The sequence below is a fragment of the Geodermatophilus sp. SYSU D01176 genome (assembly GCF_054050015.1).
In genome coordinates this window covers 56,677-100,958 of sequence record NZ_JBJGYN010000014.1, presented here as the reverse complement: position 1 = coordinate 100,958, position 44,282 = coordinate 56,677, and the positions used below count along the sequence as shown (strand labels likewise).

Sequence of the window (44,282 nt, the reverse complement as noted above, 5' to 3'; positions counted from 1 at the left end):
GCTGCCCCACCGGTCCGGTGGGGCAGCCGCGCGTCGGCGTCCCGGGCGCCGGTCAGCCCGGGGCCGGCCAGTGCACGAGGCCGTCGCGCGCGAGCACCGCGCCCTCGGACGGGCGGTGCCCGGTGAGCCGGCCGTCGGGCATGAGGTGGTGCACCGGCACCCCGCGGCCGAGGACGGCGACGTCGGCGGCCAGCCGCCGGTGGCAGCGCCACCACACGCTCTCGCTGCACATCACCGCCACGGTCGCCGTCGCCGCCTCGGCCAGCAGCTCGTCGAGCGCCGCGGCGAACTCCGGCGTCCGGGTGTGGGCGGCGTAGGCGGCGAACTGGGCGACGGTCCACCAGCCGTCGGCCACCGGCTCGTCCGGCGGGAGCCGGCGGCGCCCGCCCAGCCGCGCGTCCCACCGGTAGCCGACGCCGGCCGCGGGCAGCCAGTCGGCGAGCGCCTCCCGCCGGACGTCGGGGTTGCTGCGGCTGCCCGGGAACCGGCGGACGTCGACGACCAGCCCGACCCCGGCCGCGGTCAGCCGGGCGCCGAGGCGGGTGCGGTCCTCGGGCCCGTGGCCGACGGTGAGCAGCGGCACGCGCCCTGCCTACCCCGCCCGCGGTCAGCCGGGCCGGCGGGCGAGGCCCAGCACGTGCGGCGTGGCCGGGAGGGTCAGCCGGGAGTCCGGGAACCGCAGCCGGCGCAGCGCGGTGACCTCGAAGCCGGCCCGCTCGACGAGGCCGACCGGGTCGACGGCGGTGTGGCAGCCCCCGGCCAGCAGCGGCCACACCGTCGCGTCGGCGAGGCGCTGCACCGCCCGCAGCCGGCGGGTCGGGCCGAGGCCGTGCTCGAGGAAGGCCAGGGTCCCGCCGGGCCGGAGCACCCGGGTGATCTCGGCCAGCGCCGCGGGGCGGTCGGGCAGCGAGCACAGCACCAGGCACAGCACCGCGGCGTCGGCACCGGCATCGGGCACGGGCAGCGCCTCGGCCGTGCCGGCGACCACGGTGACCGGCACGGGTGCCGCGGCCGCGGCCCGCGTCGCCAGGTCCCGGAGGTACGGCTCCGGCTCGACCGCGGTCACCCGGGTCACCGCGGCCGGGTAGCGCGGGAAGTTGCGGCCGTTGCCGCAGCCGATCTCCACCACCGACCCGGACAGCGGGGCGAGCAGCTCGGTGCGCAGCGCGGCGAGGCCCTCGGCGTCCATCCCCTCGCTGATCCGCGCGTAGAGGCGGCCGAACACCGGCCGGGGACGGTCCGTCGACGGGGCGGGCTGGGGAGGGGACACCCCAGGATCGTGCACCGGCGCGCGGCCGCCGCACACCTGCCTCGGTGCCGGCCCGCCCGGCGGGTCATGCTGGTCGGCCGGGCGACGGTGCCGGTCGAGGGGAGCGGTGTGGGGCGGGGGACGACGGAGGGCCGGACGTCGCTGTGGCGGCTGCCGACGATGCGGGCGCTGGTCGGCGTGACGGTGCTCGGCTTCACCAGCTTCAGCCTGACGCTGGCCTCGCTGCCCGCCCACGCCGCCGCCGGAGGCGCCGCCCCGGAGGCGGCGGGCGTGGTGACCGCGGTCTTCCTCGCCGTCACCGTCGCCGGACAGTCGGTCGTGCCGGCGCTGACGACCCGCTTCGGCCCGGGGCCGGTGCTCGCCGCGGGGCTGGTGGCCCTGGGCGCGCCCTCGCCGCTCTACGCGGTCGACGACGGGCTGCTGTGGCTCTCGGCGGTCTCCGCAGTCCGCGGCGCCGGGTTCGCGGTGCTCACCGTGCTGGGCGCGACGCTGACCGCGGCGGTGGCCCCCGCGGACCGGCGCGGCGAGGCGATCGGCGTCTACGGGCTGGCGATCGCGGTGCCCAACCTGGTCGCCGTCCCGGCCGGCGTGGCCCTGGTGCTCGACGGGCACGTCGCCTGGCTGGCCTGGCTGGCCGCCTCGCCGGTGCTCGCGGTGCCGTTGGTCCGCGGCGTCGTCCGGAGTGCGCGCCCGGCCCGGTCGGGCGCGCCGTCGTCCTCCCGTGCCGCGGCGCGCGCCGCGCTCGCGCCGTCGGCGGTGCTGCTGGTGGTGACCCTCGCCGGCGGCGGGCTGGTGACCTTCCTGCCGATCGAGCGGCCCGACGGCGTCCTGGCGACGGCGGCGCTGCTCGTCTTCGGGCTCACCGCGGCGCTCGGCCGCTGGCGGGCCGGGGTGCTCGCCGACCGGGCGGGCACCCGGCTGCTGCTGCCGCTGGCCCTGCTCGGCTCGGCGGCCGGGCTGGTGGCCGTCGCGCTCGGCCTGGGCGCCGGGGCGGGGTGGGTGCTCGCAGGTGCCGCGGTCTTCGGCGCGGGCTACGGGGTGGTGCAGAACCTGACGCTGGTGACCGCCTTCGCCCGCGCCGGCGAGGGCGGGACCACCGCCGCGAGCGCGATGTGGAACGCCTCGTTCGACGCCGGCACGGCCGCCGGCGCGCTGGTGCTCGGGCTCGTCGCGGCCGGCGTCGGCCTGCCGTGGACCTACGTCCTGGTGGCCGGGGTGCTGCTGCTCACCCTGCCGCTGGCGCGGGTGGCGGTCCGTCCGGCCTGACCGGGGGCGCAGGCCCCTGCCCACCCCGGCGGACCGGGTGTAGACGTCAGCGATGAGCGATCCCGAGGTCCTCGACCTCTTCCGCCGCGCGGTGGCCGACGACGACCCGGTCGCCATGCGCGCGGGCCTCGACCGGGTGCTCGGCCTCACGTCGGGGACCGGGTTGTCGGCCGAGGAGGAGTACCGGGTCCGGCACCCGGACTACGTGATGGAGATGCCGCAGTCGGGTGAGCGCATCCGCGGACGCGAGGCGATGCGGGCGATGCAGGAGGCGTTCCCCAGCCCGCCGCGGCTCACCGTGCGGCGTGTGGTCGGCGCCGGGCGGGTGTGGGTCCTCGAGGGCGTCAACGACTACGGCGACGACGTCTGGCACGTCGCGCTCGTGCTGGAGTTCGACGACGACGGCCGGATCGTCCGCGACACCCGGTACTACGCGCAGCCGGTCGAGCCGCCCGCCTGGCGGGCCCCCTGGGTGGAGCCGATCGGCTGATCCTCAGCCGGCGGCGCGCGCGGCGGCCTCGCGCAGCTCCCGGAGGAAGAGGACCTCCTCGCCGGACCGGCGCAGCCACGTGCGCAACCCCTCCGGGTCGCCGCGGTGGGCGTCGCGCAGCTGTCCCAGGTTCAGCTGCCGGGTGCTGGCCTGCGCGCGCTGGGCCGGTGGGAGCCGGCGTCCCTCGGCGCGGGCGAGCGCGGTGAGGCCGGCGCCGACGAACACGAGGTCGCGGATCTCGGGGATGCCGGCGAGGAGCTCATCGGCCCCGGCGGCGTCGTCGGCGGAGAGCCGGCGGACCAGCTCGTCGGCGGTCCGGCGACCAGCGGCGTGGGGATCGGTCACGGGGGTCACAGTGCCATCTCCGCTCCGGACCGCGCTGCGGGCGGGTTCGGCGCCCTGCGGGTGCGATCGCACCCGCAGGGCGCGGAGAACGCCGGCAGAGCACCCGCCTCACGCGTCGCGGCGGGTGAACACCACGGCGGCGACCGCGAGGACGGCGGCGACCTCGGCGACGAACACCGCGAAGCCCACCCAGGGGTCGAGCAGCAGCGGGTTGAACGACTCCGGCGTCGCGACGGCCGACCCGGCGTTGCCCGGCATCAGCTTGGTCGCCCACTCGCCCCACGCGCCCGGCAGCACCATCACCAGGTTGCCGACGACGAAGACCAGGCCCAGCACGATCGCCAGCGCCGCCGCGGTGTGCTGCACGAGCAGGCCGACGGCGGCGGCGAACAGCCCGAGCCCGGCCATGTACAGCCCGCTGCCGAGGATCGACCGCAGCACGCCGTCGTCGGTGAGGGCGAGGCCGATGCCCTCACGGTCGAGGAACCAGTTGCCGCCGAGGTAGCCGGCCAGCGCGGTCAGCGTGCCCGCGACGAACAGCGTCCCGGCGAGGACGGCGGCCTTGGCCGCGAGCACCGCGCCGCGCCGCGGGGTGGCCGCGAGCGTCGCGCGGATCATCCCGGTCCCGTACTCGCTGGTGACCACCAGGGCACCCAGGACGACCGCGGTGACCTGGGCGAACACGATGCCCCAGGTGACGAAGGCGCCGACCGGCTCGCCGACGTCCCCCCGGGCCAGGGCCTCGGCGCTGAGCGCGCACACCAGGGTGGTGAGGCCGGCGCCCAGGACGAACATCGCCCCGAGCGACCAGGGGGTGGAGCGGACGGTCCAGAACTTCACCCACTCGGCGCGCAGCGTCGCGGTGGGCCCGGGCGGCGCCGGGGTCTCGATGCGGGTCCAGGCGTGCGTGCCCACGGTGCTCATCGGGAGGCTCCTGCGGGGGTCGCGGCGTACTCGACGCTGTCGGCGGTCAGGGTCATGAAGGCGTCCTCGAGGGAGGAGCGCACCAGGGTCAGCTCGTGCAGCAGCAGGCCGGACCGGCCGACCAGCTCCCCGACCGCGGCGGCGTCGAGACCGTGCACCCGCAGCTCCCCGCCGTGCGCGGCGACGTCCAGCCCCTCGCGGCGCAGCAGGGTGGCGACCTGGTCGTGCTGCGGGCTTCGGACCCGCACGTGGGAGGCGGCGTGCCGCGCGACGAACTCCGCCGTGGCGCAGTCGGCGAGCACCCGCCCGCGGCCGATGACCACCAGGTGGTCGGCGGTCAGTGCCATCTCGCTCATCAGGTGGCTGGAGACGAACACCGTGCGGCCCTCGGCGGCCAGGTCGCGGGCCAGGGTGCGCACCCAGCGGATGCCCTCGGGGTCCAGGCCGTTGACCGGCTCGTCGAGGACGACGACCGGCGGGTCGCCCAGCAGCGCGGCCGCGATGCCCAGCCGCTGGCCCATGCCGAGGGAGAACCGGCCGACCCGCTGCCCGGCCACCGACGTCAGGCCGACCAGGTCGAGCACCTCGTCGACGCGGGTGCGCGGGATGCCGTTGCTGGCCGCCATCCAGCGCAGGTGGTCGCGCGCCGAGCGGCCCGGGTGCAGGGCGCGGGCCTCCAGCAGCGCGCCGACCTCGCGCAGCGGCGCGGGGTAGTCGGCGTAGCGGCGGCCGTTGACGGTGACGCTGCCGGACGTGGGCCGGTCCAGCCCGAGCACCATCCGCATCGTCGTCGACTTGCCGGCGCCGTTGGGGCCGAGGAAGCCGGTCACCCGGCCGGGCTCGACGGTGAAGTCGATGCCGTCGACCGCGGTGCGGTCGCCGTAGGTCTTGGTGAGGCGGTGCGCGGCGATCACGGGGTCACCGGGCCGCGAGAGGTCGGGGAGGTCATGGCGTCGAGGCTGTCGGCCGCCGGCGCCCGCGGGTATCCGGGAACGCCCTGGACCGACCCTGAACGGTCCCCGAGCTCCCCCCACCACGTCGAGATCGCGCGACCTCGCACGCTGCGAGCCGCGGATCCGTACGAGATCGCGTGAAGTCGGCGGGCCGGATGGGGCCGCTACGCCGTCCGCGGCAGGGCGGCCCCGGGGTGCAGCAGCCGGCGCAGCGCAACCGCGGCCTCGCGCCCGGCCCGGTTGGCGCCGACCGTGCTCGCCGAGGGGCCGTAGCCGACCAGGTGCACCCTCGGCTCACCGGCCACGTGCGTGCCCGCCATCCGGATGCCGCCGCCCGGTCCGCGCAGGCCCAGCGGCGCCAGGTGCCCCAGCGCCGCCCGGAAGCCGGTGGCCCACAGGACGGCGTCGGCGCGGACGAACCGGCCGTCGTCCCACGCCACGCCGTCCGGGGTGAGGCGGTCGAACACCGGCAGCCGGTCGAGGACGCCGCGCTCCCGCGCCGCCCGCACCCACGGCGTGACGACCAGCCCGGTGACGCCGACGACGCTGCCCGGGGACCGGCCCGCGCGGACGGCGTCCTCGACCAGCGCGACCGCCGCCCGGCCCTCGTGCGGCCCGAACGGCTCCTCGCGCCAGACCGGCGGGCGCCGGGTCACCCAGGTGGTGTCGGCGACCTCGGCGATCTCCCCGAGCAGCTGCACCGCCGAGGCCCCGCCGCCCACCACGACCACCGACTGCCCGGCGAACTCCGCGGCGCCCCGGTAGTCGACCGGGGTGAGCTGGCGGCCGCGGAAGAGCTCCTGTCCCGGGTAGCGCGGCACGAACGGGCGGGTCCAGGTGCCGGTGGCGTTGACGACGGCGTCCGCGGTCCGGTCGCCGTCGGTCGTCTCGACGCGGAACCGGTCGTCGGGGGTGCGGCGGACGGCGAGCACCCGGACCGGCCGGTGCACCGGCAGCGCGAAGTGCCGCTCGTAGTCGGCGAAGTAGGCGGGGACCGCCGCGGCCGCGGGGACGTCGTCCCCCGCCGGCGGGAACGGCAGGCCGGGCAGGTCGTGCACGTGGTGGGTGCGGGCCAGGGTCAGCGACGGCCACCGGTGCTGCCAGGCGCCACCGGCGGAGGCCTCGCCGTCCAGGACGACGAAGCCGCGACCGGGCGCGAACCCCTGCCGCGCCAGGTGGTGCGCCGCGCTCAGCCCGGCCTGCCCCGCGCCGATGACGACGACCTCGACGTCCCTGTCCACGCGCCGCACAACCGCGCGCGGGTCGCGTCACTTCCGGCGCCGCGATCTTGCGGGTTCCTTGCGGTTCCCGGGCGGGGAGCCTGCGGTTCGGTCAGCAGAGTCCTCCCTGTCACCACGACGACCGTCACCACGACGACCGGCACCGAGGAGAGACCGTGACCGCCACTGCCGCAGGACAGCCCCGCCGCACGCGGGCGCGGATCGCCGCGTCGGTCGTCGTCCTCGGGGCCGCCGCCGGCGTCGCCGGGCTCGGCACCTACGGCACGTTCACCGACAGCACCACGCCGGTGATCAGCCGGACCGACACCGGGGTGCTGTCCATCGCGCTCACCGAGGCCGCGCACACCGCCACGCTGTCGCTGTTCGACCAGGGCGTGTTCCTGGCCGGCGACGGGGAGAGCTCGCCGATCGACCTGGTCAACGACGGGACGGCGGCGCTGTCGGAGCTGCGGCTGGGCTCGGTGGCCACGGACTCCAGCGTGCTCGACACCGACCGGGTCAACGGCCTGCAGCTGGCGGTGGACTCCTGCTCCGAGGCGTGGGCGCCCGTGGACGGCGACTGGGTCTGCGGTGGGACGACCACGCGCCACTACGCCGGGCCGATCGTCGCCGACGTCGTGCTGCCGAACGCGGCGTCCCTGGCGCCGGGCGGCACCGACCACCTGCTGCTGACCGCCGGCCTGCCGGCGACGACGACCGCCGACCTGGTCGAGGGCGCCACCAGCGAACTGGACTTCGTCGTCAGCGCCGCGCAGCGCGCCGGCGAGTCGCGGTGAGCCGGCCCTGCGGGGCCTGACAGGCAGCCGGCGTCTCCATCGCACGGGGGGACGGAGCCGCCGGCCGGTTCGACCGGCGGCGTCGTGGGGGACGACGCCGCCGGGCAGGACGACCGGCACCGCCGTGGGGGACGGCGGTGCCGGCCGGAACGGGGGACGACCGGGGCACCGGGGGGAACGGTGCACCGGCCGGGCCGGGGACGCCTTGGGGAACGGCGCGACCGGTGGCACGACGACCGGGGGACGCCGTGGGGGACGGCGGCCCGGGTCGAGGGGGACGCACGGGGCCGGCCGCGGGGGACCGCGACCGGCCCCGCCGCGTCGCTCACTCAGGCGGTGCGGCCCTCGGGAGCCAGGCCTGCGACCAGGTGGTCGACCAGCTCGTCGAGGTCGACCGGGCACCGCGGGTTGGCCGCGCGCAGCCGGTCCAGCGCCAGCCCGCGGAGGATCCAGTTGAGCGTGTGCACCCGCGTCGCGGCGACCCGCCCGTCGGCCACGGCGCCGGCCAGCAGCGTCCCCACCGCCTGGGCCAGGGGACGGTCGAAGGCCCGGACGACGGCGCGCTTGATCCGCGGGTCCCACTCGGCGGCGCTGAGCACGGCGGAGACCGCCAGCTCGTCGCGGCGCCGGCGGGCCAGCCACGGCCGCAGCAGCGCGACCAGGTCCGCGCGCAGGTCCCCGGTCGGCTCCGGCGGCGGGAAGACCCGCACCTGCTCCAGGGCGGTGGCCACCACCTCAACGAGGTCGGCCTCCTCCAGCAGCGCTCCGGCGGGACCGGCGCGGACCCGGACGTCGGCCACCGTGAGCCCGTCGTAGCCGACCTCGCTGAGGGCGTCGAGGGCGGCGGACAGGACCCGCCGGGAGCTCGGCGAGGCCCAGTCGAAGCGTCGTTCCATCGTCCTCCTCGCCCGGGTGCTCCCGGCGTGCGCGGTGTCCGGCGACCGTAGGCCGACGTGCGCGGAACGTGCAGGTTCCACTGCGCACAGTCCCTCCGAGGGAGGCGGGAGCTCCGTCCTGCGCCGTACCGCACCACGGGTTACGTTCGCTCGGTGACACAGTGTTACGAAACCGTCCAGCCCGTCCACTCGAGCCGCACCGGACCGGGGGGCGCCGGCTGGACGCCGCCCGTGACGCGGCCATCGCCTCGGCCGTGGTCGAGGTCCTCGGCCGCACGGGCTACGCGGGGCTGACGATGGACGCCGTCGCCATGGCCGCGGGGGTCGGCAAGGCGACGATCTACCGGCGCTGGTCGAGCAAGGCCGAGCTGCTGCTCAGCGTCATGGACGTCGTGGGCGCCCCGGTGCTGGAGGTCCCCGACACCGGCCGCCTGCGGGAGGACCTGATCGCCGTCCTGACCGAGGTCGTCGAGCTCTTCGGCGGTCCCTCGGGGCGGGCGATCCGCAGCCTGCTCGGCGCCGTCATCGACGACCCGGTGCTGCAGGAGGGCTGCCGCCGCCTCCCGCTGGCCAACTGGGACGGGGCCTGGGAGACCGTCGTCGGCCGCGCGGTGGAGCGCGGCGAGATCCCTCCCGGCGCGGGCCGCTCGGTCGCCGCCGAGGTCGGCCCGGCGGTGCTGGCGCTGCGCTGGCTGGTCACCGGCCGCACGTTGGACGCCGCCGTCGTCACCGAGCTCGTCGACGCCGTGGTGCTGCCGCTGCTGCGCCGTCGGTAGCGCGGGAGGTCCGGGACGGGGATGCTCACTCCTCGTCGCGTCGGTGTCGGAGGGGGTCCGGGTGAACCTGGAGAAGGTGGTCTTCGGGTTCTTCGTCCTGCTCGCCGCCACGCTGAACTTCGGCTTCTTCCTCGGCGACATGCGCGACCCCGACCTGCACAACCCCTACGAGCTCTTCGCCGCGGTCGTGGTCAACCTCATCGCCCTGGTGCTGAAGTTCGGCGACCGCACCCAGATCGGGGCCGTGCACCTGGCGACCAGCATCGTCGCGGTCCTGCAGCTGGTCGGGGCGGCCCTCATGTACGGCTACGCCGAGTACGTCTCGTCGGCCGGCATGACCGAGGGCTGGACGGCGAGCGTCGTGTCCCTGTCCGGGGGCGCGCTGCTGGCCAACCTCGTCTCCGTCGTCCTGCTCGTGATCGAGACCGTCTCCTTCCACCGCGGGTGAGCCGGAGGCCGCCGTGGGCAATCCCCTGCTGACGTTCTGGGCGCGCCGCAACCGGCGCGAGGAGGAGGAGCGGCGGGCCCGCCGCGCCCGGCTGCTGGCGGCCGCCGCGTCGGCCAACCGGGCCTCCGAGACGGTCTTCCTGGTCCTGCGCCGGATGCGGGCGCCGCTGATCGTGCTGATCGGGATCTTCTCGATCAGCGTGGTGGGCCTGACGGTGATCCCCGGCCAGGACGCCGAGGGCCGGCCGTGGGACATGGGCTTCTTCGACGCCATCTACGTCATGAGCTACACGGCGACGACGATCGGCTTCGGCGAGATCCCCTACCCGTTCACCTACAACCAGCGCATGTGGCTGACCATCTCGATCTACCTCACGGTGGTCGGCTGGGCCTACGCGATCGGCTCGCTGCTCGGCCTGCTGCAGGACCGGGCGTTCCGCTCCGCGCTGGCGCTGCAGCAGTTCACCCGCAAGGTGGCCCGGCTGTCCGAGCCGTTCGTCCTGATCGCGGGCTACGGGCGCGCCGGCGAGCTGCTCGGGCACTCGATGGACGCCCTGGGCCGCCGGGTCGTCGTCCTGGACCGGAACCCCGAGCGGATCGACGGTCTGGAGCTCGAGTCCTACCACGGCGACGTCCCCGGGCTCGCCGCCGACGCCCGAGACCCCGGGCACCTCGGCGTCGCGGGCCTGGACCACCCGTGCTGCGAGGCCGTCGTCGCGCTCACCGACGACGACGAGGCCAACCTCGCCGTCGTCATGACCACCGCGCTGCTGCGTCCCGACATCCCGGTCATCGCCCGGGCGACGACCGACGTCATGGCCGAGCGGATGCGGGTCTTCGGCTCGCCGAGCGTGGTCAACCCGTTCGACCTGTTCGGCGACCACGTGCAGCTCGCGCTGCGGGCACCGGCGTCCTACCAGCTGCTCACCTGGCTCGAGAGCGGGCCCGGCGCCCCGCTGCCCCACCGGGCCTCGCCACCGCGCGGCGGCCGCTGGGTCGTGTGCGGCTACGGCCGGCTCGGCCGCGAGCTCACCGAGGACCTGCGCGCCGAGGGCATCGACGTGACCGTCATCGACCCGAGCCCGCACGACGACGTGGACGACGTCGTCGTGGCCGGCGGCTACGAGGCCGGCGTGCTGGCGGCGGTGGGGCTCGAGGAGGCCGTGGGCTTCGTGGCCGGGACCGACAACGACATCACCAACCTCTCGCTGGTGGAGACCGCCCGCCGGATCAACCCGACCCTGTTCCTCGCCGCCCGTCAGAACGTGCCGTCGAGCGCGCCGCTGTTCGCCGCGATGGAGCTCGACGCGCTCCTCGTCCCGACCGAGGAGATCGCGCACGAGGTCTACGCGCAGCTGTCGACCCCGCTGCTGTGGCGCTTCCTGCGGGAGATGCCGGCGCTCGGGGACGAGTGGGCCGCGGAGCTGGTCGACCGGCTCACCGCCCTGTGCGGGGAACACCTGCAGGCGCTGTGGAAGGTGCGGCTCACCGATCGGGAGGCCCCGGCCCTGACACCGTGGCTGGCCTCGGGGGAGGCCCGGCTCGGCGACCTGCTGCGCAACCCGGAGGACCGCGACGAGTGCCTCCACGCCGTGCCGCTGCTCCTGCTCCGCAGGAACGGCGCCACGCTGGCACCGGGACCCGACGTCGTGCTGGCCGCCGGGGACGAGCTCCTGCTGGCCGGCTGGCCGGCCGCCCGGCGGGCGCTGGAGCGCACCCTGATCGTCGACGCGGTCCGCGCGTACGTGGTCAGCGGCCGCCGGGTGCCGTCGAGCTGGCTCTGGCGGAAGGTCCGGGGCACCCCGACGCCGCGCGAGCAGACCCGACCCCCCGCACGCACGCCGTCCTGACCGGCGGGGTCAGTGCCAGGGCAGCCGGCTGCGCCGGCCCCAGTACTCGGCCGCGGACTCGGGGACGACGAGGTCGGCGACGTCCGGTCCCAGGGCCAGCTCGGTCGCCCGCACGTTCGAGGCGAGCTGGGACACGGTCACCGCCCCGCTCAGCACGACGTCGGCCCACGGTTGCGCCAGCGCCGCGGCGAGGGCCACGGTGGCCACGCCGACCCGCTCCTCGTGGGCGACCGGTTCCAGCCCGGTGGTCTCGGGCGACCCCGGAGCGGTGAGGCGCCCGTTCGCCAGCGCCTCCTTGACGACGACCCGCGCTCCGGCGGCGTGCGCCTCGGCCAGGGCCTCGCCGGCCGACCGCTCGAGGAGGTTCCACGTCGTCTGGACGCTGGTGAACAGGGGCTGACCGTCCACGGTCAGCCCCAGACCCCGGCGGACGGCGTCGGCCTGCTCCGGTCCTGAGGTCGAGAAGCCGAGCTCCAGGCCGCCGGCCCGCACCTCGGCCAGCGCGGCGAGCAGCGCCCGGTCAGCCCACAGCGGGCTGTCGGCCGTGAGCGAGTGGACCTGGTAGAGCCGCAGCCAGGGGCCGAGCAGCTCCCGGGTCTCCGCCCACTGGCGCTCGAACGCCTGCCGGCTGTGGTCCTCCACCTCGTGGTGATCGGTGTCGGTCCGCCACCCGGCGGTGTAGCGGTAGCCCCACTTGCTCGCCACGAACGGCCGGGCGGCGGAACCGCGCAGCCACGACGCCACGAAGTGCTCGGCCCTGCCGTAGGACCGGGCGGCGTCGACGTACCGGATCCCGGCGGACGTGGCGGCGTCGAGCAGTGCGTGTGCCCGCTCCTCCAGCGCCGCGGGCGACCGGTGGGCGGGCAGGTCGGCGTCCCGGCCCAGCGTGATGTAGCCGGGCCGGCCGACGGCGGCGAGCCCCAGCCCGAGCCGCGCGGCCCCCGACCGGCCACCCGGCGACGACTGCAGTGGCATGGTCGACCTCCGGGTGGCGCTCGGCTTCCCTCGGGACGCCAGCCGAGCGGGGGAGGAGGAGCCGCCGGACGGCGCGACGTCCGGCCGCCGCGGGGTGCCCCACGGCCGCGCCTCCGGTGCTTGACTGGGACCATCGGGAAGGCCGACCCGCACGGGCGAGGAGCCGTCGATGGACACGCCGACCGCACCGCTGACACCCCGGACCGTCCCGGCCGCCCGGCCCTGCGTGGCCGGCGACATCGGCCCCGAACGCCGGGAGATCGAGTGCGAGCCGCTGGCCGAGCCGGCGCCGGCCGCACCGAGCCCGGCGCCCGAACCGGTCCCGGCCGCACCCGCCCCCGCACCGGCGTGACCCTCCCGGCCGACCCCGCCGCGGACCCGCCGGCGCTGGTCCCGGGGGAGCTGCGCGGCTACCGGAGGTTCCGCCTGGCCGAGGACGGGCTGCGCCCGCCGGTGCACGTCGCCGCCGGTCCGTGGAGCTGGCCGGTCGAGCACGCCCAGTGCACGGTGGACGACGAGCACCGGCCGCCGGCGCGCGGCTGCACCTGCGGCCTCTACGGCTGGTACCACCCCAGCCACACCGGCCTGGGGACCGGCTGGGGGGACGTGACGGCGGTGGTCGCGGCCCGCGGCCGGATCGTGCTGGGCGACACCGGGTTCCGCGCCGCCGCGGCCCGCGTCCAGGCCGTCAGCCTGCCCCGCCGCGTCCGCCTCTCCGCGCGCCGCCGGCGCCGGTGCGAGCGGGTGCTGGCCGAGCGGTACCCCGGGGTGCTCGTCTACCGGTCCCGGCGGCGCATGCTGCGCCGGCACCCGCCCGAGGACCTGTCGGCCCTGGGCATCGCCGTCCGCCCCAGCCGCGCGCCCCGCTACCGCTGGGCGGCGCTGGCCGTGTGGCTGGCCGGCGTCGCGGCGCTGTGCTCGGTGGCCGTGGTCCCGCGCCCGGTGCTCGTCGGGATCACGCCCGCCGGGTGGCTCGGTGCGCTCGCCTGTTTCGTCCTGTGGCAGGTGGCGCTGGGCTGGCTGGTGTCCCGGGCGTCCCCGTTGCCCGGTCAGGCGCCGCGGTAGGTGCCGACCGTCCAGAGGTTGCCGTCGGCGTCGCGGACGCCGAACTCGTGGGAGCCGTAGTCGGTGTCGTGCAGCTCCTGCAGCACCTCGACCCCGGGCAGGCCGCGGACGCGCTCCCAGGCGACGTCGACGGTGGCCGGCTCGGCCGCGACGACGTAGACCCCCTGCGGGCCGAGGGCGCCCCAGTCGCCGGGCTTGCCGCGGCTGCCGAACATGACGCCGCCGCCGTCCGGCCAGCGGGCCTCGGCGTGCGCGACGGTGCCGTCGTCGTCGCGGTAGCAGGCGGTGACGGTGAAGCCGAGCCCCTCGGTGAGGAGGCGGATGCCGGCGTCGACGTCGGTGAAGCCGACGCTCGGCCACACGGTGGGCGCGGGGGCGGTGGTCGTCGGAGGAGTCATGACCCGGAGCCTCCCGCGACCGGGGCGCCGGTGTCTTGGACGAACGGGAGCTCCTCGCGCAGCCACGTGCTGACGCTGCACCCGGCCAGCGCCCGCCACTCCCGGGCCAGGTGCGGCTGGTCGGCGTAGCCGCACCGGGCGGCGACCTCGGCCAGCGACGGGCGGCCCGGGTCGGCCAGCAGCCGCCGGGTGGCCTCGAAGCGGGCGATCCGCGCCGCCTGCTTGGGCGTGAGCCCGGTGGCGAGCCGGAACCGCTCGCCCAGGTGCCGCCGGCTCCAGCCGACGTGCGCGGCGAGGTCCTCGACCCGGCAGCGGCCGGCGCTGCGGTGCACCAGCCGCCAGGCCTCCCGCACCTCCGGCGGTACGGGGGCGACCCCGCCGGAGAGCCGGCCGAGCAGGGCCGCGTCGAGCCGGGCGAAGCGCTCCGTCCAGCCGCCGGCCGCCGCCAGGTCGTCGACGAGCCGGTCCGCCGCCGGGCCGATCACGTCGGCCAGGTCGACCGACCGCTCGGCGAGCTCGGCGGCGGGCAGCCCGAGGAGGGCGCTCGCCGCCAGCGGGGAGAGGGCGTACTGCAGGCCGTCCTGGGGGCGGGTGGCGTCGATGAGCGCCGCCCGGGTGTGCAGACCGCCGACCACGGCGTGGGCGGCCACCGCGGTCCCGGTGCCGCTGACCCGCAGCGGTGCGGCCAGCTCCACGACCAGCGTGAGGTGGCGCGAGGGCAACCCCCGGTGCAGCCCCGCCGGCATGGCGGGGGAGCGGTAGCCGTGCGCCGCCGCGACGAACGGGCGCAGCGGGGCCGGGACGGCGTGGCGCACGAGGGACACGGGTCGGACCTCCTCCCGCTCGCGGGCCGGGGAGCCATCCTGCCAGCGGCGGCTACACCGTCTCCGGGACCAGCTCCGTGCGCGGCGCGGAGTTCGGCGTCCGCCGCCACGACCTGTTCCGCCGCCAGAAGACGTAGGTGGCCAGGCCGAGCGGGATGGGGAGGACGTAGGTCAGGGCGCGGTAGACCAGGACCGCCGCGGCCACCGAGGCGCGGGCCCCGCCGGCCGCGGACAACCCGGTGATCAGGGCCAGCTCGACCACGCCGAGCCCGCCCGGGGTGAACGGGACGGCGGTGAGCAGCCGGGCGAAGGCGAAGACGGCCAGCGCCTCGGTCCAGCCGACCGCGCTGCCGCTCACCCCGGCGAACCGCAGCGCGAGCAGCAGGACGAGGAACAGCGAGAGGTGGCTGACGACGGTGGCCAGCGTGATCCAGTGCCAGCGGGCGTGCAGCAGCAGCGCGGTCCGGTCGCGGAACCTGCTCGTGGCCCGCTCCCAGCCGTGCACCGGCGGACGGTGCACGAGGCGCAGCAGCGCCGAGGCGGCCCGGCCGGCGACCGTCCCGATGCGGGCCGCGGTCTCCCGGCTGCGCAGCAGCAGGCCGAGGACCACCACGGAGGCCACCAACCCGGCCACGCCGGCCAGGCCCGCGGCCAGGCGGCCGGCGCTCGGTGGGGAGGAGAAGGCCAGCAGGGAGAGGGCGAGGACCGGCATCCCCAGCTTGACGAAGTTGTTCCACAGCCCCGAGACCAGCAGGGACACCGACGTGCGGGACCGGGAGAAGCCCCACGAGGCGTTCATCGCGTAGGTCAGTCCCAGGGCGAGGGCCGCGCCACCGACCACGGTGTTGGCCACCGCCGTCGTCGTCTGGATGGAGACGGTGGCCTGCCGCAGGGTCAGGCCCGGCATCGTCGCGACCATCACGAACTGGTACGTGGCGAGGTTCCAGACGGCGGCCAGCAGCAGGACGGCGACCTCGACGGTGGTCATGCCCCGGACCGCGGTCCAGACGTCGGACAGGCTGGTGAACTGCGGCAGGAACCACGCGAAGACGGCGACGACGAGCGCGACCGACAGCAGCGCCCCCAGCACCCGGCGCCACCGTGGCCGGCCGGACCGCTGCTCGGCGACCGGTGCGGCGGCGGTCACGGCGTCCCGTCCTGCGCCGCAGGGCCGTCGAGGTGCAGCCGGCCGCCGCTCTGCTCGTGCACGTGCGCCGCCACGTCCGCGCGGGGCACCGCGTCGATGCTCTCGGTGGCCACCGCCAGGGGCTCGGCGCGGTAGTCGCCGGAGAGCTGGAAGACCATGGCGAGGCACCCCCCGTCGAAGACGTAGAACCGGGTGCCGACGTACCGGGGTCGGACCTGGACCACCTGCTCGAAGCGGCGGAGACCCTCCCGGTCGCTCGGGATCTCGGTGGCGTCCCGGGTGTCGCAGGACGCGGTCAGCCGCGCCTCGATGGCCCGGACGCCGTCCCGGTCGGAGTCCAGCCAGAACTCGCCGGAGCCGTTGCGGATCTCGACACCGGCCAGGTGCCAGCCCAGCGGGACGGCGTCCAGGCACGGCAGCCAGGACGCGGAGGGCACCGCCTGCGCCATGAGGACCACCCCGCTGGCGGGCTCGCCGCGGTCCCCGGCCCGGCAGGCCAGCTCGTCGCTGCCCAGGGACGCCGGCGCCGCGCACCCGGCCAGCAGGGCGGCCGCGAGGGCCGCTGCGGGGGGCAGCCACCGGGGTCTCACAGCGGGGGCCGCATGATCACGTTGAGGGCGAGGCCGGAGGCGAGCGCCAGGCCCAGCAGGGTGGCCGCGGTCAGGCCCGCCCGTCGCCAGGACCAGCGCTGGATCCGTACCGCCGGCAGCCGGTAGGGCAGCAGCCCGAGGAACTCCGCGTGCAGGTCCCGGCCCTGCTGCCGCAGCATCCGCCGCAGCTGGCTGGGCATGGTCAGCCCGCGGGTCGCGGCGAAGGCCTCCGCGATCTCCTCGTCGGAGAAGTGCAGGCGGGCGCGGCGGTACACCCGTGCCGCGTCGGTGCGGAGGGCCAGGACCAGCATCATGTTGGCGAGGTCGACCGCCTGCCGCCACGGGCTCGGCCGCACCTCGGCGAACGCCGAGTCGATGAGGAACAGCGTCCCGTCGCGGACCAGCACGTTGGCCGGCTTGACGTCGCGGTGCGCCACCCCGATCTCCCACATCCGGCGCACCACGGTCAGGCCCTGGTCGATGACCCCGTCGTCGACGACGACGTCGGGGTCGCCGATCTCGCGTGCCCCGGTCAGGAACTCGGCGACGAGCAGGTACTCGCGCTCCGGGGTGATCTCCACGATCCCCATCGGGTGCGGCACGGGCAGCCCGGCGTCCCACAGCAGGCGGAGGACGTAGTCCTCGTACTGCACCAGGCGCCGGACGCTGTGGTACGGCTTCTCGTCCTCGAGCCGCCCGTACAGCAGCGTGCGGCCGAGCTTGAACCAGCGGTCGGAGCGCAGGTGGGTCGCCGCGTAGAGCTTGCCGAAGACGCAGCTCTCGCCCTCGCTGCGCCCGGGGTCGGCCTTGACCGTGATCTTCAGCGGGGTGGAGCCGCCGGACCCGGCCAGGCCGAAGGGGGTTACCTGCGTGGCGACCAGGCCGAGCTGGTCCTGCAGGGCGCGGACGATCGCCTGGCCGCGGCCGCCGGTCATGTCCAGGTGGGCGGGGCTCCCGCGGCGGTACCGCACCGGGTAGACCTCGTTCGGCGTGAGCAGCCGGAACGCCGACAGCGGTGCGGCCACGCCGAGGACCACGCCGGCGAGCACGTCGGTGGGGTGGTCCTGCGCCAGGTACAGCCGGGACGCCGCGGTTCCCGCGAGCACGACGACGACGACCCACTTGCCGACCGTCCGCCACCGCCCGGCGGGGACCAGCGCGTAGACGGTGCCGACCAGCGAGGCCGTGAGCACGGTCATCGGCACCGACGGCATGGCGAAGCCCGACCACGGGCCGAGGATCTCCACCCCGTAGGGCCGGGGCCGCTGCAGCGTGGTGGCGGCCGTGGTGGCGAGGGTGGGCACCAGCAGGCAGACCCCGAGCCACACCAGCAGGTGTCGCCACCGCCGGGACGCCACGAGGACCACGATGGTGACCAGCCAGATGGTCTTGACCGCGACCGGGGTCGCCAGCCCGCCGGCGACCTCCGCGACCCGGGTGAGGCCGGGCGAGCGCACCTGGCTGATCGCCTGCAGCACGCGGGTGTCGACCAGGTCGACCACGGCGTTGCTCCCGGTGACGATGCCCACGACCCACAGCACGACGACCGCGGCGCTCAGGCCCAGCCACCACTTGCCCGACGCGTTGAGGTGGCGGGGCAGCGGTGGGGGCTCCCCGGAGGGTCGCCGCCGTCGGCGCACGCGCGCGATGGGCGGCGGCGCCGGCCGGACGCCCGGTCGCGGGGGCGCCGTCTGCAGCGGCGCCTGCGGCAGGGAGGCCATACCGCCGAACGCTGCCCCCGGAGGCGGGTGGTGACCATCTCCTTTGGTCCCGGTTCCGGCTACGTTGCGCGGGGAGCACACCCCGGCGTGGGGGAGGAGGCGCCGTGCGACCTCGCCGTGCCCGGCCCGCGGGCGTCCTGGCGGTCCTCCTGCTGATCGCGCTGGTGCCCGCCTGCGGCGGCCCGGCCGCGGCACCGTCCCCGGCGGCACAGCCGACGGCCGAGGTCGTCCGGATCGCCTCCTACGACTTCCACGAGAACCAGATCCTCGCGGAGGTGTACGCCGAGGGCGCCCGCCGGGCCGGCCTGCCCGTCGTGGTGGACCACGGCATCGGCACCCGGGAGGTCGTCGCGCCGGCGCTGCGGCAGGGCGTGGTGCACGTCGTCATCGACTACCTCGGCACGGCGCTGGCCTTCGCCCGCCCGGAGACCGCGCCCGGCGAACGCTCGCCCGGCGAGCTGCACGCCGCGCTGCGGCTCACCCTCGGGCCGCACGGCGTGACGGTGCTCCGGGCGGCCGCGGCCGAGGACCAGAACGGCTTCGCCGTGACCACGTCCTTCGCCCGGGAGCACGGCGTCCAGCGGCTGTCGGACCTGGCCCCGCTGGCGCCCCGGCTGCGCTTCGGCGGCCCCCCGGAGTGCCCGGAGCGGCCGTTCTGCCTGCAGGGCCTGCGGGAGGTCTACGGCCTGGAGTTCGGCGAGGTGATGGCCATGCCCTCGCGGGTGGCGACGGTGGAGGCGCTGGTGGCGGGCCGGATCGACGTCGGCCTGCTCGAGACGACCGACGCCCGGCTCGCGGTCGCGCCGGTCGTGCTGCTGGCCGACGACCGGGGACTCCAGCCGCACGAGAACGTCGTGCCACTGGTCCGCACCGACGTCCTGGAGCGCTGGGACGGTCTGCAGGGCGCGTTCGACGCGGTGAGCGCGCGGCTGACCACCGAGGAGCTCGTGGAGCTCAACCGCTCCGTGGAGCTCGACGGCCTGACCCCGGCCGAGGCCGCTGTCCGGTGGTGGGACGGCGGCTGAGCGGTCCGGTGGGGCCGGATGGCGACGAGGGCGGCCCCCGACCGGGGAGACCGCCCTCGTGCGTGCCGCCGGGTCGGTCAGGACCAGGCGGCCGGCGGCTGCTGCGGCCACGCGGGGCCGCCGACGGGCTGCTTGGGCGAGGGGCCGAAGCGGTTCGGTCCCGGCTCGCTGTCGAGGCAGTCGAAGACGAGAAGCACGATGCCGCCGAACGGCACCAGGGACAGCAGCACCCACCAGCCGCCGCGGCCGGTGTCGTGCAGCCGCCGCACGCTGACCGCCAGCGTGGGCACGAGCAGCGCCAGCACCGTCAGCATGGTGAACACCGGGATGCCGAGCACGGCGTCGACCACCGCGGCGGCCACGTACACGAGGACCGTGAACAGGACGAAGTACCAGTACTCCGAGCGGCGGGCCCGGCCGGTGAGCCCGGCGTACTGGTGGGAGACGCTGCGCACGGCGTTGCCGAAGGTCATGGATCCCCCGTCGTAGGTGAGGTCGGTCTGCGGGGATCTCCGCAGGTCCGGTGGCGGCGCGCCAGCGATCCGGCCGGTGAGAGCCCGAACGGGGGAGGTGCGGGACACGGTGTGCGCTGGTGCGCAGTTCCGGCGCTGGAGACGACGCATCTGCGCACACCGCCGGCCGGACCCCGGAACGACGGAGCGGCCCCGTCCCGTGAGGGAGGAGCCGCTGGTCGAGGTGGGTGCGCCATCAGGGACTCGAACCCCGAACCCGCTGATTAAGAGTCAGCTGCTCTGCCAATTGAGCTAATGGCGCGTGTCTTCCGGTTGCGCCGGGCGACAGCCGAGAACGATACCAGCGCCCTCCGGTCGGCCGGCGAGGTGGTCCCGCAGCTCGACGGCCGCTGCCGTCGCGATGCCGACGTGGACACTGGTGGGTCGGTGCAACGGTCGTCGCGGGATGACGGCTGCCCAGGACGCGGAGGGGATCGCGATGAGAGGGACGTCGGCGCTGGTCACGGCGACGGCACTGGTCCTGCTGGCCGGCTGCCGAGGTAGCGGGGACGACGCGACGGCGGCGGCGCCGACGACCGCGCAGCCGGGGCCGGTCGCGGTCGAGGTCTCGCCGGCCGACGGTGCGACCGACGTCTCACCGACGGTCCCCCTGGAGATCTCCGTCACCGACGGCGAGCTGACCGCGGTGGCCGTCGTCGACGGTGCCGGCGCCGAGGTGCCCGGCTCGGTGGCCGACTCACCCGAGGACCCGGCCGTCGACGTCTGGACGCCGGACACCCCGCTGTCCTACGGCGCCACCTACACGCTGACCGCCACCGCCGAGGGGGAGAGCGCGCCCGCCGAGGCCGCGACCACCTTCACCACCGTCACCCCCGAGGAGCAGCTGACGCCGTCCATCGGACCGCTGGACGGGCAGACCGTCGGCGTCGGCATGCCCATCCGCGTCTACTTCGACGAGCCGGTCACCGAGAAGGCCGCCGTCGAGGACCGGCTCGAGGTGGAGAGCTCGACCCCGACCGACGGGGTCTGGAACTGGTTCAGCGACACCGAGGTGCACTTCCGCCCGTCGGCGTACTGGCCCGAGAACACCGACGTCACGCTCGAGGCCGACCTCTACGGCGTCCACCTGGGCAACGGGGTGTGGGGCGAGACCGACCGCACGGTCTCCTTCCGCATCGGCGAGCGGCACGTGTCGATCGCCGACGCGGACACCCACCAGATGGAGGTCTATGACGGCGACCAGCTGGTGCAGACCTTCCCGATGAGCGCCGGCAGCCCGGACAACCCGAGCTACAACGGCGCGCACGTGGTCACCGAGCTGAACCGCCACCGCGTCATGGACTCCAGCACCTACGGCGTCCCGGTCGACAGCCCCGACGGGTACCGCACGCCCGTGGAGTACGCCGTCCGCATCTCCGACAGCGGCGAGTTCGTGCACGCCGCGCCCTGGTCGGTGGCCCAGCAGGGCCGTGAGAACGTCTCGCACGGCTGCATCAACCTCTCCACCGAGAACGCCCGCTGGTTCTTCGACTTCTCCCAGCCCGGCGACGTCGTGGAGATCCGCGGCTCCGACGCCGGGACGCTGCGCTCGGACGTCTACGACTGGACCATCCCCTGGGAGGAGTGGCGGGCCGGCAGCGCGCTCACCTGAGCGTTTCCCCGCGCCACGCCCGGGGAATGATCACCTCCGTCCCCCGAGCGCGAGGAGAGTGTCGTGGACACCTGGGTGATCGTGCTGATCGTCGTGGTCGTCGTCGCGTTGCTGGCTGCGCTGGCTCTCGCCATGGCGAAGCGCAATCGGATCAACGGGGCCCGCAAGCGGGAGCAGGCCCGCGACCACCTGCGCGAGGCCGAGCTCCGCAGGGCGCAGGCGGAGAAGGAGCAGGCGGCCGCCGAGGAGCAGGCGGCCCGCGCCCGGCGCGAACGCGCCGAGGTCGAGGAGCGGACCCGGCTGGCCGAGCAGGAGGCCCGGGAGCGGGCGGCCCGCGCCGGCGAGCACGCCTCCGCGGCCGAGCAGCTGCGCGCCAAGGCCGAGAAGCTGGCACCGGGCCTGGCCGACCAGCACGGCCGGCACGCCGACGGGCGCACCACCGACGGCCACGTGGCCGACGGGCGCACCACCGATGCCCCCGGTCCCGACCAGCCGACCGGCGGGGCAACCCGCCGCTGAGTTCTCGCCCCTCGGACGGTCTGACCGTCCGAGGGGCGCGTCGCGCCCCGCCGACCCCCGGAGGGCGCCATGACCGACCTGCTCGCCATCGGCACGCGCAAGGGCCTGTGGCTGGCCCGCAGCGACGACGACCGCCGCACCTGGACCCTGGGCGACCCGCACCTGCTCGCCCAGGAGGTCGCGGCCGTCTCGATCGACACCCGAGGCCCGTCCCCGCGCGTGCTGGCCGGCATCCAGTACGGGCACTGGGGGCCGACGGTCATGCGGTCCGACGACCTCGGCGCGACCTGGCAGGAGACCGAGGCCGGCGCCATCCGCTTCCCCGAGGACACCGGGGCGGCCCTGGCCCGCGTCTGGCAGCTGCGCCCCGACAGCGTCGGGCGGCCCGACGTCGTGTGGGCCGGCTGCGAGCCGCACTCGCTGTGGCGCAGCACCGACGGTGGCTGCACGTTCGACCTGGTCCGCGGCCTGTGGGACCACCCGCACCGGCCGACCTGGGAGCCCGGCGGCGGGGGAGGGGCGGTGCACACCGTGCTGCCCGACCCCGCCTCGGACCGGGTGACCATCGCGATGAGCACCGGCGGGGTCTACGTGAGCGAGGACGGCGCCACCGGCTGGACGCCGCGCAACTCCGGCATCAGCGCCGTCTTCCTGCCCGAGCCCCCGCCCGAGTACGGCCAGTGCGTGCACAAGGTCGCCGTCGACGCGTCCGGTCCCGAGCGGATGTACGCGCAGAACCACTTCGGCGTCTTCCGCACCGACGACGCCGGGAAGGCCTGGACGTCGATCGCCGAGGGCCTGCCCGCCGACTTCGGCTTCCCCGTCGTCGCCTCGCCGTCCACCCCGGGCACGGCCTGGGTGGTGCCGCTGGTGGCCGACATGCAGCGGGTGCCGCCGGGGGGCCGGCTGCGCGTGCACCGCACCCGGGACGCGGGGGAGACCTGGACGGAGCTGGGCGCGGGCCTGCCGGACCGGTTCTGGGCGGCGGTCATGCGGGACGGCTTCTGCGCCGACGAGGGCGACCCGACCGGCCTCTACGTCGGCACCCGGGACGGCTGCGTCTACGCCAGTGCCGACGAGGGCGACACCTTCACCCTGGTCGCCGACCACCTGCCGGACGTGCTCGTCGTCCGCGCCGCCCGGATCTGACCATGGCGGTCGAGGTGGTGCTGCCCGGGGTGCTGGCCGACCTGGCCGGCGGCGCCAAGCACCTGGAGGTCGAGCCCGGCGGCGGCACGCTGGCCGACCTGCTGGACACGCTGGACGCCGTCCACCCGCTGCTGGGCCGCCGGATCCGGGACGAGGCCGGTGCGGTGCGCCGGTTCGTCAACGTCTACGTCGACGGCGGCGACGTCCGGTTCTCCGGGGGCCTGGACACCCCGGTCTCCGACGGCGCGGTCGTCCAGGTGCTGCCGTCGGTGGCCGGGGGCTGACCGCCGCTCCCCGGGCGCACGCAGCCGGTCACCCCCGGGCGATCCGGCGCTACCGTTCTCTCCGCAGGGACCTGCTGCGTCCGGGGATCTCACGCCTGGGCGGTGCGACATGGGCGAGGACCGGTACGACGTCATCGTCGTCGGCGCGCGGTGTGCCGGGTCTCCCACTGCGATGCTGCTGGCCCGCCAGGGGCACCGCGTGCTGGTCGTCGACCGGTCGGCCTTCCCCAGCGACACGGTCTCCACGCACCTGGTCCACCCCCCGGGGGTCGCCGCGCTCCGGCGCTGGGGGCTCCTCGACCGTGTCCTCGCCACCGGGTGTCCGCCGATCGGCACGTACGCGTTCGACTTCGGTGACTTCACGCTCTCCGGGGCACCGGGGACCCCCGACTCGCCCGTCGCGTACGCCCCGCGCCGGACGGTCCTGGACCAGTTGCTGGTCGAGGCGGCGGCCGAGGCGGGAGCGGAGGTCCGGGAGCGCTTCACGGTCGACGACCTCGTCGTCGAGGACGGATCGGTCGTCGGGGTCCGAGGCCACGGCAGGGACGACCGCCGGGCCGTCACCGAGCGCGCCCGGGTGGTGGTCGGCGCGGACGGCCTGCACTCGCTCGTGGCCCGTGCCGTACGGCCGGAGCAGTACCGCGACCAGCCACCGCTCCTCTGCGGCTACTACACCTACTGGAGCGGTCTGCCGATGGACGGCCGGTTCGAGGCGTACGACCGCCCGAACCGGGCGTTCGCCGCGTGGCCGACCAACGACGACCTGGCGCTCGTCATCGCCGGGTGGCCGTACGCGGAGTTCGAGGCGAACAAGAGGGACCTCGAGGGCGCCTACCTGCGGACCCTCGACCTGGCGCCGCGGTTCGCCGACCGGGTCCGCGCGGCCACTCGCGAGGAACGCCTGGTGGGCGCCGTGGTGCCCAACTTCTTCCGCAGGCCCCACGGGCCCGGCTGGGCGCTGGTGGGCGACGCCGGCTACACCAAGGACTTCGTGACCGCCCAGGGGATCCAGGACGCCTTCCGGGACGCCGAACTCTGCGCCACGGCACTGCACGACGTCCTCTCCGGGGACCGGCCCTTCGACGCCGCCATGGAGGAGTACCGGTCGAGACGGGACGAGCAGGTCGCGGCCATGTACGAGTTCACCCTCGGGTTCGCCTCGCTGCAGCCACCGCCGCCGGACCTCCAGCGGCTGCTCGCCGCCGCCCACGGCAACCAGGAGGCGATGGACCAGTTCGCGCGGGTCAACGCCGGGGTCGAGTCACCGGCCGACTTCTTCGCACCGGCGAACGCCGGACGCATCCTGGCCGCAGCCGGACAGCTCCCCCCGGCACGGGGCTGAGAGGGAGGAGGGCGCCGCCCGGCCGGGCGAGGCGGCCGAGGCCGGGTCAGAGGACGGCGAGCGCCGCGCACTCCGCACACAGCTGGGAGCTGTCGTAGTCCTCCGGCGGCCACACGGTCTGCTCGTCGACCGCGACGTAGGCGCCGCACAGCGCCTTGCGGCTGCGGCCGTTCACCTTGCCGATGGTCGCGTGCGCCGGCCCGATCTGCCGCGGGACGAGGCCCTCCGCGCTGCCCACCGAGCCGACCATCACGACGGCGTGAGCGGTCCCGTAGGAGTAGGCGAGAGTCATGGCCCCAGGGTCGCCAGCGGGCGGGGGCTCGGGCGGCAACCGGGGGCAGCGTGTCGAGTGCACCCGTCACAGGCGTCGCGCCCGTCCCACGGGCAATCGTGATCTCGGCGGGCGCGGTCCCGGCGACTGGCGCAGGATGGGCGGCGGGCGGCCGAGCAAGCGGCCGTTCCGCCGCGACACCAGGGGGAGGTCCACGTGCTGTCCGATCGCGCCCGTCCGGTGGTGGAGGCGACGCTGGCACCGGTCGCCGACAACATCGGCGAGATCGCCCGCCGGTTCTACGACCACCTGTTCAGCGCCCACCCCGAGCTCCTGGACGGGGTGTTCAACCGGGGCAACCAGGCCGAGGGCACCCAGCAGGTGGCCCTCGCCGGATCGGTCGCCGCGTTCGCCAGCGCCCTGGTGAAGACCCCGGAGCAGCTGCCCGAGCAACTGCTCAACCGGATCGCGCACAAGCACGCCTCCCTGGGCATCTCACCCGCCCAGTACCAGGTCGTGCACGAGCACCTGTTCTGGGCGATCGTCGACGTCCTCGGCGACGCCGTCACGCCCGAGGTCGCCGCCGCCTGGGACGAGGTGTACTGGCTGATGGCCTACGCCCTCATCCACCAGGAGCGGGGTCTGTACAGCGCCCGCGGGGTGCGCCCGGAGACGGTCTGGCGGGACTGGCAGGTCGTGGAGAAGGCGGCCGAGACCGACGAGGTCGTCACCTTCCGGGTCCGGCGGGTCGACGACCGGCTGGTCAAGACCTCCCTGCCGGGGCAGTACGTGACGGTCAAGGTGCGCATGCCCGACGGCGTCCACCAGCCGCGGCAGTACAGCCTGACGCGCGCCGACGACGGCGAGCACCGCCAGTTCTCGGTCAAGCGGGTCCGCGGGGACGGGAAGCCCGACGGCGAGGTCTCCAACCACCTCGTCGACAGCGTGCAGGTCGGGGACACCCTGACCATGTCGCTGCCGTTCGGCGACGTGGTGCTCGACGACTCCCGGCCGGCGGTCTTCGCCAGCGCGGGCATCGGCATCACCCCGATGGCCGGCATGCTCTCCCACCTGCGGCACGCCGGGTCCGGGCTGCCGATCACGCTGCTGCACGCCGACAGCGACGAGGCCTCCTTCGCACTGCGCGACCAGGTGCTCGACGACGTCCGCGCGCTGCCGAACGCCGCCGTCCACGTCTGGTACGAGTCCGGCGCCCAGAGCGCTCTGCCGGTCGACGGCGTGCACGCCGGGACGATGGACCTCGACGAGGTCAAGCTGCCCGACGGCGCGGCCTACTACCTGTGCGGCCCGCTGCCGTTCATGCAGGCTGTGCGCAGCGCGCTCATCGACCGTGGGATCGCTGCCCGGGACATCCAGTACGAGGTGTTCGGCCCCGACCTGTGGCAGGCGGACTTCCGCACCGAGCCCGCACCCGGGAGCGGCGCGGACGCCTGATCCCGGGCCAGGAGGACGACGGCACGGGACGGAGGTACTGGTGGACATCCCGGCGATGCGGGCGAGTTTCGCCAAGGCGGCGGCGGCGGGCGACGAGGCGCCGCTGTGGTTCTACTCGCACCTGTTCCTGAGCCACCCCGAGACGCGGGAACTGTTCCCCGTGTCGATGGCGCACCAGCGGGACCGGCTGTTCAGCGCGCTCGGTGACGTGGTGGCCTACGTGGACGACCTCGATCGCCTCGTCCCGATCCTGCAGGACCTGGGGCGGGACCACCGCAAGTTCGGCACGATCGCCGAGCACTACCCGGCGGTCGGCGCCAGCCTGCTGGCCACCCTGGCGCACTTCGACCCCGAGTGGACCCCCGAGCTGGCGCAGGACTGGACCGCGGCCTACCAGCTGGTCGCCAAGGTGATGATCGAGGCGGCCGATGAGGCCGCCGACGACCCGCCGTGGTGGGACGCCGAGGTCGTCGCGCACGAGCGCCGCACGATCGACACCGCGGTCATGTGGGTGCGGCCCGAACCCGAGTTCCCCTACCGGCCGGGACAGTCGGTCTCCCTGGAGACCGACGTCCGGCCCAAGCTGTGGCGTTACTACTCGCCGGCCAACGCCCCGCGGCCGGACGGACTGCTGGAGATCCACGCCCGGGCGTACGCCGGCGGCCCGGTCAGCACCGCGCTCGTCCGCCGGGTGGGTCCCGGCGACGTGCTGCGCCTCGGGCCGCCGCTGGGCCACATCACCTTCGACGAGGAGTCCGACCGCGACCTGTTGCTCGTCGCCGGGGGCACCGGCCTCGCGCCGCTCAAGGCGGTGGTCGACCAGGTCGCCCGGCACGGCCCCGTGCGGCGGGTCGACCTCTACGTCGGCGCCCGCACGGAGGAACAGCTCTACGACCGCGCCGACCTGGAGCGCCTGGCGGCGGAGCACCGCTGGCTCACGGTGACCTTCGCCGTCTCCGACGACGAGCAGTCGACGCTGGAGCACGGCGACGTCGGAGAGGTCGTGGAGCGGGACGGCCCGTGGACGAGCCGCGACGTCTACGCTGCGGGGCCGGCCCTGATGGTCGAGGACACCACCAAACGACTGCTGGCGGACGGCGTCCGCCCCGAGCGCATCCGCACCGAAGTCTTCGCGCCCAGCCGGCTGGGTCCCAGCCTGGACGGAGAGGTGACCGAGTGACCGTCGACGAGAACGGGCGGGGGCGCACCGAGCGCCGCCTGAGCCCCGCGGACGTCCGCAACGTGCGGCTGCCCCGAGCCACCATGCTGCGCCCCGGGTACAACGACGCCGAGGTCGACCGCTGGCTCGATCGGCTGGCCGACGAGCTGGCCCGCCTGCACAGCGAGAAGGCCGAGCTGCGCGACCAGGTGCGCGCTCTGGAGAGGCAGGCGGCCGACGTGGTGGCCTCCATCCCGGAGCCACCCAGCGACCAGGCCGTGCGCATCCTCGCGACCGCGCAGCAGACCGCCGACAGCTACGTCGCCGAGGCCGAGGACTTCAGTCGGCAGATGACCACCGACGCCCGTGCGCAGTACGAGGAGCAACTGCGCCAGGCGCGGGAGAACGCCGGCGCGATCATCCACGCCGCCCACGAGACCGCGGCCCGGATGACCGCCGGCGGGCGGGCCCGCGCCGACGACGCGTCCGAGCCGAGCACCGCGGAGCTCGAGGAGCAGGTGGCCTACCTCCGGGCCTTCGGGCAGGCCTGCCGGACCCACCTGCGGGCCTACCTCGAGGCGCTGCTCGCCGACGTGGAGACCGAGTGGGGTCGCGCCGACCCTGGGGCGCTCCCCGTCCGGCCACAGCCCGCCGCACCGGTCCCGGCGCGCCAACCGAACGTGGCACGGGAGGTGCCGATGGACGACGCCGTCGGCAGCGACGACCCCAGCCGGACCGGGCGGGGGGCCGGCGTCGCGCCGCCCGGACGCTGACCGCCCCACCCACGGCGTTCCTGCGGGCGGCGGCCCTACTTGAAGGCGTCCTTGACCTTCTCGCCGGCCTGCTTGAGGTTGCTCACGGCCTGGTCGCGCCTGCCCTCGGCCTCGAGGCCGGGGTTGTCGGTCGCACGGCCGGCGGCCTCCTTGCCCTTGCCCGCCAGTTCGTCGATCTTGTTGCTGATCTTGTCCTCGCTGCTCATGCAGGTGCTGCTACCCGGCCGCTGTGGACGGCATGCCATCCGGTGCCCCGGCCCCATCGCGCTCGACGCACCCCGCCGCACGCCCGGCCGCGCCGCCGTCAGCGGGCGGCCGCCGCCGGCTGGGGGAACAGCCGGCGCAGCACGTCCGACAGCGTGACGACGCCGAGGACCGCGCCGTCGTCGGTGACGACGGCCAGGTGGTTGCGGGTCTCGCGCATCGCCTTCAGAGCGGCGTGCACGGTGGTGCCGGCGTCCAGGCCGAACACCGGACGGGCGAACTCCGCAGCGGCCGCGCCCTCGGCTGCGGTGAGCGTGTCGCGGACGTGCACCACGCCGGTCAGCTCGTCCCGGCTCCCCAGCAGGATGCGCAGGTGCCCTGTGCGCCGGGTCGCGTCCCGCACCGCGGCGACGGTGGCGTCGGCGGGCACCGCGGCCAGCGGCGCGTCCACGGTGACCAGCTCGCGGACGGTCATGCGCTCCAGCTCGAGGGCGCCGGAGATCTGCGCGGAGGAGCCGGCGTCCAGCGCGCCGACGTTGGCCGAGTGCTCCACCAGGTGGCGCAGCGCGTCGGGGCTGTGCCCGACGGCGACCTCGTCGGCCGGCTGCACGCCGACCGCGCGGACGAGGGCGTTGGCCGCGGCGTTCAGCGCCCGCAGCAGCGGACGGAACACCGCCATGAAAGCCCGCATCGGCCCGGCCAGCAGGGTGGCCGAGCGCTCCGGGTGCGCGATCGCCCACGACTTCGGGGCCATCTCGCCGACCACGAGGTGGATGAAGGTGATCACCAGCAGCGCGAGGACGAAGCCGGCGACGTCGGCGGCGACCAGCGGCAGCCCCGACGTCTCGAACAGCGGGGTCAGCCAGTGGTGCACCGCCGGCTTGCTGATGGCACCCAGGGCCAGGGTGGCCGCGGTGATGCCCAGCTGCGAGCCGGCCAGCAACAGGGTGAGCTCGGAAGAGTTGCGCAGCGCGGCGCGGGCCGATCGGCTGGTGGGTGCGGCCTCCTCGAGCCGGTGCCGCTTGGCCGCCAGCGCGGCGAACTCCACGGCCACGAAGAACGCGGACAGCGCGACGATGGCCACGGTCGCGGCGACGACCACCCACGGCGTGTCGGTCATCGGGACGTCCCCTCGGCAGGAGCGGTCGCGCGGCCGGCGGTGTCGGCGCGGTCGGGCAGCTCGAGGCGTACCCGGGACGGCACGTGCCGCTCCACTGCGAGCACCTGGGCGCGCAGCACCCGGGGGGCGGGCTCGTCGTCGTGGACCAGGTCACCGGGGTCGGGCGGCAGCCCGACGTCCAGCGTGGCGCCTGGCTCGGGCAGGGTGCCGGCGACGGCGATGACCAGGCCGGCGATCGTCTCGTAGTGCCCGCGCGGCAGGTCGACGCCGAGGGAGCGCTCGACCTCGTCGACGTGCACGTCGCCGGCCATCTCCCAGACGCCGTCACCCTCGACCGGCACGTACCCCGGGTGCTCGGCGTCGTGCTCGTCGGTGATCTCGCCGACCAGCTCCTCCGCGAGGTCCTCCAGGGTGATGACGCCGGCGAAGCCGCCGTACTCGTCGATGACGCAGGCCAGCTGGTCGATCGACTCGGTGAGCTGGCGCAGCGCGTCGGGCAGCGAGGCGAACGCGGAGACGACCGGGCACTCGCGGGCGATGGCGGTCACCGGTGCGGTGTCGGGCTCGAGAGTGGTCAGCACGTCGGCCAGCTGCACCACGCCGACGACGTCACCGGTCCCGGCGTCCAGCACGGGGTAGCGGGAGTGGCCGTGCGTCATCAGCGCGCGCAGGTGCCCGAGGGTGTCGGTGTCCTCCACGGTGTCCACCCGCGGCCGGGGGACCATCGCGTGCCCGACGTCCCGGTCGGGGAAGTCGAGGATCCGGTCGACCAGCATCGACAGCTCCGCCGGCAGGTTCCCGCTCTCGCGCGACTCCTCGACGATGTGCTCGAGGTCCCGGGCGGTCGCGGCGTGCTCGACGTCGTGCACCGGCTCGATCCTCAGCGCGCGCAGCAGCAGGTTCGACGCCTGGTCGAACACCCGGATCAGCCAGCCGAAGGCCGTGAGGTAGACGACCGTCGAGGCGGCGAGCCGGCGGGCCACCGGCTCCGGGCGGGAGATGGCCAGGTTCTTCGGGAACAGCTCCCCGAAGAGCATCTGCACGACGGTGGAGAACAGCAGTGCCAGCACCGCACCGGTGCCGATGCTGACGGCGGTCGGGATCCCGACCCCCCCGAGCAGCGCGCCGAGGGACTCACCGATCAGCGGCTCGGCGACGTAGCCGACCAGCAGCCCCGTCACGGTGATGCCCAGCTGCGCGCCCGACAGCATGAACGACGTCCGGCGGGTGACCGTCAGCGCGCGCTGGGCCGCGCCGTCACCGGCTTCGGCCCGGGCGGCCAGCGTGGCCCGGTCGACCGCCATGTAGGCGAACTCCTGGGCCACGAAGTACCCGGTGACGGCTGTGATCGCGAGGACGACGAGCACACCGAGCAGCAGCGAGAGCACCTCCGTCACCGGCCACGCACCTCCTCACCGAGCTGGGGGTGCGTGGCCTGGGGACTGTGATCAGGGCTCATGACTCTCTTCGACGGAGGAGCTCGGGGCGGACGCCCACCCCATGGGTCAACGGGCCGGTGGCGCTCGGCGTTCCGACCGGGACGTCCCGGATCACCCAGCCGTCCTCCCGACGGGGACGGGGGCTCCGCCGTGCGGCGGGGACGGGGGCTCCGCCGTGCGGCGGGGACGGGGGCCCCGGGCTGCGGGGGGCCAAGGTCGGGAGCACCAGGCTCAGCGCGGCGACGGTCGCCACGGTGGTCAGCGCAGCTCCGCTGCCCTCGGCGTTGAAGACCGACAACCCGTAGCGCCGGGCACCCAGCAGCAGCGACACCCCGACGATCCCGTTGCAGGTGATCATCACGGCCGCGAAGACGGTGTCGCGGGCGAGCGTGGCGGTCTCCGGTCCACCGGACACCATCAGGGTCACGATGCGGGCCACCTCGATGACCGTGACCGCGACCGCGAGCACCAGGGAGCCGAAGGGCTCACCGACCCGGTGGGCCTCGACCTCGGCGTGGTGCACGGCGGAGAGCACGGCCCCGGTCAGGACCAGCGCCACGACGACCGCGAGCGCCGGGGGGCGTCCGGCCCCAGGTGGCACCCAGCACCAGCAGCGCCACGACCGGCAGCACCGTGGTCCAGGAGGACAGGCGTCCGGGCACGTCCCGGTCGGGGGTGCGCTCATGTGCCGGTGTCTCCGAGCCAGTGGGCCAGCCGGCCGCTGCGGTGGACGGCGAGGATGCGGCGTTCGGTGTCGTGGCGCTGGGCGGGGCGGGTGAAGACCAGCAGCACGTCGCCGGTGCGCAGCCGGGTGTGGGGGGCGACCGCGGAGGTGGTCCCGTCGCGCGCGAGCAGCCCCGGGGTGGCGCCATCGGGCAGGCGGAGCTCGCTCATGTAGACGCCGTGCAGGCGGGAGCCGGGCAGAACCCGGACCTGCAGGAGGTCGGTGCCCAGCTCGTGCAGGGACGAGGTGCCGACGTCCAGGTCCAGCGGCACGCCGTTCGACCGCCCTGCCGGCTCCGGACCTCCGGGCAGGAGCCGGCGCGGGATCCCGCGGGCCAGCCGCGGGGAGGAGTAGACCGCGATCGGGCCGAGGACGGCGAGGACGAGGACGGCGAGGACGAGGACGTAGCCGGCGGCGAACGAGCCGAGCCGGGCGTCCAGGCCCGCGGCCAGCGCGAGCGAGGCGAGGACCAGCGAGAACTCGCCGCGGGTCAGGACGGTGAACCCGATGTTCGCCGCGCCCAGCCGACCGAGGCCGTGCAGGCGGGCGGCGACGATGCCGGCGACCACCGCGAGCACGACGGTCGTCCCGGCGGCGAGCAGGATCTGCGGGAGCACGGCGAGGACGTCCCCGACGTCGATGGTCAGCCCGAAGTGGAAGAAGAAGATCGCGCCGAAGCCGTCCCGCAGCGGATGGGTCAGCTGCCGCAGCCGGCGAGCCGTGGGCGTGGCGGCCAGGATGAGGCCGATCATGAACGCGCCGATGGCGTCGGAGACCCCGAGGTGCTCCCCGGCGCCGGCCGTGGTGATCGCCAGCCCCAGGGCCAGGACGACGACGATCTCCTCGTCCTTCGTCCGCATGAGCGCGCCGACCCAGCGGGTGCCGTGCCGCGCCACCACGGACAGCACCAGCAGGAACGCGAAGGCGATGCCGATCCCGGCCGCGGCCTCGACCACCCCGGAGGCACCGCCCAGCACCGGCTGCAGCAGGGCCAGGTAGAGGGCCAGGAACAGGTCCTCGATGACGATGATCCCGAGGATGACGCGGGTCTCGGGGTTGCCGAGCCGTCGGGTCTCGACCAGCAGCTTGGTGACGATGGCGGACGACGAGATGCCGACGATGCCGGCGATCACGAACGCCTCCGACGTCCCCCAGCCCAGCGCGAAGCCCAGCGCCAGCCCGCCGCCGATGTTCAGGCACAGGTAGACGCCGGCGGCGGCCGCGAGCCGCCGTCCGCCGGAGGTGAGCTGAGCGAGGGAGAACTCCAGGCCGAGGTAGAACAGCAGGAACACCAGGCCGAGGCGGGCGACGAGTTCGAGTTCTCCCGGATCGCCGACCAGGACGAACCCGGGGGTGTGCGGCCCCAGCAGCACGCCGGCGAGCATGAACAGCGGGATGGTCGGCAGCCCGATGGGCACGCCGGCCCGGGCGACCAGGCCGCAGACGAGGAACGCACCACCGAGGGCGAGGAGTGCCTCAGCGACGTGGTGCACCCGGCCTCCCCTGGACGTCCTCCTCCGCCTGCCGATCGCCGGCCCGCGCACGATCCTCGGGGGCCGGGTGGACCGGGTGGAATCCGTGGCAGCACCCATTTCCGGGTGGCCGCGGCAGGGGATGGGTGCTGGGCCCCATCTTCACCGCCGGTGCTTGGCCGACGGCCTCCCGTGCCCGAGGCTCGACGGCGTCGGTTGCAGCGGACGGCGGGCGGGGGCGGCGGATGGGGCAGGGGACACGGGTGGGGAGAGCTCGCGGGCTGCCGCTGTTCTGGCGCGTCTGCCTGGCCAACGGCGTGGTCTTCGCCGTCGGCACCGCCGTGCTGGCGGCCTCCCCGGCGACCGTCTCCACGCCCGTGCCGGCCCGTGAGGCCGTCGTGCTGGCCGTCGGCCTGACCGTGATGCTGGTGGCCAACGGGCTCCTGCTCCGCGCGATGCTGGGGCCGCTGGACCGGCTGCGGCACCTGATGGAGGACGTCGACCTGCTCCGCCCCGGCCAGCGCCTCCCCGAGCAGGGCAGCGGGCCGGTCTCCGACGTGATCGGCAGCTTCAACGCCATGCTGGCACGGCTCGAGGCCGAGCGCGCAGCCTCCAGCGGGCAGGCCCTGGCCGCCCAGGAGCCCGAGCGCCGCCGGGTCGCCCAGGAGCTGCACGACGAGGTCGGGCAGAGCCTGACCGCGGTCCTGCTGGGCCTGCGGCGAGTGGCCGACCGGGCGCCGGCGGACCTGCGGCAGGAGGTGCTCCTGGCGCAGGAGGCCGCGCGGGCCAGCCTGGACGAGGTGCGGCAGGTGGTGCGGCGGCTGCGGCCCGGCGTGCTCGACGACCTGGGTCTGGTCAGCGCCCTCACGTCCCTGGTGACCGAGCACGCCCGGCTCACGGGCGCCGACGTGTGCCGGCGGCTGTCCACCGACCTGCCCCCGCTCGGCCCCGAGGCCGAGCTCGTCGTCTACCGGGTGGCGCAGGAGGCGCTGACCAACGTCGCCCGGCACGCCGGTGCCGGACGGGTGTGCATCGACCTGACGCCCACCTTCGCCGGCCACGCGGTGCAGTTGCGGGTCGTCGACGACGGCCGCGGCATCGGCGACGTCCGAGAGGGCGCAGGGCTGCGGGGCATGCGGGAGCGGGCCATGCTCGTCGCCGCCACGCTCACCGTCGGCCCCCACCACGAGGGGGGTACCGAGCTGCGGCTGCTCGTCCCGGTGCCCGGTCCGGAGGACGGCCGGTGACCCGCCCCGCGACCACCCGGATCCTGCTCGCCGACGACCACGCCCTCGTCCGTCGCGGCGTCCGGCTGATCCTGGACAACGAGCCGGACCTGACCGTCGTCGCGGAGGCCGGCGACGGCGCGGAGGCGCTGGCGCTGGCCCGCGTGCACGCCATCGACCTCGCCGTCCTCGACGTCGCGATGCCCCGGCTCACCGGTCTGCAGGCCGCCCGGGAGCTGTCCCGGCGCTCCCCGGCCACGCGCATCCTGCTGCTGTCGATGTACGACAACGACCAGTACTTCTTCGAGGCCCTCCGCGCCGGCGCCTCCGGGTACGTGCTCAAGTCGGTCGCCGACCGGGACCTCGTCGAGGCCTGCCGGGCCGTCATCCGGGAGGAACCGTTCATCTACCCCGATGCGCTCACCGCGCTCATGCGCGAGTACCTGCAGCGGGCCGCCCGTGGCGAGCGCCTGCCCGGCAGCATCCTGTCGGCCCGCGAGGAGGAGGTGGTCAAGCTGATCGCCGAGGGCCGGTCCTCGCAGGAGATCGCGGACCTGCTCGTGATCAGCGTCAAGACCGTCGAGCGGCACCGGGCCAACGTCCTCGCCAAGCTGGAGATGCGGGACCGCACGCAGCTCACCCGCTACGCCATCCGCGCCGGCCTGATCGAACCCTGACCGCCCCCAGCGGGAACGGGAGAGGCCCCGGTCAGTCGCCTGACCGGGGCCTCCCCGCGGAGGGTGAGTGACGGGGCTCGAACCCGCGACACCCAGGATCACAACCTGGTGCTCTACCAGCTGAGCTACACCCACCACGTCTCCCGGACGGCCGCTGGGGAGCCGGTCGTCCGGGAACCGGGTCCACGATACCGGAGACCCTCAGGCGTCCGACGCGGCCGGGGGTGCCTCCCCCGGGGCGCCGGCGTCCTCGGCGGCGAACAGCCCGGCGAAGGACGCCGTGACCTTCGCGGCGGCCGCCTGCGCCTGGGTCGTCGAGGGCCCCGGGCCGTCGACGAAGAGCGTCTGCCGGTAGTAGGCGAGCTCGCGCACGGACTCGATGATGTCGGCCAGGGCGCGGTGGGCCAGCCCCTTCTGCGGCTGGGCGAAGTACACGCGGGGGAACCAGCGGCGGGCCAGTTCCTTGATCGAGGAGACGTCGATCATCCGGTAGTGCAGGTGGTCGTCGAGCTCGGGCATGTCGCGGGCGAGGAAGCCGCGGTCGGTGCCGATCGAGTTGCCGCACAGCGGCGCCGTCCGCCGCTCGGGCACGAACCGCTTCACGTAGGCCAGCAGCTGCTGCTCGGCCTCGGCGACGGTCAGGGTCGAGGCCCGCACCGCCTCGGTGAGCCCGGACTTGGCGTGCATCTCGGTGACGACGTCGACCATGCCCTCCAGCGCGGCGTCGTCCGCCGAGATGACGAGGTCCAGGCCGGGGTCCAGGACGTTGAGCTCGGAGTCGGTCACCAGCACCGCGACCTCGATGAGCTTGTCCCGGATGAGGTCCAGCCCGGTCATCTCGCAGTCGATCCAGACCAGGTGTCCCGCACTGTCCGCCACGAGGGCCGACCCTACGTCCCGCCCGCGGCGGCTGCCGGGACGACAGGCGTCCGCCGCAGCCGCCACTCCGGACCCCGCTCGGAGGCCGGGGGGAGGGCCCGCGCGCGGCTAGGCTCCGCCGCGCCGACCCCGAGCCCAGGAGTCCCCTCCGTGCCCCACGCCCTCGTCGTCCCCGACCGCGCGGTCCCGCCGGCCCCGGGGACGGCGCGCACCGCGCTGCGCCACCCGGTCGCGACCCTGCGGTGGCTGTGGCCGGCCTACGTCACACCGGGCCGCCCGGGCCGCCCCACCACACAGCAGGAGCTGCGGTGGATCTACACCGCGTGGCTGGGCGCGTTCGCGCTCAAGCTGCTCGGCTCGTCGTGGGACGTCTCGTGGCACTTCAGGTGGCTGCGCGACGACCTGGCCCCGCCGCACCTGCTCAACTCCGCGGGCACCGTCCTCGCCGTCGCCCTGGTGCTGTTCTCCAGTCACACCGGCTACGGCGTCGACCGGCGTGCCCTGCGGCTGATGCAGGTGGGCACCGCGGTGTTCCTCGTCGCCGTGCCGGTCGACATCGTCAACCACCGCCTCAACGGGCTGGACATCACCAGCTGGAGCCCCAGCCACGCGCTGCTCTACGTCGGGACGGCGGTGATGCTGGCCGGGGTGCTGCGCGGCTGGTGGCTGTACGCCGCGCCGGGGCGGGTCCGGGACGCCGTCGCGCTGGGCCTGTGGCTGTTCCTGGTGGAGGACGTGCTCTTCCCCAACCAACAACAGGAGTACGGCGTCCTCGCGCTGCGGGCCTACGAGGCCGGGCGGACGACGGCCGAGCAGCAGCTGCTGGACTTCGCGTCCGCCCAGGCCCAGAGCCCGACGTCGTTCATGCTCCCGGTGCCGTCCTGGCTGCACCCGGCCTGGTTGCTGTGCGCCGGGCTGCTGTCCCTCGCCGTCGTCCGGCGGGTCACCGGCCTGCGCTGGGCCGCGACCGCCGTCGCGGCCACCTACCTGGCCTACCGCGCCGGGATGTGGCTGGGGCTGGTCGCGATCGGTTTCCCGCCGTCGGTGCTGCCGGTGGCGCTGCTCGCCGGGGCGGTCGCCGTCGACCTCGCCGTCGGCCGCGGGCTGCCGGGCTGGCTGGCCGGTCCGCTGGTCGCCGGGGTCACCTACTCCGCCGGTGCCGTGCTCGACGCCGCCGGGGCGCTGCCGCCGTGGGACTGGCGGCCCGAGGTGGTGCTGCTCACCGGCGCGGCGGCCACCCTCCTGTGGGCGCTGCTCGACGCGGTCGCCCGCAGCCGGTCGCTGGCCGCCTGGCGGGCGCCGCTCGATGACGCCCAGGAGGCCCCCGGCGTGTCCGTGGCGGGCGGCGCGCCGACCCGCTGAACGTCCGGGACCGGCCCGTCACATGCCGTAGCGTCGGCCGCGGCTCCGCCCGGTGACCGCGCGACGATGCCGCCCCACCGCCCCTGCTGCCCGCCCTCCGGAGGACCGACGTGCTGGCCCTGACCCCCAGGCCGCTGCAGACGACGGGGGAGCGTGCGCTCTTCGCCGAACTGTCCCGCTGGGACACCGGCGGGGCGGTCCGGGGGGCGCTCGTCGCCTCGCTGCCGGTCCTCGACGGGCCGGTGGGCCGCCGGATCGCCGACGCGGTGCTCTTCGTGCCCGAGGGGCTGGCCGTCGTCCGCATCGCCGAGGTGGCGCGGCAGCGCGGCGTGGTCACCGCGCTGCCCGAGGGGTCGTGGACGATCGGCCCGGAGGCCGGGCGGCCCGGCGAGGTGGTGCAGCTGTCCGGCGGCGGGTCCACGCCGCTGGACGGGCTGATGCGTGCCGGCATGGACACCGCCGTGCGGCTGCGCCGTGCCGGTCTGGAGCCCGGCCGGATCGCCCGCCTGACCGTGCTGGTCGGCGAGCTCACCGGCCTGGTGCCCGCCGACGGCGACCTGGGTGAGGGCGACCAGGTCGCGCTGCTCGAGCCCCGCTCGCTGCTGCTGGGCATCGCCCGCTCCGCCCGGTACACCGGCGTCGCGAATCCCCGCCTGTGGACGACGGCCGACGTGCGCGCCGCGCTGGAGGCCCTCGAGCTCGACGGCCGCGTGCCGACCACCCAGGAGCTCAACGGCGAGGGCTTCCCCTACTCGCCCTACGTGCTGCGCACCCCCGAGCTGCTCGCGCCGGCCGCGATGGCCGCGGCGGTGGCCGGGCCGTCGGGCGGGGGAGTCGGCCCCGTACCGGCGGCGCACCACCCGGCGCCGCACGCCGCCGCGCCCGAGCCCCTGCGCCCGCTGGTCGACCCCGCGGCGGCCGCGGCCGTGGCCGCCGCCGCCATCCGCGCCGACGAGGAGGCCGCGCGGGCGGCAGCCCCGGCACCGGCCGCGCGGGACACCCTCGTCGGCCCCACGGTGGGCGTGCGCGAGGACGAGACCGGTGGCATCGGCGGGCTGTTCGCTGAGGCCGAGCCGGTCGTTGCGGAGCCGGTCTCCGCCGAGCAGATCTCCGCGGAGCCGGTCGCTGCGGAGCCGGCCGTTTCCGAGCCGGTGGCTGTCGAGCCGGTCGCTGTCGAGCCGGCCGCCCCTCTGGCGGTCGCCCCCGCACCGCCGGCTCCCGCCGCCTCGCCGACCCGGCCCCCCGGCGTCCCCCTCGTGGGGCCACGCCGGCGGCAGCGCTCCCCGAAGCGGACCGCGCTGCTCGCCGCGGCGGCCCTGCTGCTCGTGGTCCTCCTCGCGGTGGGCCTCCCCGCGCTGCTCGGCGGGGACGACGACGGGAGCACCGCCGAGGCCTCGCCGCCGACCGTGGACCAGGTCGCGGCACCCGGCACCACGGGTCCGCGGCCGGGGGACAGCGAGACGGTCGACGGGCGCACCTTCGTCCTCCAGCAGGTGCAGAGCGACCCCACCTGCCTCGGCAACGCGTACGGCGCGGTGGCCGACTTCTTCGCCGGAACCGACTGCGCGGGCCTGGCGCGGGCGCTGTACTCCACCGACGTCGGCGGCCGGCCGGTCGTCGTCTCGGTGTCGGTGGCCGGCATGGGCGACAGCGCGGGCGCCCTGGCGCTGCGTGCGCTGGCCGACCAGGACGGCAGCGGCAACGTGAGCGACCTGCTGCGGGAGGGCGTGCGGTACGCGGGCGGCCCGGAGCGGCTCTCGGGTGCCGAGTACGCCAGCGCGGTCTCCGGCAGCACCGTGACCATCGTGGAGGCCGCCTGGGCCGCGCCCGGGTCGACCGGCTCCACCGCCGACCTCGACGTCGTCGCCGCGACCGCGCTGGTGCTCCCGATGCCGGAGCCCGAGCTCGCTTGAGCCGGTCGGCCTCCCTGCAGGGGCCCGCCGCGAGCTTGCGAGCGGTGGGGGGCAGGGAGGTCCTCTTTCAGGCGGTGGCGGCGGCCTCGGCCATCGCGGCGAGCAGCGCGGCGGTCCGCCGGCGGGGCAGCCGGCCGGCGCTGTGCGGGGTCGAGTTGACCAGCCCGAAGACGGCGTGCGCGCGGGCGCGGTTGGTCGCGGCGTCCGAGTCGGTGTGCAGCCGCCCCAGGACGTCGACCCACACCTCGACGTAGCGGCGCTGCAGCCGGCGCACCTGGGCGGCGTCCTCGTCGGCCAGCGAGCCGAGGTCGCGGTCGTGCACGGTGATCAGCGCGGGGTTGTCCAGCGCGAAGTCGACCTGGAAGGCGATCAGGGTGCGCAGCTGGGCCAGCGGGTCGTCGCCGGCGGCGGCCACCCGGGCGGTGCCGCCCTCCAGCAGCCGCTCGCTGATCCGCAGCAGCATCTCGGCCAGCATGGCGTCCTTGCTGGCGAAGTGCCGGTAGATCGCCGGCCCGGTCACCCCGACGGCCGCGCCGACGTCGTCCACGCCCACGGCGCGCGATCCGCGCTCGGCGATCAGCTGTGCGGCCGCCCGCAGGATCTGCTCGCGCCGCGACGGGCGGGCCGCGTCCGCGTGCAGCGCGGTGTTGGCGTCCGTCACGGCCGGGATGTTAACGCTCGTTGACCCGGCGCGTGAACCCCCGTTAACATCCCGGCCGTGGACGCCCCCGTGCTGGCCCGCAGGCCGACGACCGACGGAGCGGCCGCCGCGCGCAACGCCGAGGCGCACGCCGCGCTGGTCGCCGACCTGGCCGCGCAGCTGCGCCGGGTGGCCGACGGCGGCGGTGAGCGGGCGCGCGAGCGGCACACCGCGCGGGGCAAGCTGCTGCCCCGGGAGCGGGTCGACGCGCTGCTGGACCCGGGCAGCCCGTTCCTCGAGCTCTCCCCGCTGGCCGCGCACGGCATGTACGGCGGTGAGGCGCCGGCCGCGGGGATGATCACCGGCATCGGCCGGGTCGCCGGGCGCGAGGTCGTCGTCGTCGCCAACGACGCCACCGTCAAGGGCGGCACCTACTACCCGATGACGGTGAAGAAGCACCTGCGCGCCCAGGAGGTGGCGCTGCACAACCGGCTGCCCTGCGTCTACCTGGTCGACTCCGGCGGTGCCTTCCTGCCGATGCAGGACGAGGTCTTCCCCGACCGCGAGCACTTCGGCCGGATCTTCTACAACCAGGCCACGATGTCGAAGGCCGGCATCGCGCAGATCGCGGCCGTCCTCGGTTCGTGCACCGCCGGTGGTGCCTACGTGCCGGCGATGAGCGACGAGGCGGTCATCGTCCGCGAGCAGGGCACGATCTTCCTCGGCGGCCCGCCGCTGGTGAAGGCGGCGACCGGTGAGGTCGTGACGGCCGAGGAGCTCGGCGGGGGAGACCTGCACAGCCGGGTCAGCGGGGTCACCGACCACCTGGCCGAGGACGACGCGCACGCCCTCCAACTGGTCCGCCAGATCGTCGGCACCCTCGGCCCCCGCGCGCCCCGGCCGTGGGACGTCGAACCGGTCGAGGAACCGCTGGTCGACCCGGCGTCGGTCTACGAGGTCGTGCCGCCCGACCCGCGCACGCCCTACGACGTCCGCGAGGTCATCGCCCGGCTCGTCGACGGCAGCCGTTTCGCGGAGTTCAAGCCGCTCTACGGGCAGACGCTGGTCACCGGCTTCGCCCGGCTGCACGGCCACCCGGTCGGCATCGTGGCCAACAACGGCGTGCTGTTCGCCGAGTCGGCGCTCAAGGGCGCGCACTTCATCGAGCTGTGCGACCGCCGCAGCATCCCGCTGCTGTTCCTGCAGAACATCTCGGGCTTCATGGTCGGCCGCGACTACGAGGCCGGCGGCATCGCCAAGCACGGCGCGAAGATGGTCACCGCGGTCGCCTGCGCCCGGGTGCCCAAGCTGACCGTCGTCATCGGCGGCTCGTTCGGTGCCGGCAACTACTCGATGTGCGGCCGGGCCTACTCGCCCCGGTTCCTCTTCACCTGGCCCAACGCGCGCATCTCGGTCATGGGCGGGGAGCAGGCGGCGTCGGTGCTGGCCCAGGTCCGCCGCGACGGCCTGGAGGCCCGCGGCGAGGAGTGGCCGGCCGAGGCCGAGGAGGCGTTCAAGGCGCCGATCCGCGAGCAGTACGAGCACCAGGGGCACCCGTACTACGCCACCGCCCGGCTCTGGGACGACGGCGTCATCGACCCCGCCCGGACCCGCACCGTGCTCGGTCTGGCCCTGTCCGCCTGCGCGAACGCCCCGTTGGAGGAGGTTGGCTATGGCGTCTTCCGGATGTGAGCGGGCGCGAGGTGCCTCTCGCGCGCGAAAGGCACCTCGCGGTGGGGCCGTGGACGGCGGGACCGCCGCCGGCTCAGGCCCCCGCGACCGGTGGCGCGGTGGGGTCCGCGGCCGCGGCGGTGACCTCGCGCAGCACGTAGTCCTCGATCGTCTCGAGGTCGTGGGTGGAGCGCTTGACGATGGTGAGCAGGTCGCTCATCTTGCTGACCTCCTCGATCTGCTCCTTGATGAACCACTGCATGAACTGGTCCGAGGCGAAGTCGTTCTCCCGCCGGGCGACGCCGATCAGCGCGTTGATCTGCTCGGTGACGCGCTTCTCCTGCTCCAGGGCGAGGGCGACCGGGGCGACGACGTCGGCGAACTCGTTGACCGGGGCGGGGATGCCCGGGATGTGCACGGGCGCGTCGGAGTCCAGCAGGTACTTGACCATCATCATGGCGTGCTCGCGCTCCTCGAGCGCCTGGTCGAAGAAGAGCTGCGCCGTCCGCGGCATCGTCAGCTCGTCGAAGTAGACGGCGCACGCCACGTACTGCTGGTGGGCGGCGAACTCGTTGCCGATCTGCGTGTTGAGCAGCTCGACGAAGGCGGGGGCGGCCATCGGGTCTCCCGGACGTGTGAGGTGGCGTTGACCGCACGTTATCCGGTGACACGCCGGTGCCCGTGGACCTCGGAGGAAGGTGAGGCTAGCCTCACCGCGTGGCCAAGTCCGGGCGCCTGCCCAAGAAGAAGTGCTGCGAGGACAAGCCGCGCTGCAAGCGCTGCCCCCTGCGGGCACTCGCCGAGGGGACGCTCCCGCCGGGCTACACGGTCAAGAAGCGCCGCTTGGTCAAGCTGGACAAGGCCGACCGGGTCCTGGCGAAGAGCACGCGCAAGGCGGCCTGACCCCGCCCCCGGCTGGGGGTGCTGAACCGTGTTCGACACCGTGCTGGTGGCCAACCGCGGCGAGATCGCCGTCCGGGTCATCCGCACGCTGCGCGCGTTGGGCATCCGCTCGGTCGCCGTGTACAGCGAGGCGGACGCCGGAGCGCGGCACGCCCGCGAGGCCGACGTCGCCGTCCCGATCGGCCCGGCGCCCGCGGCGCGGAGCTACCTGTCGATCGAGCGGGTGCTCGACGCCGCCGCCCGCACCGGCGCGCAGGCCGTCCACCCCGGGTACGGCTTCCTGTCCGAGAACGTCGAGTTCGCCCGCGCCTGCGAGAAGGCCGGGATCGTCTTCATCGGCCCGCCGGGCGCCGCGATCGAGGCGATGGGCGACAAGATCCGTGCCAAGCAGACCGTGGGAGCCGCCGGCGTCCCCGTCGTCCCCGGGCGGACCGAGCCGGGCATGGACGACGACGAGGTCGCGGCGGCCGCGGTCGAGGTCGGCTTCCCGGTGCTGCTCAAGCCCAGCGCCGGCGGCGGCGGCAAGGGCATGCGGGTGGTGCGGTCACAAGGCGAGCTGGCCGACCAGGTCGCCGCCGCCCGGCGCGAGGCCCGCGGCTCCTTCGGCGACGACACCCTGCTGGTCGAGCGCTACATCGGGGCGGCCCGGCACATCGAGGTGCAGGTGCTCGGCGACAGCCACGGCACCGTCGTCCACCTCGGTGAGCGGGAGTGCAGCCTGCAGCGCCGGCACCAGAAGGTGATCGAGGAGGCGCCGTCCCCGCTGCTGGACGCCGGGCGGCGCGCCGCGATGGGGGCCGCCGCGGTCGAGGCCGCCCGCGCGGTCGGCTACACCGGCGCCGGCACGGTGGAGTTCATCGTCGACGCCGACCGGCCGGACGACTTCTTCTTCCTGGAGATGAACACCCGGCTGCAGGTCGAGCACCCGGTCACCGAGATGGTCACCGGCCTGGACCTGGTCGAGCTGCAGGTGCGGGTGGCCGCGGGGGAGCGGCTGCCGCTGACCCAGGACGACGTCCGGCTCGACGGGCACGCCATCGAGGCCCGGCTGTACGCCGAGGACCCGGCCCGCGGCTTCCTCCCGCAGACCGGCACCGTGCTCGGCCTGGGCGAGCCCGACGGCGCGGGGGTGCGGCTGGACAGCTCGCTGGCCGTCGGCTCCGTCGTCGGCACCGACTACGACCCGATGCTGGCCAAGGTCGTCGCCTGGGGCCCGGACCGGGAGACCGCGCGCGCCCGCCTGGTCGGCGCGCTCGGGCACACCGCCGTCCTCGGGGTCCCGACCAACACCGCGTTCCTGCGGGCGCTGCTCACCGACCCCGACGTCGTCGCCGGTCGGCTGGACACCGGGCTCATCGAGCGCCGCGGCGAGGCGCTGACCGCCGCCGAGCCGGTGCCGCCGGCGGTGTACGCGGCCGCCGCGCTGTTCGAGCTGCTGGAGGCCGAACCGGCCGGCCCGGTGGTCGACCGCTGGGACGTCCCCGACGGCTGGCGGCTGGGCGAGCCGGCCTGGACGGTGCGCCGGCTGCAGGCCGCCGGCGGAGACCCGGTCACCGTGCGGGTGCGCGGCCGGTCGTCGTCCGCCGAGGTGCGGATCGGAGACGCCGACGCGGTGCCGGCGAGCGCCCGCCGGGACGGCGACCAGCTGTCGGTGACCCTCGACGGCGTCACCGCGCGGTACGCCGTCGTCCACTCCGGTGGGCAGCTGTGGCTGGCCGCCGACGGCCGGGTGACCGTGCTGCGCGAGCACGAGCGGCTGCACTCGGCGGTCGAGGGCGCGGCCGGGGACGGCGCGGTCACCGCGCCCATGCCGGGGACGGTGACGCTGGTGCAGGCGGCGGTCGGCGACCGGGTCGAGGCCGGCGCCCCGCTGCTGGTGGTCGAGGCGATGAAGATGGAGCACGTGCTGACCGCACCCCTCGCGGGGACGGTCACCGAGCTCGGCGTGACGGCCGGCCAACAGGTCCGGCTCGACGAGCGGGTGGCCGTGGTGACGG

At 75.4% G+C, this 44,282-nt stretch carries 47 protein-coding genes and 2 tRNA genes (1 of these 49 running past the window's edge); 24 read left to right on the top strand and 25 right to left on the bottom strand.

All coding sequences use genetic code 11. The features are described from left to right. Positions 1–52: 52 nt before the first annotated feature. Complete coding sequence (locus ACI78Z_RS10385) at positions 53–583, bottom strand: DUF488 domain-containing protein (RefSeq protein ID WP_457036456.1); 531 nt, start codon at positions 581–583, stop codon at positions 53–55. A 24-nt stretch (positions 584–607) separates the two neighbouring features. Beyond that, positions 608–1,270 (bottom strand): class I SAM-dependent methyltransferase, encoded by a 663-nt coding sequence (locus ACI78Z_RS10380; protein ID WP_457036455.1) that lies wholly within the window; start codon positions 1,268–1,270, stop codon positions 608–610. Positions 1,271–1,279: 9 nt separating this feature from the next. On the opposite strand from ACI78Z_RS10380, the gene ACI78Z_RS10375 reads away from it, so the two are divergent. Together ACI78Z_RS10375 and ACI78Z_RS10370 are read left to right on the top strand one after the other, a co-directional pair. After that, entirely contained in the window at positions 1,280–2,536 is a 1,257-nt protein-coding gene (locus tag ACI78Z_RS10375) for an MFS transporter (RefSeq protein ID WP_457036454.1), read from the top strand. Between the two features lie 52 nt (positions 2,537–2,588). Beyond that, a complete protein-coding gene (locus ACI78Z_RS10370; RefSeq protein WP_457036453.1) occupies positions 2,589–3,026 on the top strand; it encodes a hypothetical protein in 438 nt (145 codons plus the stop codon). Positions 3,027–3,029: 3 nt separating this feature from the next. Here the strand turns inward: ACI78Z_RS10370 and ACI78Z_RS10365 are convergent, their stop codons facing one another. From ACI78Z_RS10365 to ACI78Z_RS10350, 4 genes are all read right to left on the bottom strand, one after another. Beyond that, positions 3,030–3,371 carry a hypothetical protein gene (locus ACI78Z_RS10365; RefSeq protein ID WP_457036452.1) on the bottom strand — a complete coding sequence of 114 codons (342 nt, stop codon included), beginning with the start codon at positions 3,369–3,371 and terminating at the stop codon, positions 3,030–3,032. A 108-nt stretch (positions 3,372–3,479) separates the two neighbouring features. After that, positions 3,480–4,295 carry an ABC transporter permease subunit gene (locus ACI78Z_RS10360; RefSeq protein ID WP_457036451.1) on the bottom strand — a complete coding sequence of 272 codons (816 nt, stop codon included), beginning with the start codon at positions 4,293–4,295 and terminating at the stop codon, positions 3,480–3,482. Next, positions 4,292–5,209 carry an ABC transporter ATP-binding protein gene (locus ACI78Z_RS10355; protein WP_457036450.1) on the bottom strand — a complete coding sequence of 306 codons (918 nt, stop codon included), beginning with the start codon at positions 5,207–5,209 and terminating at the stop codon, positions 4,292–4,294. Before ACI78Z_RS10355 ends, ACI78Z_RS10360 begins: the two co-directional genes overlap by 4 nt. Positions 5,210–5,412: 203 nt before the next feature. Further along, entirely contained in the window at positions 5,413–6,489 is a 1,077-nt protein-coding gene (locus ACI78Z_RS10350; RefSeq protein WP_457036449.1) for an NAD(P)-binding domain-containing protein, read from the bottom strand. Positions 6,490–6,644: 155 nt separating this feature from the next. On the opposite strand from ACI78Z_RS10350, the gene ACI78Z_RS10345 reads away from it, so the two are divergent. Next, positions 6,645–7,265, top strand: a complete 621-nt coding sequence (locus ACI78Z_RS10345; protein WP_457036448.1) for a hypothetical protein — start codon at positions 6,645–6,647, stop codon at positions 7,263–7,265. Positions 7,266–7,594: 329 nt separating this feature from the next. Here the strand turns inward: ACI78Z_RS10345 and ACI78Z_RS10340 are convergent, their stop codons facing one another. Next, entirely contained in the window at positions 7,595–8,161 is a 567-nt protein-coding gene (locus ACI78Z_RS10340; RefSeq protein WP_457036447.1) for a hypothetical protein, read from the bottom strand. A 254-nt stretch (positions 8,162–8,415) separates the two neighbouring features. Between ACI78Z_RS10340 and ACI78Z_RS10335 the strand changes: the two genes are divergently transcribed. From ACI78Z_RS10335 to ACI78Z_RS10325, 3 genes are all read left to right on the top strand, one after another. Next, positions 8,416–8,937, top strand: a complete 522-nt coding sequence (locus ACI78Z_RS10335) for a TetR/AcrR family transcriptional regulator (protein ID WP_457036446.1) — start codon at positions 8,416–8,418, stop codon at positions 8,935–8,937. Positions 8,938–8,998: 61 nt separating this feature from the next. Then, entirely contained in the window at positions 8,999–9,385 is a 387-nt protein-coding gene (locus ACI78Z_RS10330; RefSeq protein ID WP_457036445.1) for a DUF6394 family protein, read from the top strand. A 13-nt stretch (positions 9,386–9,398) separates the two neighbouring features. Next, the gene (locus tag ACI78Z_RS10325; RefSeq protein WP_457036444.1) at positions 9,399–11,234 is read left to right on the top strand and encodes a potassium channel family protein; all 1,836 of its coding nucleotides are present in this window, start codon (positions 9,399–9,401) and stop codon (positions 11,232–11,234) included. A gap of 9 nt (positions 11,235–11,243) precedes the next feature. On the opposite strand, the gene ACI78Z_RS10320 is transcribed toward ACI78Z_RS10325, so the two are convergent. Continuing rightward, positions 11,244–12,209, bottom strand: coding sequence for an aldo/keto reductase (locus ACI78Z_RS10320; RefSeq protein ID WP_457036443.1), 966 nt, complete (start codon positions 12,207–12,209; stop codon positions 11,244–11,246). Between the two features lie 169 nt (positions 12,210–12,378). On the opposite strand from ACI78Z_RS10320, the gene ACI78Z_RS10315 reads away from it, so the two are divergent. Both ACI78Z_RS10315 and ACI78Z_RS10310 read left to right on the top strand, forming a co-directional pair. Further along, complete coding sequence (locus tag ACI78Z_RS10315; RefSeq protein ID WP_457036442.1) at positions 12,379–12,561, top strand: hypothetical protein; 183 nt, start codon at positions 12,379–12,381, stop codon at positions 12,559–12,561. After that, positions 12,558–13,274: a hypothetical protein gene (locus ACI78Z_RS10310; protein ID WP_457036441.1), complete on the top strand. Its 717-nt coding sequence runs from the start codon at positions 12,558–12,560 to the stop codon at positions 13,272–13,274. The genes ACI78Z_RS10315 and ACI78Z_RS10310 overlap by 4 nt, the downstream gene beginning before the upstream one ends. Here ACI78Z_RS10310 and ACI78Z_RS10305 read toward each other — a convergent pair. The 5 genes from ACI78Z_RS10305 to ACI78Z_RS10285 are packed head-to-tail and all read right to left on the bottom strand — an operon-like array spanning position 13,259 to position 17,954. After that, on the bottom strand, positions 13,259–13,672 hold the full coding sequence (locus tag ACI78Z_RS10305) for a VOC family protein (protein ID WP_457036440.1): 414 nt from the start codon (positions 13,670–13,672) through the stop codon (positions 13,259–13,261). The genes ACI78Z_RS10310 and ACI78Z_RS10305 overlap by 16 nt on opposite strands. Beyond that, the gene (locus ACI78Z_RS10300) at positions 13,669–14,496 is read right to left on the bottom strand and encodes a helix-turn-helix domain-containing protein (protein ID WP_457036439.1); all 828 of its coding nucleotides are present in this window, start codon (positions 14,494–14,496) and stop codon (positions 13,669–13,671) included. Before ACI78Z_RS10300 ends, ACI78Z_RS10305 begins: the two co-directional genes overlap by 4 nt. A 52-nt stretch (positions 14,497–14,548) precedes the next feature. Beyond that, positions 14,549–15,643 carry a lysylphosphatidylglycerol synthase transmembrane domain-containing protein gene (locus ACI78Z_RS10295; RefSeq protein ID WP_457036438.1) on the bottom strand — a complete coding sequence of 365 codons (1,095 nt, stop codon included), beginning with the start codon at positions 15,641–15,643 and terminating at the stop codon, positions 14,549–14,551. Continuing rightward, positions 15,640–16,233 (bottom strand): hypothetical protein, encoded by a 594-nt coding sequence (locus ACI78Z_RS10290; protein ID WP_457036437.1) that lies wholly within the window; start codon positions 16,231–16,233, stop codon positions 15,640–15,642. Before ACI78Z_RS10290 ends, ACI78Z_RS10295 begins: the two co-directional genes overlap by 4 nt. After that, the gene (locus ACI78Z_RS10285; protein ID WP_457036436.1) at positions 16,230–17,954 is read right to left on the bottom strand and encodes a phosphatase PAP2 family protein; all 1,725 of its coding nucleotides are present in this window, start codon (positions 17,952–17,954) and stop codon (positions 16,230–16,232) included. The genes ACI78Z_RS10290 and ACI78Z_RS10285 overlap by 4 nt, the downstream gene beginning before the upstream one ends. A 104-nt stretch (positions 17,955–18,058) precedes the next feature. On the opposite strand from ACI78Z_RS10285, the gene ACI78Z_RS10280 reads away from it, so the two are divergent. Continuing rightward, the gene (locus ACI78Z_RS10280) at positions 18,059–18,979 is read left to right on the top strand and encodes an ABC transporter substrate-binding protein (RefSeq protein WP_457036435.1); all 921 of its coding nucleotides are present in this window, start codon (positions 18,059–18,061) and stop codon (positions 18,977–18,979) included. 77 nt (positions 18,980–19,056) lie between these two features. Here ACI78Z_RS10280 and ACI78Z_RS10275 read toward each other — a convergent pair whose 3' ends face one another. Both ACI78Z_RS10275 and ACI78Z_RS10270 read right to left on the bottom strand, forming a co-directional pair. Further along, complete coding sequence (locus ACI78Z_RS10275; RefSeq protein WP_457036434.1) at positions 19,057–19,452, bottom strand: DUF805 domain-containing protein; 396 nt, start codon at positions 19,450–19,452, stop codon at positions 19,057–19,059. 228 nt (positions 19,453–19,680) lie between these two features. Beyond that, a tRNA-Lys gene (locus ACI78Z_RS10270) sits at positions 19,681–19,753 on the bottom strand. A 144-nt stretch (positions 19,754–19,897) separates the two neighbouring features. Between ACI78Z_RS10270 and ACI78Z_RS10265 the strand changes: the two genes are divergently transcribed. From ACI78Z_RS10265 to ACI78Z_RS10245, 5 genes are all read left to right on the top strand, one after another. Continuing rightward, complete coding sequence (locus ACI78Z_RS10265; protein WP_457036433.1) at positions 19,898–21,103, top strand: L,D-transpeptidase; 1,206 nt, start codon at positions 19,898–19,900, stop codon at positions 21,101–21,103. A 63-nt stretch (positions 21,104–21,166) separates the two neighbouring features. Next, positions 21,167–21,622 carry a hypothetical protein gene (locus ACI78Z_RS10260; protein ID WP_457036432.1) on the top strand — a complete coding sequence of 152 codons (456 nt, stop codon included), beginning with the start codon at positions 21,167–21,169 and terminating at the stop codon, positions 21,620–21,622. 69 nt (positions 21,623–21,691) lie between these two features. After that, on the top strand, positions 21,692–22,771 hold the full coding sequence (locus ACI78Z_RS10255; RefSeq protein WP_457036431.1) for a WD40/YVTN/BNR-like repeat-containing protein: 1,080 nt from the start codon (positions 21,692–21,694) through the stop codon (positions 22,769–22,771). Between the two features lie 2 nt (positions 22,772–22,773). Further along, the gene (locus tag ACI78Z_RS10250; RefSeq protein ID WP_457036430.1) at positions 22,774–23,055 is read left to right on the top strand and encodes a MoaD/ThiS family protein; all 282 of its coding nucleotides are present in this window, start codon (positions 22,774–22,776) and stop codon (positions 23,053–23,055) included. Between the two features lie 109 nt (positions 23,056–23,164). After that, positions 23,165–24,397, top strand: a complete 1,233-nt coding sequence (locus ACI78Z_RS10245; protein ID WP_457036429.1) for an NAD(P)/FAD-dependent oxidoreductase — start codon at positions 23,165–23,167, stop codon at positions 24,395–24,397. A 46-nt stretch (positions 24,398–24,443) separates the two neighbouring features. Here the strand turns inward: ACI78Z_RS10245 and ACI78Z_RS10240 are convergent, their stop codons facing one another. Next, the gene (locus ACI78Z_RS10240; RefSeq protein ID WP_457036428.1) at positions 24,444–24,689 is read right to left on the bottom strand and encodes a hypothetical protein; all 246 of its coding nucleotides are present in this window, start codon (positions 24,687–24,689) and stop codon (positions 24,444–24,446) included. Between the two features lie 195 nt (positions 24,690–24,884). Between ACI78Z_RS10240 and ACI78Z_RS10235 the strand changes: the two genes are divergently transcribed. The 3 genes from ACI78Z_RS10235 to ACI78Z_RS10225 are packed head-to-tail and all read left to right on the top strand — an operon-like array spanning position 24,885 to position 28,055. Next, entirely contained in the window at positions 24,885–26,123 is a 1,239-nt protein-coding gene (locus ACI78Z_RS10235) for a globin domain-containing protein (RefSeq protein WP_457036427.1), read from the top strand. Positions 26,124–26,163: 40 nt separating this feature from the next. Then, positions 26,164–27,303: a globin domain-containing protein gene (locus ACI78Z_RS10230; RefSeq protein WP_457036426.1), complete on the top strand. Its 1,140-nt coding sequence runs from the start codon at positions 26,164–26,166 to the stop codon at positions 27,301–27,303. Continuing rightward, positions 27,300–28,055 carry a DivIVA domain-containing protein gene (locus ACI78Z_RS10225; protein WP_457036425.1) on the top strand — a complete coding sequence of 252 codons (756 nt, stop codon included), beginning with the start codon at positions 27,300–27,302 and terminating at the stop codon, positions 28,053–28,055. The genes ACI78Z_RS10230 and ACI78Z_RS10225 overlap by 4 nt, the downstream gene beginning before the upstream one ends. Before the next feature lie 35 nt (positions 28,056–28,090). Here the strand turns inward: ACI78Z_RS10225 and ACI78Z_RS10220 are convergent, their stop codons facing one another. The 5 genes from ACI78Z_RS10220 to ACI78Z_RS10200 form a co-directional block, all read right to left on the bottom strand. Then, positions 28,091–28,300 carry a CsbD family protein gene (locus tag ACI78Z_RS10220; RefSeq protein ID WP_457036424.1) on the bottom strand — a complete coding sequence of 70 codons (210 nt, stop codon included), beginning with the start codon at positions 28,298–28,300 and terminating at the stop codon, positions 28,091–28,093. A gap of 59 nt (positions 28,301–28,359) precedes the next feature. Further along, positions 28,360–29,379: a CNNM domain-containing protein gene (locus tag ACI78Z_RS10215; RefSeq protein ID WP_457036423.1), complete on the bottom strand. Its 1,020-nt coding sequence runs from the start codon at positions 29,377–29,379 to the stop codon at positions 28,360–28,362. Beyond that, entirely contained in the window at positions 29,376–30,776 is a 1,401-nt protein-coding gene (locus ACI78Z_RS10210; protein ID WP_457036422.1) for a hemolysin family protein, read from the bottom strand. Before ACI78Z_RS10210 ends, ACI78Z_RS10215 begins: the two co-directional genes overlap by 4 nt. 58 nt (positions 30,777–30,834) lie before the next feature. After that, on the bottom strand, positions 30,835–31,377 hold the full coding sequence (locus ACI78Z_RS10205) for a hypothetical protein (RefSeq protein ID WP_457036421.1): 543 nt from the start codon (positions 31,375–31,377) through the stop codon (positions 30,835–30,837). A 122-nt stretch (positions 31,378–31,499) separates the two neighbouring features. Further along, positions 31,500–33,035, bottom strand: coding sequence for a cation:proton antiporter domain-containing protein (locus tag ACI78Z_RS10200; protein ID WP_457036420.1), 1,536 nt, complete (start codon positions 33,033–33,035; stop codon positions 31,500–31,502). A 242-nt stretch (positions 33,036–33,277) separates the two neighbouring features. Between ACI78Z_RS10200 and ACI78Z_RS10195 the strand changes: the two genes are divergently transcribed. Together ACI78Z_RS10195 and ACI78Z_RS10190 are read left to right on the top strand one after the other, a co-directional pair. Continuing rightward, on the top strand, positions 33,278–34,261 hold the full coding sequence (locus ACI78Z_RS10195) for a HAMP domain-containing sensor histidine kinase (protein WP_457036419.1): 984 nt from the start codon (positions 33,278–33,280) through the stop codon (positions 34,259–34,261). Beyond that, a complete protein-coding gene (locus tag ACI78Z_RS10190) occupies positions 34,258–34,917 on the top strand; it encodes a response regulator (protein ID WP_457036418.1) in 660 nt (219 codons plus the stop codon). Before ACI78Z_RS10195 ends, ACI78Z_RS10190 begins: the two co-directional genes overlap by 4 nt. A gap of 62 nt (positions 34,918–34,979) precedes the next feature. Here ACI78Z_RS10190 and ACI78Z_RS10185 read toward each other — a convergent pair. Both ACI78Z_RS10185 and orn read right to left on the bottom strand, forming a co-directional pair. Then, positions 34,980–35,052 (bottom strand) — tRNA-His (locus ACI78Z_RS10185). A 66-nt stretch (positions 35,053–35,118) separates the two neighbouring features. Next, complete coding sequence (gene orn, locus ACI78Z_RS10180; protein ID WP_457036417.1) at positions 35,119–35,796, bottom strand: oligoribonuclease; 678 nt, start codon at positions 35,794–35,796, stop codon at positions 35,119–35,121. A 150-nt stretch (positions 35,797–35,946) separates the two neighbouring features. Between orn and ACI78Z_RS10175 the strand changes: the two genes are divergently transcribed. Both ACI78Z_RS10175 and ACI78Z_RS10170 read left to right on the top strand, forming a co-directional pair. After that, positions 35,947–37,158: a hypothetical protein gene (locus tag ACI78Z_RS10175; RefSeq protein WP_457036416.1), complete on the top strand. Its 1,212-nt coding sequence runs from the start codon at positions 35,947–35,949 to the stop codon at positions 37,156–37,158. Positions 37,159–37,268: 110 nt separating this feature from the next. Beyond that, positions 37,269–39,071: a hypothetical protein gene (locus tag ACI78Z_RS10170; protein WP_457036415.1), complete on the top strand. Its 1,803-nt coding sequence runs from the start codon at positions 37,269–37,271 to the stop codon at positions 39,069–39,071. A 67-nt stretch (positions 39,072–39,138) separates the two neighbouring features. Here the strand turns inward: ACI78Z_RS10170 and ACI78Z_RS10165 are convergent, their stop codons facing one another. Continuing rightward, on the bottom strand, positions 39,139–39,732 hold the full coding sequence (locus ACI78Z_RS10165) for an SACE_7040 family transcriptional regulator (protein WP_457036414.1): 594 nt from the start codon (positions 39,730–39,732) through the stop codon (positions 39,139–39,141). Positions 39,733–39,789: 57 nt separating this feature from the next. Between ACI78Z_RS10165 and ACI78Z_RS10160 the strand changes: the two genes are divergently transcribed. Beyond that, the gene (locus ACI78Z_RS10160) at positions 39,790–41,403 is read left to right on the top strand and encodes a carboxyl transferase domain-containing protein (protein WP_457036413.1); all 1,614 of its coding nucleotides are present in this window, start codon (positions 39,790–39,792) and stop codon (positions 41,401–41,403) included. A gap of 73 nt (positions 41,404–41,476) precedes the next feature. On the opposite strand, the gene ACI78Z_RS10155 is transcribed toward ACI78Z_RS10160, so the two are convergent. Further along, entirely contained in the window at positions 41,477–42,001 is a 525-nt protein-coding gene (locus ACI78Z_RS10155) for a ferritin (protein WP_457036412.1), read from the bottom strand. 98 nt (positions 42,002–42,099) lie between these two features. On the opposite strand from ACI78Z_RS10155, the gene ACI78Z_RS10150 reads away from it, so the two are divergent. Both ACI78Z_RS10150 and ACI78Z_RS10145 read left to right on the top strand, forming a co-directional pair. Then, positions 42,100–42,285 (top strand): hypothetical protein, encoded by a 186-nt coding sequence (locus tag ACI78Z_RS10150; RefSeq protein ID WP_457036411.1) that lies wholly within the window; start codon positions 42,100–42,102, stop codon positions 42,283–42,285. A 28-nt stretch (positions 42,286–42,313) separates the two neighbouring features. Further along, a protein-coding gene (locus ACI78Z_RS10145; protein WP_457036410.1) for an ATP-binding protein crosses the window boundary here: on the top strand, positions 42,314–44,282 show its 5' portion. The gene runs 14 nt beyond the window's last position; the window shows 1,969 of its 1,983 coding nt (coding positions 1–1,969); it begins with the start codon at positions 42,314–42,316; its stop codon lies beyond the right edge, outside the window.

Coding starts and splice junctions, on each gene's coding strand:
- ACI78Z_RS10370 (WP_457036453.1), top strand. CDS start 2,589: ATGAGCGATCCCGAGGTCCTCGACCTCTTCCGCCGCGCGGTGGCCGAC.
- ACI78Z_RS10360 (WP_457036451.1), bottom strand. CDS start 4,295: ATGAGCACCGTGGGCACGCACGCCTGGACCCGCATCGAGACCCCGGCG.
- ACI78Z_RS10340 (WP_457036447.1), bottom strand. CDS start 8,161: ATGGAACGACGCTTCGACTGGGCCTCGCCGAGCTCCCGGCGGGTCCTG.
- ACI78Z_RS10320 (WP_457036443.1), bottom strand. CDS start 12,209: ATGCCACTGCAGTCGTCGCCGGGTGGCCGGTCGGGGGCCGCGCGGCTC.
- ACI78Z_RS10315 (WP_457036442.1), top strand. CDS start 12,379: ATGGACACGCCGACCGCACCGCTGACACCCCGGACCGTCCCGGCCGCC.
- ACI78Z_RS10305 (WP_457036440.1), bottom strand. CDS start 13,672: ATGACTCCTCCGACGACCACCGCCCCCGCGCCCACCGTGTGGCCGAGC.
- ACI78Z_RS10285 (WP_457036436.1), bottom strand. CDS start 17,954: ATGGCCTCCCTGCCGCAGGCGCCGCTGCAGACGGCGCCCCCGCGACCG.
- ACI78Z_RS10275 (WP_457036434.1), bottom strand. CDS start 19,452: ATGACCTTCGGCAACGCCGTGCGCAGCGTCTCCCACCAGTACGCCGGG.
- ACI78Z_RS10265 (WP_457036433.1), top strand. CDS start 19,898: ATGACGGCTGCCCAGGACGCGGAGGGGATCGCGATGAGAGGGACGTCG.
- ACI78Z_RS10255 (WP_457036431.1), top strand. CDS start 21,692: ATGACCGACCTGCTCGCCATCGGCACGCGCAAGGGCCTGTGGCTGGCC.
- ACI78Z_RS10250 (WP_457036430.1), top strand. CDS start 22,774: ATGGCGGTCGAGGTGGTGCTGCCCGGGGTGCTGGCCGACCTGGCCGGC.
- ACI78Z_RS10245 (WP_457036429.1), top strand. CDS start 23,165: ATGGGCGAGGACCGGTACGACGTCATCGTCGTCGGCGCGCGGTGTGCC.
- ACI78Z_RS10240 (WP_457036428.1), bottom strand. CDS start 24,689: ATGACTCTCGCCTACTCCTACGGGACCGCTCACGCCGTCGTGATGGTC.
- ACI78Z_RS10220 (WP_457036424.1), bottom strand. CDS start 28,300: ATGGCATGCCGTCCACAGCGGCCGGGTAGCAGCACCTGCATGAGCAGC.
- ACI78Z_RS10215 (WP_457036423.1), bottom strand. CDS start 29,379: ATGACCGACACGCCGTGGGTGGTCGTCGCCGCGACCGTGGCCATCGTC.
- ACI78Z_RS10155 (WP_457036412.1), bottom strand. CDS start 42,001: ATGGCCGCCCCCGCCTTCGTCGAGCTGCTCAACACGCAGATCGGCAAC.